Raw genomic sequence first — 54,778 nt, 5'->3', positions numbered from 1 at the left:
GCACTGAGAGATTTCGGCCTCCTGCCGACCTGCGAGATACCGATGCCATGTTTTTACATACATCGTGAGCCCTACACGGCCGAACAGGGACCGGATGGACGTGTTCTTGTGATACATCGACCCCTGGCTCGATGAAGCCCGCGCTTGGGTCAGCAAACAGACAGATGAATGAATCTGGACCATCTAAAACGCGCGACGATCAAGCTCGATAGCTCGCATTGGGAGGTGGTTGGCACTTCGGCTCACCGGATGAGAGAGCTTGCCGGTCCTTGCCGATGGTGGCGCAGACGCATCGCCGCTCCCGCGGCGGCGGGCTTTCGGAATAGGCGCTTGAGACTTGCGAAAGTCTGTTCGTCGCCGGGATGATCGTGCGGCCGCCGTCTAAGCTTACCAGCGACATCGAACTCGGCGCCCGGAAACGCGCTTGTCAGTTCGGAATGCATCCAGTTCACGAAAATGCAAAAATCACCCTCAAGCCGCCTCGAAAGCCGGGAGGCGGGACAGAAAACGCGTAAATCCGGCCATTGCCTTACCGAGACAACAACAACCTGACGCCCGCAAACAACAGGATGGTCGCAAGGACATACCGCGTGGCCCAATCGGTCATCCACCGCAGCCCGATGCAGGTTCCCAGCATGGCACCAAGAACTGCACCGAATATGTAGAAGGCAATCTCGGGGTTCACTGACTGACCGGACAGCAGCACGCCCGCCAGAGCGAGCACCGAATTGCAGAGGATGAATGGTGGGGAGAGCCCAGCAGCCTGCCTCGGAGACACCCAACCAAGCATCAGGATCAGTGGGACGAGAAATACACCACCGCCAATTCCCGTCAATCCGGAGAGAAGACCCGTGGCAGCGCCTACCAGCGCGGCAAGATCAAGCGGCACCTGACGATGCTTGATGTTGTCGACACGACGCTTGAGTAACATTAAGAACGAGGCCGCAATCAGCAGCGTACCGGTCATGATGGAGTAGAGCGATCCGCCGATCGATAGCAGCCCGCCGATGAAGGCCGTCAACATCGACGGGATCGCGATCTGCCAAAGCAGATTCCAGTCAATCTTTCTGTGCCGATGCAGCTTCCAGGTCGCATAGCTGGCGGCAACAACGTTTAAAACAAGTGCAGTCGGACGCATCTGCTCGGCCGAAAGTCCTGCAAAGGCCATCACCGCGAGAAAAGCTGTCCCCCCGACCTGACCGGCGGTCGAGTACAACAGTGAGACAAAGCCTATCAACAGGGTGACGAGTAATGTAGATTGCATGGTCCGTGAATGGTGCTGGAGACAAGAGAGAAGAAGGACCATGTTAGTCCGTTTGCTGGTTGGCTCATTTGAGCTTTCGCAAAGAGGAGCGCGTGATTGGCACGCCTTGCGCGTCATTGTGGTCTTTCCACGCGCTGCAAATCTGGCGCTCAGCGGCGAATAACAGCCCGCGTCAAATGAAGCCGCCTAATGTTCGAAGGCCGACAACCCTTGTCGGCAACCAGAGAACCAAAACGTCGTTTTTGTGCTGATGATCGCAGGGTTGCATCATCTTACCGAACCGTCGGACCAATCGCATCACGGTCCTGGGTCGGCACGCCATCAGTGGTGTGGAGGATTCTCGCTCGCGAGTAGCCGATGAACACTCAAGGAGAGATCCTGCCCGCTGTCGATGCGAGCATTCGCGCTTTCTCTGCTGACTGCCTGAAAACGTAACTCCAGCGGAGCCCATTCGGTTACCGCAGCAGTATACGCTGGCCGAACAACCGGTAGAACCAAGGCGGCCGGCCGAGGCGCTGGACGAACTCGTCGACGGTCTCGATACGGTCGCGGCGGTTGAGGGCAAGGCCTGAAGCGAGCACCCGCCATTGCGCTGGCGAAATAGTCGGCGGCGGTGCCGGTGTGAGGTTCGCCTTGAGTGCCTCGTCGGCTGCCCGCTGCGCATACGGATGCGCGCCGGTCAGGGCCAGATAGGTCACCACCGCGAGAGAATAGACATCGTCGCTTTCCGCTCGCGGCTCTCCCATCAGCATCTCTGGCGACGCATATGCCGGTGTCAGCAGGCCGATCTGGTTGAGCATGGCCGTGGCCCTGTCGTGTTGCGGCGGAACGTCGAGCATGAGCACTGTCCCGAAATCCAGAATTTTGATTTCGCCCGTCGAGGTTATGAAGATGTTGCCTGGTTTGAGGTCGCCATGGACGATACCTAGACAGTGCATGTGGGCGAGCGCCTGCCCGACACCGCGGACGATCTGAAAGGATAGCGATGGTGACAGCGGCTGTCCCTGACGATCGGCCAGGATCTGCGCTAGCGAGCGGCCCTTTAAGAGCTCCATGACCAGGTAGTGGTACTTGCCGTCGTAATCGGAATCGTAGATTTGCACTAAATTCCGGTGCACGAAGTTACGCAAAAGGCGCGCCTCGCGATGCAGCAGCTCGACAATTTTCTGGCGCATCTTCGAATGTGGATGGATGACCTTCACTGCCACTTCTGGATTTTGTTCACGCGCCCACAGGCCGATCCGATCGACCGCACGATAGACGGTACTGGCGCTACCCTCATTGATCACCTCTAGGAGGTCGAAACGACCGCCAAGCACGTATCCCAGGGGGGCAGCTGGATTCACTGTGCAGCCCCAACCAAGCGATCGACGATCGTATTGATATCATCGGTTGCCTCTTGCATGAGAGGGCAATGCAGGATCATTTGGAGGCCGATGCTACATATCGAGGACGTGTGGTATGGCCGCTTGCGATCACCAGGAGGCAGAGTCTCTGCGTCTTGGTGGAACCGAGCACGCGCGCCAACGTGCCGCCCGCAGCATTTGCCCCTTTTATCCCGAAGAAACCTAGGAAGAGCTTTCACGGCATTGCCGTCATAGGTTATTCGGACAGCGGAACGAACGAAGGACATTCAAGCTGAACGGATTGCTTACGCTTTCCGCGCGCAGCTCGTAGGCCACATTGGGTCGGTCGGGTCTGCCGATCGTGATGGTGAAGCGATCGGAGCTGCCACGCGAAGACAGCCGCGAGGCGCCTACAAGCCGGAACAATGCCCAGGGACCTGAGCTCTCAATCTTCTCCTCGGTCCCATCCACGGCGGTGAGCGTGATGGAGGCAGTGCTTGCTTCGGTTCGGGTCGGCCATTCGAGGTCGTAGGAGCGCGGCGCCTCGTGACGATAGACGATCTCCTTGCCATCCATGACGAAAGTCGCGCGCAGCAGATGGGAGGCGAGATAGACAGGCTTGATGCTGAATTTCACGGCCGGTGCCGAGCCGGAGCCGCTGAAAAACGCCTTCCGGATCTCCTGCGCGCGCTGGAATTGAACCAGGGCATTCGTATGGATCGGCACCGCCGCGCCATCGATGGTCGCAAGCACAAGGCCGTTTCGGCCCTGGACGACCAGGGGCGACAAGTATCTCTGAAAAAAGTCATCGAGAACGCCGCCGGGTCGGAAGAAATCACTGAAGTCCTTCAGTGTTATGTCCTCGGTCGCCGTCGCATACATTGGATAGCGCTGGAAGATGGCAGCCGCGCAGAGCGGGACGACTTCGCCCATCCAAACTGTATTGACATAGTCGTGCGCCTGTTTGAGCAAGATGCTCCATGTCGAGAGCGCGATGTCGTTCATGATGGTGCGGACGAGCTCCGGCCGCAGCGCCGAATCGGCGCGCAAAGCGCCGAAGGAATCGTTATTTGGATCTTTGGCGCGCCGCTGAACGAGCTGCAATGCCGTCCGGCCAGGATCCGGCGCTGACGCGATGTTGGCCATCGCCGCATAGAGGCTACCGAAACGATCGCGGATTTGATCCATGCCGGCCGGCTGTCCCGGGACTTCGGCTGTGGCCAGTTTGGCCAGAGGCCGGAACGCTTCGGTAATTCGGGTTCCTGGCCAAGGCGCATCGCCGAATGCTGCCGAGAACACGGCGGACGCGGCAGCACCGGTCTTGGCGGAGGTCAGCTCTCCGGTTGGTGGCAGGTTTGTGTGGTCGCGCACCAGGGAAATGATCTGCAGCAGCGAGCTTTGTGAGCCGGCGAGCCCGCGCAGAACCACTGCGCCGCGCTGCATGTCGTCGAACTTGACGACGCGAATGTTGCTGAGGGCACTTGTCCAAATGCGAATATAGTCGTCAACATACCGATCAATAACCTTCAGGGCGAGCTGCTGCGTATCGGCCGCATCCAACGGACTACCGGCAAGGATCCAGTCGTCGCTTTGCTCTTCTCGGATGATGGGCGGGAGGCGGTGCAGCAGAAAATCGAGAAACCCGTCGCGCGTGAAGATGCCAGGGATGATGGCACCATTGCTCGAATAGGAAGGGTCGTGCTGTATAATGGCGGGAACGACAATCTGCGGAGCACGCATCTCAAGCTCGCCCGAACCGAGCAGACTGACCAGGTCGATCGGCCGGAGCTGGGTGTTCTGCGCTGCTTCGCGCAACAAACGGATGTAGACCTGCTCGGCGAGGGGCCTTTCCAACAGCCGCGAGCCGACCGCGATCACGAATTTCTGGTCAGTCGTGATGGGCTTCGGCAACAACTCAATCAGGCGTGAAAAATGCTCCTTCAACTCGTCCGCAGATGTCGTATCGAGTGCGAACGCCAGTGCGACTTCGGTGAGCGCCGCCTGCTCGACCTTGCCGCGGTCGAAATGCCTCGGATTGCTCAGCATCAAATACGTGCGGAACGCTTCCTTGGCCTGGTCCAGCAAAGTATCGTTGCCCGCACGCAATAACGCCTCGATGCGGACAGCAAGCCTGCTGGCGAAAACGGGTAGCAGTCGGTCGACCAGAATGTGGTCATAGGCGTCCTGCGCAGCCGGCGCCAGCGCCGGGGTCGCCGAGATGCCGAGGCCCTCAAGCCACGCAGACCACGTGCCCTCGCCGGCAGCCTTGGGCAACCTGCGCGCGGCATTAAGGATCGGCAAAAGCTTCTTCAAGTCCAACGGTTCGTGGATTTCCAGGAGGTGCGCCTGCAACGTCTGTGCGGCCATTCTGGTTTCAGCGATGCGACCTTCGCTTCGGGTGAAGGCACCATACCACTGGGCCAATGCAGCCACCGCCAGCACGACCGCCGCGATATAGGCGCAGCCATGCACCAGCGCGAGCTTGCGTTCCAGCCTCAAATTGCGACCGACTAGGCCCTGCTCAGCGAAGATCACGTCGGTCAGCAACCGCTTGATGAAAAACGCCTTCCCCGGCCCGATTGGAGACAAGGGCGGCGCGAAGTGCAGACCGAAACTGCGGCTGATCGCGCTGCTGACCCGCTCGATCGGCGTGCCTTCCTGCGTGCCGCTCGTAAAGTAGACTCCGCGCAGCATCGGCCGCACCTCGAAGCGGCTCATCCGGAATACCTCGCTCACGAAGCCGGTGATTGCTGCCCGGATGCTCCAGAATTCCTTCGGAAACGCGTACATGATTGCACGGCGGCTGAGATTGCGTTCCTCCTGCATGCGAAAGGCCAGTTTGCTCTCGAGGTGCTCGGCAAGCTCCTGAATCTCACGGGTTACGACGTCACTGATGTGATCGCCCGGCGCATCGAGGGGAAAGGTCTTGCCCCAAACCTGAGCGCGGCCTTCCTGGTCGAGATTGTCGAAGTATTCAGCGAAGCCAGACACGAGATCGCATTTGGTCACCAGAACATAGACCGGAATGCGCATGCCACACTTCTTCAGCAGCTCCTGTATCCGCGAACGAATTGAGCCGACGAGCCGCCGCCGCCGATCGTCGTCGCACAGCAAGAGGTCGGACAGGCTGATTGCGACCAGGACGCCGTTGATCGGACGCTGGCGCCGATGCGCCGTGAGAAGATCGAGAAAGCCGTGCCAAGCCGCACGATCGACCTCGGCATCCGTATCATGGGTCGTATAGCGGCTTGCCGTGTCGATAAAGACTGCTTCGTCGGTGAACCACCAGTCGCAGTTTCGCGTACCGCCGACGCCAGCGACCGGGTCGACGCCGAGCCGTTCGGCCAGCGGAAACTCGAGGCCTGAATTGCGCAGGATCGTCGTCTTGCCGGCGCCCGGTGGACCAATGATGACGTACCAGGGCAGCTCGAACAGATAGCTTGGGCCCCGCTTGCCGGCGAATACCGTATCGCGCAGGACTTTCAGCGCATCCTCGAAGCGCCTACGGATCAGTTCGACCTCCTCCCGACTGCGATCGCTGGAGCTTGAGATGAGGCCTTCGCTCTCCATCAGCGACTTGATGACGCGCCGATTGGCGCGGCGCGCCAACCAGTGTCGGACAAGGATGACGAGCATGGTCGCCAGGAAGACGCCGGCCATTGTGGCGGCGCGAACGGTGACCGACTGGAGCGGATATCGACCGAAGAGGTCGAGATAAGGTCCGCCGAACCAGATGAGCACGCCGATCGCCGACAAACCGATCAGCGTCACGATGCCTCGGACCGAGAAGAGTGCCGCGAATTGCGCGCCGAACACCTGCACCTCCCCTTAGCGCGGCCCGGAGCGGCCGATCAAGTCAAGCAACTGCTCGACGGGTGCCAGCTCTCCAGAGAGGCGCCACCAAAACAGGCCAAAGCCGATGAGCACCGCAACGGCGGCAGCAGTGAAGACGATCCTCAATGGCACGTAAGTGCGCACGCCCATGCGTGCACTGGTGCCGCGCCATTGGCTTGATAACTCAGCGGGCGGAGTGGTCGCATGATCCCGCAAGCGACGCTCAACCTCGCAGCGCAAGTCCTCAAGCTGTTCGCGGCCGCCTTCCACCACGCGATATTTGCCTTCAAAGCCCATCAACAAGCAGACACTGATGAGCTTAAGCAAGGCGAGGTATTTGGCTGGCTCGGCCTGGATGTGTTCGAGTATCTGAAAGACCTTCTCGCCGCCCCAGGTCTCGTTATGGAACTGGTTGAGCAGACTATTGTCACTCCAGGCGCTTTCAGCCCCCCAGCGCGTGGTCATCACGGCCTCGTCGATCAGCGCGCATAGCACATAACGGGCGGCTGTCACGTCGCTCGCCTGATGTTTGACGGCACGCTCTTCGAAGCGACGGATTTGCTCGACAATTCCACGATGTAGCGCGCCGATATCGGCATCGTTGATGAAGCGAAGCCGCGCGACGACCAAAAGGAGCGGTGCTGCGGCCGAGACCAAGGTGTCCTCCACGGCCTTTGGCTCTAGGAGACCGTGGGCCACGATTTCGGCAGGGCTGACCGCCGGACTTTCGCCGGCGTCAAATGTGGGCACCGGCGCGTAAGGGACCGTCGGGGCGGCGTCCTTGGGTGGAACGCGACCGGAAGATTGCCCGCCTTGATTGTCACGGATTGGACCAACTGGCCTGCGTCCAACGACTGTCGGCTCATCCATGTGTTTCGGCCCCGTCACGCACGTTTCCCGCGGATGGCCCAGAATTCGAGATGCAGATCCGAGTAGTCACCGCTGACATGGAAAGCAAAGGCCGCCGCGCGCGGCAAGATGCGCCACAGCTCCATCGACTGGTCCAATTCGAAATAGACGGCATCCTGGATGTAAGGCAATTCGCGGGGCGCCACAGCCAGGGCGCGGGTGGGAATACCGGGGAGCTGAAGATTGACGAGATCACGAATCTGCTCGACCGGGCCTACCTTGATCTGGGCGGGGAGCTGGTTGCGCAATGTCTCGGTCGGAACGCTTGCCACGGCGACGAGAACGAAGCGGGCGTCCTGGAACAACGTACGATCGGCAATGACGCCGATCATGATGCCATACCCTCGATCCTGCAACGGGAGCGATATTGCGGCGCTCTGTATCACGACGGACAACATCTTGCGCAGGATGTCAGCGAGCGGCGTGAAGCTGTTCTCGAGATCCTCATGCTGATAAGCGCGGATATCTTGCGGTTTGCGGCGGTCGCCGACCAAGCTCGACAGCCGTCCTGCGAGGCCAAGCAGTGAGCGGAAGAGCGTTTCAGGATGATGCCCGCGTGTTGCTGCGTAGTGGTCGAAAACGGCTTCGGCACCGTTCACGATGGACAAGGTGACAAGATCAATCAGTCCCCCCGCATCTGCCGTCGCGCGCGACGGATCGGCGCGCGCGGCAAGCGCCTGAGCGCGCGTCCGCAACATCAATCTGATCTCGTTCAACAGCGCGATGAGCGGTTGGACGGCATGGATATCGATAGCCGGCGGAACGTAGGTCTCTGACAATGTGATCGCGCCCGCCGAATCGACGTTGTGGATGCGGCCAACAGGCAACGTGATCAAGTCACCCTGCTCCTCGCCGTCGAAAATAAGATGTGCTGTCAACGGAGCAACACTGATGTCGACCGGAGCTTTCTCCGGCGCGCTCGCATTGCGAACCCGCAAGACCTCCTGACCGTGGCGGCGCGCAGGCGCATCCTCCGAACAGGGGTCGCTGCCGCTATTCCGGCGTCTGCCAACGGCGATCTTGACCAGCAGGTTCTTCGCCGCCGGCGGAGGGATTCGTCCACCCGGAAGCTCGGCATATTCCGGCAAGCAAAGCGCCGTACCGTCGGGCAGAATGGCGTCAAGTTCAGTAACGGCGAGTTGCCCAAGCGCCAGAAGACCACGATCAAAGGCACATCTTCGAACGCCCCAGCCATAGCCGATCAGACCCGCGACGCGGTTCTCGACCAACTGTTCGATCCAGCGATCGTATTGCTGCAAGTGTTGCGGCCGCACCAACATGCCTTCCGACCAGATTGGTTTGCTTGTCACGGACATTGCTTAGGCCGCCTGTTCGTTGGTTCCCGTAAAAGATGCTTCCGCCCGGCGGACTGCCGCCACCGCAACAGGCGGGGTCAGAAGATCCTCCACCAGTTGCGGCTGGCCTCCTCCTCAATGTTGATCGCCTGCGCCGTAAGGTTCACCAGAATCCTGTTGTCGCGGTCGGGCTTGATTTCGGCAATCGAGCGCCATTGCGCATCATCGCCCATGCGAAAGCCGGCGATCACACCGATATTTCGAGTCTCGGCCGGCGTGTGGCGCTCGAAATCGACTGTGCCGCCGGGCGTCAGCTCGATCTCGCGCTTAGCCACCAGGTCGGGGCCGAGGCGTTTGGCGTCATTATCAAACAGTTCAAAGAACTGCGCCTGGGTGAAATTGGTCGCCGACTTCAGCTCATAGATGCGAACGACAATCGGCGACGGCTTGCCGCTCGCATTTGGATTGACGAGCTGATCGGCCTGGATCACGAACTTGATTGGCGTGGTCTTCAGGCTCTTGTCAGTCGAACAACTGACCGTGGCGACGACCACCAGGAGCGCACCGCTAACGGCGGACAAGGGATGACGTTTTTTTGCCGACATCAGTCGTCTTCCCTTCATCCTCGTCAATGGTCGAAACCTGCGAGTCGTAGCTTCGGGCGAACTCTTCCGCGATATAGGTCCGCGCGGTCCGATCAATGTCGCTGACCATCGCTGCGTGCAGTTCGACAAATCGGTCCCATAGCTTGGCCTTATTGATTCGGGCGCCGAAACGCCCGCTATTTGCGCCGTCGCTCTCGATCCGCTGAGGACTCATATGGGTAAGCAGGTTGCTGACCGTCCCCCGCATCGCCGCTATGGCTGCAGCCTCATGCGCCTTGATGTCGTCAAAGCCTTCGCGCACCGACCGGGACAGCAGAAGGAACCCATGATCCTTCGCGAGCGTGTCGCGCAGCGCATCATGATCGCTCTTAGTGAATCTGAATGCGTTGTCGTTGTCGGCGCGTATCCGCGTCGACTTGATGTGGCACTCATTCTTGACCTTGGCCCATGCCGTCAGGATCGAATGCAGGCCATTTGCCATTTCGGCGAGCGCGCGACCAAGTTCGGCTAGGAACTCCCGGCGTTGCGCCGGCGGCACAAGGTCCGAGTTGAACCCGAGGGCATTCCAGAACCCCTGCAGTTCGTCCGCCGCGGGCAGAAGCGGAGCCGCAACGGCTGCTACGCAGCCCAGCTCCGAAGTACCAACCGGTCGCCACGCAGCAGGCTCGCTCTGGCCTGCCAAACGCTCAAGCTCGTCCTCTCCAGGTCGCGGCACCAATGGGTTCGGAGCTCGCAATGTCGCGAGATCATTGCCCAGACCGGCATCGAGCCGCTCATGGGCAAGCTTGAGCGCCTCGTTCGTGGCCTCGAAGCAAAGATTCGCTCGCTGGGGCGGCACAGACGGCACTCCGCGCGAGGCTTCTGCCGGCAGCAGATCCACAAGGTCGAGATCATCAGGAATGAGTGGCGCAGGCAGGCGAGCCGACGGAGCACCATGACCACCTGAGACTGCCGACGGCAAACGATGCGATTGTCCGACAAGTGGGGGCTCTGGTTTGCCTAACGGCACATGCGAGGATGGCGTCTCGGTGATGCCACCGCCCGATCGTCGTGGAGGAAGATGCGTCGGCAGATTTGACTCGACGGCGCCTGCCTTATTGATGAACGTCACATCTCCAAACAAGCACGATGGAGGAGCGCTCGCCTGTGGTGAAGCGGCGGCCTTGGGTGCTACTTCTGCTGCCGAAGAGGAGCATGGCTGGCTGCTACCGATCGCCAGCAATGGATCGCGTGGAAGGTTCTTGTCACTCGTCAATTGTCCGGCATGCTGACGAGGTGCTTTGAGGCGCTCCTCGGCGAGCGACGGCGAGCGCAACGCCCGCGTTGCACCGCCGAGGCACACGGCATTCGAGCCCGTCAACCCCAGCCGTTGACGTTCCTCGGCGGGATCGTTCTCGATCACGACCGAGATGATGTAGCTCGCCATATAGAGCGTGTCGCCATCGGCCAATGGCGCTGCATTGGCGCGCCCCACCGGCGCGGCCACGGTGTTGATATAGACGCCATTGGTGCTCGTATCGGTGATCGTGAAGCCGACCCCATTGAACGCGATCAATGCGTGGCTTGCTGACAGCGTGTTGGTTGGATCCGGAAGCTGCCACGTGCAGCCGAGCCCGCGTCCCAGGGACCCGCCTTCCGGTCCAAACACCTGTCTTGCATTACGGCCCAAGGGTTCGGCGTTCTCTCCGACGACTCCGAGTATGAGATGCATCTCACACCTTCAGCCTTGCTCATCAGCATGGTCGTATCCGAGCGTCGCATGAACGTTACCTGCGGCGGGGCATCGTCCCCCGCTCCGCGCCATTGTTGAAAGTCGATCGACCGACTGGTGCGTCTGTTGCGAAGCGAACGGAGCTCTCTTCGTGCGCTCAAAGCCCATGCGAGGGCGCGCTGGCTTACTCTCACCGGAACGAGGCGCAGGGGCCAAGGGAAGGAGAGCGTCGCTCGTCTTAGGCATCTACGTGCACCAGCCACTCACTCAGTGTTGCCGCATCTCAACAGCAACGCTTGTGCCAATGGCTTAAGCTACTGATTAGGTTTGGAATATTGAGATTCGACAAAAGACGGCAGGTGTTCTCAACCTAACAAAGTCAGCGTGGTTGTCAGATGCCGGACAAGCATCGACGTGGTCGGGCCCTGACTTTCGTCCTCATCCCGCCACTGTCGTCCAATCTTGCCCGATCGCGCTAACCGTCACCTCGGCTATGGCCCATTTCGGAGGTGGAGCGATGTCCGACTTGAGTCCGTTGTGCGCACCAAGCGGACTCTCCCGACTTCTACATTTTGGGTTCGCCCTAATTTGGTTGGTACGACAGCCAGTCTGTGGCACCCGCGAAGAACGCTTTGAGCGACCATTGGGCGGCTTCGCCGTCAGTGAGCTGATGCGCGTATGGCTCGCGGCGTGTGGGATTGGCCCCGACGCCGGTCGACTTGTATTCGGCATAATAGGCCGTCGGCAGGGTGTTGGTCTTGCCGGGTGTCCATTCGCGCCACCCGTCGGGGATTACGGGCGCGTCTATCTCAGTTGACAAGAAAATCACCGCGGCATAGGGGCGCCAAGCGCGGCCGAGGGCAATATCGCGCGCGGCTGTATCGGCGGTCAGCCTGCAATGATCGAAGACATAGGCGCTATCCTCGTCCGGCGATGCTTTGCTTTGGGCGGTATAGACGACCGTATGGTTGGCGACGCCGTGCAACTCACATTGCCGGAAATAGGCCTTGGCGTTGCCAAAGATAAAATCGACATGTCCCTCGATGTAGCAGCCCAAGAAGTACTGGCGCGACATTCGGCCGTTCGGCCCCTTGTTGGCGAACAGGGTATCCTGTGCGCCGAGCAGGCGGACCCGAGTGATAATGTCCTTATCTCCGGTCAGGGACAGTGCCACCGCCTGCGAAGGCGGATTAGCGGGATTGAGGGAGTAGTCGTTCTGAACCGTCAGATTGTCGAGCCGAAAATCGTCACCCGAGGCGTCCAGCGTCGCGGAATGGGAGGTTCCCCCCACATTGATCGCACCATCGCCGTAGACAATAACCGTGTCGTGAGGCTGCTTGCCGGTACCTTTGATATGAACACCTGGTTTGGAGACTTTGACCTTCTCGCGATAGGTGCCCGGCGCAATCAGAATAGCGCCGCCTTGCGGCGGTAGTGCGTCTATGGCTGACTGCAGAGAGTGATGGGCCTTGTCGGCGGATTGCGAGACCAAAAGTGGCTGAGCAGATGCTTCCGAGAAGCGGAAAAAACATCCACCCAGCACGGCAGCACAAAGCGCGAAAGCTCTCATCATGGTCTCACCTTCGTCGAGCCAACTGCATGTTTGTATTTCGGGCGCGCTCGGATGATTGCGCCTTGTGTCATCAAGGAACCCGCAACGAAAGCCAGGACCTCGTCAATGTGCATGGCACGGCAGCCTCACTTTGACGGTGCCGGGTCAGCATTCGCGCCTATGCTTCTGAAAACTTGCGATTCGTGATAGCGTTCGGCGTCACGCCGTTCTGATTGCTACCTAACGATTGGGAAACGCTTTTGCACACTCCCATCCGCGAGATAGCAACCCCGCAGCTCGACTTGGGAGTGGTGGCGACACGCCGGAACGCCCCACGGTCACATTGGTATTTTCCATCTGCCAGGTCGCGGAATCGGCAAATCGCACATCATCCAGCGTGATCTCGAGGGCATGCGTCTTGTCAATCCCACGCATCACCAGCGCACCTCCATCGCCACGAACATGGCGCAGCACAATCTGGCGATAGAGGGGAATGCTGTCACCTAGGGCTCGAGGATCGTATCTTGTATCGAACATGATCGGCCAACGGTTGCCGCGCAGGCACACATTCTCATAGGTTACCCGCTCCACCAGGCCACCCCGGCTGACATCACTCTTGATGCGCAAGCCCGATGTCGTTCCGTCGAGGATCAGGCCGCGCACCAGGATGTCGCTCACACCGGAGTTCACCTCGCTGCCGATCGACATTCCGTGTCCCCAGCCGAAATAGTTATCGACGATGGAGACATGGCGGGTGGGACCATTATTGCCGGCCTTGATTGCCACATTGTCGTCTCCAGTGCGGATCACGCTATGGGTGATCGTCACATCCTGGCTGGCGCCAGGATCGATGCCGTCGGTGTTGCGGGCGTCTGCGGGTGCATCGATGGTGACGCCCCAAAAGGTAGCACCTTCGACGCGGTTCATCGCGACGTGAAAATTGGGTGCGTTGCGCAACGTGATGCCGTGGAAGCTAATGTCCTGTGCGTGGTCGATCTGGATCAAGCGCGGGACGTTCTGATTGCCACGCTCGGTTTGCGCGCGGCGGGCCAGCTCCCACCAAGTTTCGGCGCTGCCGGCCATTGGTGTGCCGCCCTGGCCATCGATGATGCCGTCACCATAGATGCCGCCACCGCGCGTTTTGGAAAAGCTGATGAACGGGCGGCAGCCGTCGCCTTTACCTGCGATGCGACCACAATGTCCCAAGCCCCTGTCATAGGCGGTCGGGTCGGGGATGGCAAAAAGGGTGGCGTCCCGCTCGATCCATAGCGTTACGTCCGATTTCATCTCGAGTGGACCTGACCGGAAGTCGCCACGCGCCAAATAGACCGCTGCACCGGCGGGGCAACGGGCAATGGCATCTTGCAACGCGACCGTATCGTTCGTTCCAGAGGCCACCGGGCGGGCGCAAACATCACGCGGCGCAACTGGTTCGGCAACAAAGCGGCGGTCTTTCGCCTGGGCAGCTGGACAGTACGCCGTTGAGGTCGCGATGGACAGTAGAGCCCAGTAGCGGAAAAGGTTTGTCATCTACATCCTCATGCGTTGCTGCGCGCACTTTGCCGCGTGATAGCTGTCCCCGAGCCGAACACGAGCTAGAGCGAGCGCCGCCCTTCTCAGGGGCGCGCGCAAGATGACCATAATAAGACAACACGGGATGGCGGTCCCGCCTATGAGACTGCGCATCAGTCGGATGCGGTTCGAGGCGCGGGCGATGTGGTGTCGCAGCGCCGGGCCAACCGGCGGTCTCGCCGCTATCGTCCAGAATGCACTTCTGAGACCAATTGTCTTGCACAGAGGCGCCTGTCTCGGCAAACGCCAATCGTCTTGGGTTTGGCGGCGCCATGGTCCGCAAAATGCCGGCTTCCGTACGCGATTCAACTACGCCTCGATTATTACCGGGCAAGTCAAAATCACGGACTGGCGTTGGCCAGGACTTGCTTCCTTCGCAAATTTGAGTGGTTGCGGGGCTCGCAACCACCGATACCGACATTCCCTGGGCCGCAGCCACGGCTATCATCGGAAAACGAACCCGTCACGGCTCCAGCGCGACCTGCAAGCCCTCGTTCCCCTCAATATGAACATAACGGGGCCCGATCGGCCGCCCCCTGCCGCTGGCGACGGTGACAATGTCTTCCAGGGGGGTGGCGCGCGCATCCGCCTCGGGGCGGGACAAGATCAGATCGGCGTGAAACAGCCCTTCCGATTCAAGACCGGTCGCATCGACGCCAAGCGTCGCCAAGGTAGCCAAACAACTTTCGAACTCTTCAGCATCGCGAAAGCGACGCTGAATAAATGTCGCGCCGGTAAGACGTTCCGTCACAAGGCCACGCTTCGCGAACGTCGCAGCCAATGAATCAAATGGGAACATTCTTAGCACGAAGGAGATGATCCACGGACGCTTCTCCGTCGCATCGAGAATCTTGCTGAACGTCTTCTCGGTAACGTAGCCGATGCAGCCCGTCGACATGATAACGTCAGTGGATTGGATAATACGCGCGCTGTCCTTCGATAGCGTCTCGTTCTCAAGATCAGCGACAATGCCCTGCTCGAGGAGACCAACACTCGTTGCATAGCTGATTGCCGGTGCCGATACATCGAGACCGATAAATCGCGCCAGGCCGATATCGGGCCAAGCTGCAAAAAAATTGCGATCGAGACGCACCAGTGTCTCAGAACTAATCGCCCTCATCTCGCGCCGGGCATAGCGATGACGCAAGCCCCCGAAGGTCAGTGGAAACCGATGCACCGCGGCGTTGATGCCGTATGAACAGCCAACATCAAGCACGACCGGCTTAAGGCCGGTTGCCGAAGTTTTCGCTGCCAGAATCTGGCGCACAACCGGCTCAGCCACGTCCGGGATCATATAATCCAAGTCTCCCAGGACAGAGAAATATGCTCTCGGATCATCCGAAGCATAAATATCATCGAAGATAGCTTTAGACTGATTGATACGCGAAAAGTCTGTTCGCAACTCAATGTCCCCCATTTCATTTTACAAGTCCGCTCGACGGCTGCGGCCTTCAAGCACTCGGTGCCTTATCGCAGAGATCGGCCGACGCATAAACCCCATCGCGCGCTTTTTTCAATCTCGCTTCGTGGAGCAGAGGATCTCGTACAGCTCGCATGAGAAGATGAAGCGGTTCCAAAAGCGGTCACGAGATTCTTCGGCATTTATGTTCTGACGTTGAGGCTTCTTGAGTGTGCCGAATGACAGCGATCGCAATGACCACACGTTGATGGCACGATTATGAGTGCAGCGAGCATAGAGCCATGCGCTGCATCGCTCGATCCTTCCGATCATCATCGGCTCGATCGTTGAACGCGAGCGTAGCGAACACCATCTCGGCCAGTGGACTTTGTCCGCGTAAACGGATCGGACATCTGATAGCAAGTGACTAGGTCAAACGTCTGCGACCCCGACAAGTGGGGACGTCCACACCTGCTATTTCTGTAGCGTCACGACAAATCAAGCCGCGATCCTAGCCTTGTTTCGCGTAGTCGACCGCCATGCCAGCAACCTGCCCCGATGAACGGTGTATTCCCGGATTATCCAGCGACCGTCGTACACAACGCTTGTGGTGGTCATAAGATGGTTGGCCGAGAGCGCGAGCGGTGCGCTGCAAGTTCAAGGCGGAATCCGGTACCTTCCCTCCCCGCGGCATGCCGCGCAACGATCATTGACGAAGGGGGACGATTGTGTCGAGCAAATCGTCCATGGTCCGAGCCGCAAGGAAAGTTGCCCCAGGCACAGTCAGGTGCCCGGAATCGAACGCGGTCAATTCGGAATCATTGGGACCGGTCCGGCTCAGACAGCCGCTCTCGTTGCAAAAGACATCGCGGACCGAAATGTACCGGACGCCAAGCTCGCGCGACAGTTCGTGCAGCAGTGCATCGCGTTGCTGCGTCCACGCATCGGTCGATCCGTGGAACGTCCGCACCGGCAGCACCTGCTGAGTTTCCCGGTAATAGTAGAGGATGTTCTGCGACAGGCCGCCGCCCTGCCAACTCGGTGGTGGCCCTATGATGACGATATTGGTGATGTTCATCGCCTTGAGCAAGGCCACCGTCCGCGGCAGGCCCTCACGCAACACGGTTTCAATCTGTCCCCAAGTGGCGTCGAGAATGACAACGTCGGGCCGCAGACGGTTTATCCGCAACAGAACATCGTCATTGATGCTCTTGCAGTACGGCCGCTCGGACGGGCTGTAACCGATCAGAGGCGGACAGGCCGACGCCGTATACTGCGCGACATCATACCTGCGCTCAGCCGAAAAATGGAGCAACCCGGGATAGAGGGCGGCGCCGTAGGAATCGCCCCAGATCAACAGCAGCGGGCGACCACCATGGCCCGCGCATTCGGGCGCGAACTCCGATGCGGGTTGACGCATCAAAAGGCACGCAGCGCGTCGCCAATGGCTCTCAGTTTCTGTGCCGGACAACATGAAGTTGCGGATCGGTTGCGGGAAGCGTGCCGGCAGGCCCCGTGTAATGACCGCAGCAATGCCGATGAGCCCCGTTGCGGCCATCGCGGCAGCCAAAGGTGCAACCCTCCATCTGATCGCAGCCACCCCAAACCTGATCGGCTGCTCGATGAACCGATAGGTGAACCACGCCAGCAGCGCGCTGAGCGCGAGAAGTTCGGACATCAGCAGCGCCGGTACGGCGCCGTTCATGTTCATCTTGGCAAAGGCGATCAACGGGAAATGCCAAAGATACAGGGGATAGCTCATACGCCCGATGAAGATCAATGGGCGCGCCGACAGAATGCGGCGATGGACGGTTGTATTGGCCGTCGCGATCAGGGCCGTGGCTGCCGAAACGGGAACGGCCGTCCGGAGGTCGGGCCAATGTGAGCCTGCATTGAATGCCCAAAATACGAAAGCGATGGCAGCCAATCCTGCCAGAGCAAGCGCTGTGGCGACTGAGCGAACCGCCTCGACGGAGCCGTTGCACAGGCAGAGGCCAACGAGCGATCCGGCGAGAAGCTCCCATGCCCTGGTCGTCGGCGAGTAGAACGCCCAGGCGGAATCGATCGGCGGCGTCAGGAGGCAGATAAAAAGAGAGCCGAGCGCAAGCGCTCCCACGATTGCCGCGCGGCGCACTCGCCAACGCGAAATCAGCAACAGTGCCGCCGGCCATACGATGTAGTACTGCTCCTCGATTCCGAGCGACCAGAGATGGAGAAGCGGAAGGCGTTCTGCGTGGGGATCGAAGTATCCGACGATCTGCTCGTGCAGCACAAAATTCTCTATGAAAGCGGCCGCGCCCCTGATGCTGGTTCCGAGCGCCTCCATCTCGGCGGCAGGGAATGTGAACCATGCGATGACGAAGGTGACCAAGATCACGACAACAAGGCAGGGAAATATCCTTAAGATTCGGCGAGCGTAGAAGTTCGCGATGCTGAAGCGTTTCTCAAGCATCTGCCGAATAATGATTCCAGTTATCAGATAACCGGAGATGACGAAGAAAATGTCGACGCCGGCGAAGCCGCCGGGCACGGCTCGCGGAAACGCATGATATGCCAGCACGGCCAGCACCGCGATGGCGCGCAGGCCGTCAATATCCGGCCGATACCGGATGGAATCGGGGCGATCAGCACCGTCAAGAGGCGCATCGTCGTTGACGCGCAACCGCGTGCCCAAGGCAAACGCACCAGATTTCCATATCGCGCTGACGCGTTCGCGCGTGAATTCCATACCGGCCTTGCAATCGAGGTGCTGCCACTGCGCAGGTTCGCGCGTTCGATGATTTCCCCTGACCTTTCAACGCTGGGCTCACCGAACCCCAAGTCGTCGAAGCGCCACGGAGCTGACCTCGCGAAACGATCAGATTTCGTGCGCAAGTCCTATTGATGTCAGGGGTTGGAGCAACTCATACGTTGGTTTAGATATGCTAGGTGCGTATCCGCCGTATCTCGCTGATGATTTGATCACGCACCGCGGCCTCTATCTCCAAAAATCCCAAGCTCTCACATGGCCGGACGGACAACGGACGGATCGCTTTAGCGATCAATCAGGCCGCGCAGGATGGCCTCCGCCCGCATCGAAACGGCCGTGTAAAGCTGCGCGGCCTTGATGGACTTGCGCCTTCCCGGGTCATTCTGAGCGATGTTGGGATCAGATAGGAGGCGCTGGAACCGAGCCCTGCGCCACGCTTGCACGCGGCGAAGGCGCGGCAGAATCGCCGACTGCTCCTCAATGCTGACCCGCTTCTCACTCGTCACACCGGTCGCTCCTCTTGAGGTTGTGAGCGTAGCGCAACTCTCGGCGCCTGTGGAAGAGGTTCCCGGTATCCTACGGGTAGGCGAACTCCAGGCCTTTTTTCGCCACTTAGCTAGTCTTGCTTGAGATTTCCGGGCTCTGAGCCCCCTGGAATTTTCCGCGTTCTAAAGGCTTGCTTACAACCACATAGTTTGTTGGCGCGCCGAACGAGGCAAAAAGTCTGATATCTGCGATTATAAACACGCCATACTCGGTGCTTTTGATTTGTAACCCGATCTCATGCAGCGCGTCCGAGGGGGTCTCTTCGACATCGAGCCCGCCGACCCGTGGCGATAATCATTGGGTAAGAAGCGAATAAAATCTCTCACCAGCGGATGCAATCCCTTCACACCGTATGCTGACACAGCCAACTCCAAGCCCAATTTTCGCTACATCGCCGCCCAGCAGTTTCTGCAATCGCTCAATTTCGATGTCGCGCCGATCGTGACCGTCGGCGCGCTCGGCGGAACCAAGAAGCAGATGGTGGAGATCGCCCGCGCGGTGCTGCACAAGGCCAAGGTGATCAAGCAGAGATAACTGGACGCTGCGAACACTGGAAGAAGCCGCGGCAGATCGCGTGATGGAATTTCGCCAAATCTGTACAGGATTAATTTCTGTTAGTACGAAGATGGATCGCCGCCACGCTGCGTGGTAGGCCTCTGGAACCAACGGTTTGTCCGACGATGAGACCCTAAAACTGCGCTCCGGACAGGATTCTCCCTTGTCGGAGGGGCGGCTCCAGCGTGGGGTGCACGCGCCGTGGGCCTCATCCGCCGGGGCCTCTGCCTAGCGCTTCTCGGCGTCTTCCAAAGAAGCCTTCATCTCCAACAAGGCTTCCTTGAGCGGCGGCAGTTCATCCTTGACCGCCTTCCAGACAATCTGGCCATCGACCCGCTGATATTCATGCCGCAGGATGTTGCCTATGCCAGCAATATCTTTCCAGCGGACGTCCTTATGTGGCGTTTTTAATTCACGGGTAAGGTGGCGGCTGGCTTCAGAAATAACCTCGATTCCACGCTCTACCGCCGAACGCAAACCCATGAACGCTGGTAGTCCCGAAAAGACTTCCCTTTGATTGCCTTCTCAATACCCTGAATGGCTTCCAGCATGTCGTGGATGCGGAGCAAAGGCGTACGCGTTGGCATCAGAAGACCCGTGTGGCCTCAGATTCGATCTTCTTTCGGATTAACGGGTGCAACCCGTTCCGGGTGGTCAAATCGACTTCAACGCCCATGCCTTGCTGGAGCAACCGCTTGACGGCTACCAAGTCAAAGGCATTGAACTTGCTACGAGGGTCGTAGTCGAGAAAGAGATCCAGATCACTTTTGCTCGTAGCCTGGTTACGAGCCGTCGAGCCGAACAGATACAACGACGCCGCTCCCCGCTCCTTGAGAGGGGTGGCGAAAGTACGAAGTTTCTTAATGGCTTCAGTTCGGTTCATGCGGCGAATCCTATTATAAACATATGGGGATCGCCAAAAGCGAATTCTAGTGGATCGAGCTTCTTGGATGGCGCCGTTGACCGCCTTGCTATTGGGCTTGTGCGGGGGCGTATTTGTTCTTTCTTGTCTCAACACCTCGCTCAACCTCGAAGCTCCGATCTGACGGATGGATGCCATATTGCGCGTCACAGCCCGGCTACCAACCACGATTAGGTACGGCGCAGGATCGTGCGAGAGCCGATCAACGTGTCCTCGTATCCGCCAGTCGTCCGAACGCGGATTGGTGAAGCTGCACGATCAGCGGGCGGCGAATATTCTGGCAGGCTTTGGTGGCGGCAAGAGCCGCTCCAGCCTGCTCCATCAGCCCGAGCTCTTATGGAGTTCGGCGTTACAAAGGCGCATGAGCGCTCAGTCGGTCCCGGAGGGCCTGCCGACCGGCGACGAGGTTGTCGAGATCCAGCAGTTCGTCATCGATCCGCTGTGTTTGCGCCATTCGTACAACCAGCGTCCGCGTGGCGTCCAGCACAAAGACGCCGCAATCATGGCGGTTGCGCTGCTGGGCCATCTGGGCAGGCTGCAAGCTGGCGCCCAGCCTTGCTGCGAGTTGCTCGGCCTTGGCGCTGTTATATCCCCGCAAGGAGTCGTAGTGATAGGCAACCACCGCTTCCGGATCGCGACGATCGACGAGCAGCAGCGACCAATGCGTACCTTGGCCGCTGGCACCCCCATCGTTCACTGGCAGGAACAAGAAGTTGGCGGCATCATTCTCGTTTTCATCCTTGATGATCCCCCACAAGGCGTCCTGTCGGATGTGATCGTCCTCGGTCAAGCGCAACAGATGTGCTTGTGCGGGCCGCAAGAACCGCGTCCGGGCGGCCAGATCCGGATTGTCGCTCTGCAACTCCTGCTCCAGGAGTGTGTAATCCGCCGTAATATGCTCGTCGCCCAGCCACTCCGTGTCGCCGAGCAGCCGCGGAGGCTGCAGTGGGATGCCCGATCCAGAGGCCTGTCCAACCGGTTGATCCAGACGGCCGGACGAGTTTTCGCGACGACTCCTTCGTAGGGATTTGTCAAAAGCTGACTTAAAACACCACCACAGTCCGCAGCCTTTGGCACTTTTCGGGATCGCGGACGTCGAAGCGCTGGTCGATGACGATGTCTCTCCCACATGTTTCGGCACGCCTTCGACGTCCGCCATCGCGGGCTCTAGAGACTGAAGTCCATGTCCCGGAACGAGCGTAGCGCTAAGTCCTCGCGGATTATCTAGGGTGGCCTCCTTTGTCCCTTGCCCGAGCTCAGCCGTATAAGGCCGACCATTGATGTAAAAATGTGGCCGCGGCTGGAGCGGTGTCGCCGGCAGGACGCCTTTTTTGTCCATTGAACCGACCAGAGGACCGGGTGCCGATTGGCAACCATGGTCCCATCCCAAGCCGACGATATGTGTGAAGTCTTCTGCATGTCTGAAGTCTTCCGCCGGCACGGTGGCCTGTATCTCGACCGCAATGTATGGCAGCTGGGATGGCAGATCCGAGCGGCTCGAAGTGGGGCTTAACGGCGCAAGTCGCTCAAGATCACCGACGGCCGGGGATGGCTCAGCACGTGCAGACCGCGATGGCGACATTGGCAACGTCCTCCCAAAGAACCCGTCGCAGGATCGGTTGGAATTGAAAGTAGCGTAGTCTTCGCGGTCATCAACCTCGAACGATCCGGCGTTGGAGCACGGGACCGACGGCCAGACCATGACCTCCACTATAACGCGCACTTGCCTCACACGTGAAGGCGTATAGTAATGAGATAGTTCGAGATGTCAGACTGAAGAAGATATTCTCAAGTGGCATCCGCCCTGAGAACATTTTTGACGCAAGCTCATCATGGCTCACTGGTCCCTCGAATTTCATTTCGACAAGGATCCCGACTTGGGGGCCAGTCTCGCAACATTTCCCATGTTCATTATGAGCGACCTGAATGGGTAGACACATCGCTGACACGATCACCAGAGAATTCTCCGACCACACGACGAGCCCATTCGGACGCACGACCGGCTGCTGAATTATCATCCAGCGGCGTCTCGTGAGAGTGATGGTTCCACATACCCCGTGAAACAAGCGCAAACTCCCGGCCGCGTCTGTTGACGCGCCCCACGCGCACCAACACAGTTTTCCCAAGAGAGGACGGCTCGATCCTGAGCACGCAGAAGCCATGGCAAATGCAGATGGCCGCTCGCTTCGAATTCGTGATATATACCAAGATACAACGAACGAACCGAAGTGAACCACAATTTGACGTAGATATCATGAAATCACGGCAGTACTGCCGTGGCTTTCTCTGCGCACAAGAATGAGGCAGGCCATGTTCGATGCTCAATGCGATCTCGCCGCCGTCGTCTATGAAGCAGATCAAAATCCTGACTCGGTTCTGCATGATTTCGCGACAGACCTGAGCGCGCAAGGCCATCGAGTTGTCGGTATGGTGCAGGTTGGTCAATGCGACGACTCCAGTCTGTCTGGTGTGCTGGTCCACAATGGTGAACAGTTATCTCTTGCCAAAAATCTCGCCCCGGCTGAGCACAGCTGCCGTCTAGATCTCGAACGGCTCCAGAACGCAGCCGCGCGGATTGCCGGCGCGCTTGAGGCCGGAGCCGACCTCATGATCATCAATCGCTTCGGCAGGCGAGAGCGCGCCGGCAAGGGCCTGGTCTACTTGATCGAGCGTGCACTCGATGCCGACATTCCCGTGGTGGTCGCAGTCGCCGACCATCGTTTCACTGATTGGATCGAATTTGCAAATGGCATGAGTGTAAGACTTGCGTGCGATCGTGACGCTCTGGGCCGCTGGTGGCGCGGACTCTCAAACGGGCATTCAACCCCGCACGAACGCCCGACGATCTGCGAAATACTAAAATAGTTGAACCGTGTGGTACGATCTTTCCCTGAGGTACGATCTCCGCTCACATCCGTCACGAGATGGCGGACGTCTGCTGGAAGGCGCTGACACAGCGTTTGCTAGGCGATCGGCCTGCCCTACCACGGCATCCGCTGTGCGACCTCGATTACAATAAGACATTGCTAGAACTCGGAGGTCGACACAGCGGCACGGATCCAGACATGTCCTGGGAACCGATCGGGCATTCCTGTGATCTTGACGTCCTTGCCGAACTGCAGCACGAGGCGGGCCGTGCGACACGGTGGAGAATATCCACGCAGTCCATGCCTGGCCGCGTTCGCGATGGGCGCCGGGGACAGTTTCGCTTGTTCGGTGAGGTCGCACCTCGGCAACCGGAAACGGCCGTCATAGAGCGGATGGCCGACCCATACCGTCACTTTGACATTCTCATGAAGCTTTTCCGATCAGGTGCGGGCCTCGCCGCTGCATCACGACCAGCACCGTTCGCAATTGCGCTCAGGTAGCGATCGTGTGGTGCAGCATCATGAAAGACATCATGGCCGGGACAAGCCCGGCCAAAATGAAGAGTGCGCCAAATCAGTTGGAACTCGGCGCGGGAACGGCAGCCGGTTGCGTGACCGCTTGCGGGGCGCGTCCAACGACGACGGTCAGAAGCCCTCGGCCCCATAATCGCTTCGCGACCTGTCTGGCATCGTCCAGCGTCACCGCATCGACGATAGCGTTCTGCTTCTCGATATAGTCGATCGGCAATTTATCGATCTGATATTGCAGCAATGCCTGAGCCAGTTTGGAGGATGTATCGAGCTCGAGCATCTGCGAGCCCTTGAGGTAGGACTTGGCTTCGTCGAGCTCCTTCTGGGTCGGTCCCTCCTCGGCAATGCGGCGTGTCTCCCTCTCGACCGCACTGATGGTCTGGCCGGCGCGATCGGCGCGCGTGCCGGTACTGCCGATGACCACGGCCGAATGTTCCATCCATAAGAGGGATCCAGACACCGAATAGGCCAGCCCCCGCTTCTCCCGCACCTCGTGAAAGAGCCGCGAGGACAATCCGGCGCCACCCAGGATGTGGTTGACGACATAGGCCACCATGAAGTCCGGATCGCCGCGTCTCACACCAGGCCCCCCGAAGGCGATCACGCTCTGCGGTACGTCGAGGGGAACAAAGACGAGCTGCGGCGGCGCCGCCGCTTCGATATCGGCAACCGGCTTGAGCTTCGCTTTGGCTGGGAGGGCACCAAACGTCTGGTCTAGCAGTTTGCCAAGCGTTGCCTGATCGACGTCACCAACCACCGCGATCTTCAGCGTATCCCTGGCAATCACATGGCTGTCATAGTCCTTCAGGTCTGCCACCGTGATGGTGGGGACAGTCTCGAGGGTGCCGTTGGCCTGACGCCGATACGGATGATCGCGAAAAGCGATTTCCAAGAATTTGCGGCTCGCAAGCGCGGTGGGATCCGTAGTGTCACGGCGCAGGCTCGAGATAACCTGCGAACGGACGCGTTCGACATCGGCCGTTTCGAAATGCGGCGAGGTCAATGCCATCCGCAACAGATCGAAGCCTTCGTCCTTGTTGTCGCGAAGCATCCGCAGGCTGCCGCGGAATAGGTCAGAGGTCGCGCTGAACGAGAGCCTGATAGCGCGCCGCTCAAGCCGCTCGTGGAAGGTCTTGGAGTCGAGATCGCCGGAGCCTTCGTCAAGCAGACCGCACACGAGCGTGGCGCCCCCCAGTTTGTCAGTAGGGTCTTGCGCTGCGCCGCCAGCAAACGCAAATTCCATCGCGATCAGCGGCACGGTCGCATCCTGCACGAACCAGGCCTCGATGCCGCCGGGCGAGATCAAATGCTGGACTTTTACCGCAGCCTGCGACGGAGACACCGCGGATACAGTGAGTGCGACGCCAGTCACAAGGCTCAGCGCGAGGCGCCTCGCGCGAAGGAAGGAATAGGTCACGGACGCTTCTCCTCGCGCTTTCCGGTGGTGGTGTCCTTGATCAGATAGCCGGTGACCGAGCGCTTCTTGTCGAGCCATTTTTGCGCAACAGTGCGGAGTTGCTCCGCAGTGACGGCGCGGATGTGGTCCGGCCGGCTTCGGATGTCCTCGATGGACAGGCCCGCGCTCAGCGCGCCGCCGTACTGGTACGCCAGCAGGGCCTGGTTGTCCTGGGCATAGATCGCTGCCGCAACCAGCTGCGTCTTCGCCCGCTCCAGATCTTCGGCCCGGATCGGGTTCTGCAAGATGTTAGCGATGACGCCGTCGATCACGTGCTCGACCTCCGCGAAGCTGACGCCCGGCTTGGGCCGGGCCGCGATCGCAAATTGCGTCGGATCAAGCGAGATGCTCGAATAGTAGGCGCTCGCCGAGACCGCCAGTGGCTGGTCGACGACAAGAGCGCGATAGAGATAGGAATTGTGGCCGCCGCCCATCACTTGTGCGAGCACCTCGAGCGCCGCGCTTTCGCCGGGAGCCGCGGTCGGGGCCGAGGGCACCAGATAAAAGCGCCCCACGCTTGGCTGCTCGACGCGGGGGTCCGACAGCGTGACGGTGCGCGGCGCGGCCGTTTCCGGCTCCTGGGGGCGAATGCGCCGCGCCGGGATCGCGGGCTGCGCCGGGATCGGACCGAAACTGCGCTCGACCAGCGGACGCACATCGGCGGCCTCGACGTCGCCGGCGATCACCAGGATCGCATTGTTGGGGGCATAGAAGCGGCGGTAGAACGCCAGCACATCCTCGCGATCGAGCTTCTCGATCTCCTGGTGCCAGCCGATCACCGGCCGGCCATAGGGGTGGTTGAGGTAGAGCGCGGCCATGATCTGCTCGTTCAGGCGTGCGATGGGATTGTTGGCGACCCGCATATTGTATTCCTCAAGCACGACGTCGCGCTCAGGCGGCACGTTCTCGTCCTTAAGAACCAGGCCGGTCATACGATCGGCCTCGAACTCCAGCATGGTCGGCAGGTGTTCGCGCCGAACATGCTGGAAGTATGTGGTGTAATCATCGGAGGTGAAGGCGTTTTGGTTGCCGCCGATACGAAACACGGTCTGGGAGAATTCGCCGAGTGGATGCTTGTCGGTGCCCTTGAACATGAGATGTTCAAGGAAGTGAGCGAGCCCGGACTTGCCCGGTGTCTCGTCGGAAGCGCCGACCTTGTACCAGATCATATCCGTCACGACAGGCGTGCGATGGTCGGGGATCACGACCACCTGAAGCCTGTTACTGAGCGTGAAGCTGGCAGGTGGCGGCGATGTGACTGCCTGGGCGAATGCGCCGCCGGCGGAGAGAGTGCAAGTCGTGAGCTGTGCGGCAAGAAGGCATGTCGCCGATCGGCATGAGAACATCGGGATCTTTGTCAACAGCCGTCCCCAAATGTCGGAGAGGAAAGCACGCCGCAGCGTTGTCATCGGCAGAGAGCTGCCGGATCGGGATGGCCCTTTAGAAGCTCCATTGCGGTGTTTGGGATCAAGGAAAGAGATCATGATCGGATCCAATGTCTGGTTGTGCTAGGCTCTTGCGATCGATCCAATCGAGAGCTTGTGCTTTTCCCGCGGGACCATCGTCGGTCCAACGCGTATGCGCACATCCCAAAGCATTGCCTGTGCCAAAGAAGAAACTCTCCTAAATACAATGGGTCACCGGAATGAGCCCTGTCGCAGGTCCAACACCGTCATACATCGGACAATGCTTTGTTGACCTGTTGGCCGCCTCTAACGGCGGTTTGGCGACATTCGCGCGCTGCACAAAAATACAATGGTCGGCCGACGACGGCTCAATCGTCACTGCCGATCGTACCTTGAGATGGCTGCCGCCCTGAACCGCGAGCCACGCTTGCACGCCAGTGGAAAGCCCCCAGACCAACACGGCCGACGCCATCGTAACGACCTTCAAACGCGACTATGTGTCCGGATAAATCTGCTTCCCAACATGTGAGCCGTCTTTCAATTCTGTGGCCGGCTCAACGTAAAAAAATTTACAAGACCGCTGCCCAGCAGTCGTCGCTAGCTCCGAAGGCCTGAATGCCTTCTAAGGCGTCTCGCGCGATGCCCTACAATTCGTCTGAACAACGACGAGCCCGCGCTTGGTGATCGTGGAGACGCACAACCGTCAATGGACCGGAGCGATCAAGGCGCAGCTCGATGTCATGAGCTATAGCGACGATAGCCCACCAGCTCGGAAACTCCATTCATCTCAGCGAAATAGGGATGGGCGCCTTAACTGCCTTCCCGCAACGTTCAAATGCGGGGACTGACGCTGTTAGCATTTGAGCCCAGTGCCCTAGTTCGATTTTTCAAGTATCCTGGTTCGGATTAAGCGAACGGAAACGGAGGCTTGCCGGTGTTCTCGGTGGGCTACTGAGACGGCATAGAAAATGTTCTAGGACGATTAGTTTTTATGGGTCGCGATCCGTTCTTATCGCTCGGCGAGCGGAATGAGCCGTCGTCTCCGTGGGTGAACGGAGTTCCTATCGACAGGCATAAATTGCACTAGCTTGCCGAATTCCCCGGGCGTAGGTTCCAGCGCCAACGCAGGAGTTGTGTCATGGGCAATGACATACTTAACAGCGTAGTCATTGTGTTATTCGGGCTGAGCCCGCTCGTCATGATCGGCATCGCAATGTATGTGCAGTAGGGGCGCCTCATTTGGCCGGCCCTTCCGCTCCTTTGCGTGACCTGGCCCTCGGGGCCGGTAGATGGTCCCAGCAACCGCCGCTACACAGGCCCCCAAGGTTGCTGGGGCCGCTTAACAGGAGGCCGCCTCGGTTTGCGCCCTCCTGGCGGAATTGATGACCCGATCTCATACGGCCATCCGCTCTGATAACTGATATCTGAATTTTTCCTTCCTGCCGAAGCTCAGCTATTGCGAGCGCCAGCAGCTCGCGCTGCGGATGACGCAGAAGCGCTTTGCCCGCCTCTTCGCCCCTTCGCTACGCTTTGCGTTCAGTTTCTTACGCGATGCTTACGCAAGAGTGATCACAGAACTCCTATGCGCCCTCCCGAAATGAGGCACGGTAAAGCTCCTCAATCGTTTCTATTTCTTCCGTGGTGAGCTGAACGAACTCGTTTTCTCTCGCCCGCTTCGACAGCTTTCCTTCGTTTTGCCGTAGAAAGCCAAAGAGGTTGTTGAGCGTTCGCTCGGGCATATCGATCATACTTTCGATGCCAGCGCGGAAAGCATCGAAACTGCGAAGAAAGTTGGTCTCGTTTGGCAGGTCTTGCTCGATAGTTTGACGCACGCATTCATATAAGAACTCTGCATGCGGCGTGGCATCGAAGAAGCGGTAGAAGTCAGCTGTGTCGTTGAGAACCTTCACATTTCCCTTCGGCGCAGCCTCCCATCGCACACAAGGGAGCAGCCTGCTGGAATAGCTTTCCAGCACACTCTTGTACTCGGCGATTCTATCGAGAATCGCTGAAGACACCGGGAAATGCAGTCCAGCAGGATTAAACCCGCGCCGCGACAGAACGTGGTGCATCAGGTATCTATGAATACGTCCATTGCCGTCTTCAAACGGGTGGATGTAAACAAATCCGAATGCGAGCACTGCTGCGGCTATAACGGGATCGAGATCGTTTTCTGCTGCATGGTCGAAGGCGATCAGCCCCGCCATAAGCGAAGAAATATCCTCGTGCCGCGCACTGATGTGGTCCGGGATTGGCCTTTGGGTGTCGCGATCATGCTCGCCGACAAAGCCGCCTTCTTGTCGGAATCCCAGTCTCACAAAGCGCTCGTCGGCGATCACGATGCCCTGGAGGCGCAGAAACTCCTGCTGATCGAGCGGTGCGCGACCAGCTTCGCCAATCGCACGACCCCAACGCTGAATGCGATCTTGGGGCGGTCTTTCGCCCTCGATCACGTAGCTTGACTTCGAGTCCTTCAGCAGGAGAAAGGCCGCCGTCCGCGCAAGCAGATCCTTGGGGACTTCGCTGACAACGGCACGCGCGCGCTCTTTCCAATCCTGCGCGATAAATTCGTTCAGTGCGGGCGTCTTGAAAACGAGCGGGCAAAATTCCGGGGTGCCGGGAAGGTTGTCGCGGACCCGATGCCGGACGGAGTTTGTGCCAATCCCTGCAAACTGGAGGTCGGTATCGATGGCATCCACATACGAGACCTTGTCTGTGATCGACAGCTTAAGCTGTCGGCCGAGCAACCACTCGTACAGAAACCAAATACGCCGTGTGTAGATGCCGGTAGGCTTCTGCCGCACGAACTCTGCGATTTCTCCCTCCTGTACGGCAAGGAAAAGCCGCTTCAAGACGGCAAGATCTACCCCCTCGTTTTTGAGGGCAAAAGTCAGGTGTCCCTCAAGAGAGGCCTCCGGGGCATGTCGAGGTGTGTAGATGCGCCAGCTGTCCTGTTCAATAATGCGGTGCTTGGTGCCGATGGCCGAAAGGGTCCGGGGAACCGGGACGGGAAGCCTATAAGCGTGGATCAGGGCAGCGTAGCCCGCTGGGACGGCGGTCTCTGGCAGCCGTCTATCGTGAAAAACGCTCACCGCCCCCGAAAAATGCTCGCTCATGATTGATCCATGTGAAAAACGCCCCCATCACTCGAATTTTCTTCACGGAGTAGCCTCGACGCCGAAATTTAATTCTATACTGTGAAAAATGATCGCTCAACATATTTTATGTGAAAACTGTTCTCCCGCCGGATTTGAAAGGTTCCCGTGCCATCGGGCTGTCCGAGAGCGCGATATCAGCCACCAGCGGGTAATCACGGTACAGTCGCGATATCACCGTCAGCACGGCGGCAGGCCTTCGCGCGCGCCACGTTGCGGCACGACCATCGCGGAAGCCATTTCCTGATGTACCGAGGCTGCGCCGAACGGCACGATCGAAATGGTGCGCATACTCCACGACAGAATGGACTTTTGGCGCCGCGTCCCATCTGCTCAACGCGAACACCGATAGAGCCGTAGCATCGCAGAGGACGCCGCGCGCCTCTAGACGCCAGGGCGCTCCAACAATCACAAAAGAACTGAGCTCCCGGCTCCCTCGCGCGGTTCGATCGTTGTCGTCCAGCCCAACTCTCCTTCGCCAAGAGTCCATTCGGGCATCTCCCGAGGCGCCAGTTCTAACTGGAGATCCCAGGCCAGCGGCTCGCGCAAAACGACATTGACTAGGCGACAAAGGATGCCGTGAGCCTCGCGCCCGGGCAGCAGAGAGCGAAACTGCTGCTGGTTGAGCGGCCCGAGGCAAATCCGGAATTTGCCCGCAACATCCGGCATGGTGTCGCCAGCAAGGGTATCAATGCCAAGCTGAAGGCTTGGCTTGCCTAGGCGCCAATGGGCTTCCGGTGGAATATCAATCTCGCGCCAGATCAATTCGTCGACCCGGGCCGGAACATTGAGATGGCTCGAAATCACGCCGGCCACAAGGCGTGCCGATCGGCTGGACAACGCAAGGACACCGGCATGAGGCAGCAGCCGCGCCCGCCATTCCCGTTCGTCGGTTGTGCTTTCTCCTGGCAAGAGCCCAAAGAGCGCACCGACCAGCACCGAAATCGCGTCGGTCCCCCCCTCCTCAAACCGCAAATGGTGGCGATAGTACCGCCAAATTCGCAGCAGCAGGCTGATCAGACGGTGATTGAAGAAATCGAAAAACTCGCCGAGCGATCCCGTGCCGTCGGCGTGCATGACACGTTCGGTGTAGAAGGGCGGCAGCGGCGACGATGGGCCGTGCAGTCCGAAGGGATTGACGTACACCTCCACCCGCTCTGTTGCGGCCTTGACCTGTCTGACTTGCGCGATCTCCTCGGCGGGAAAGCCGAGCATCGGCGTCGCGCGAAAGCGAACCGCCTCGCGCGCGGGATCGTCAGTGGATCCGATTGGGGGAGCGTTGCCAAAACGCCGTTCGAGGAGCGCGGCGAGCGAGAAGAATCCGTAAGCCGCAAGCTCACTGAGATCCTCGGGCGCGCTCAGAACGGGTTGATCGATCCGGTTCTCGCTGGCCATGTGTAATGTGCGTTGCTTTCCGTGCCGCGGACCGAAAACCGGTGCAGCATATTGATGCCGGCGAAGGTCGCGAAGAAGGCATCCAGCACCGAGCCTAACAGGAACAACTCGCCCTCACCGCCGATCTTGCTGTCGACCAGAGCCAACTCGACGTTGCGCATACGGATCGGGGCCCCGCGCACCACGTGATCGCTGTCGGACGTCACGAACTGATCAAGTCCCTCGAGCAGCAACTCCAGGCGCCGGCGCGCCTGAACGTCATAGACCGCACGGAAATCGTAGCTGGCAATGATGGTCCGCAGCGTATCGACGTTGACCATGGCGCCATAATTGCGCGCCAGATTGGCCGTCAGCCGCCGCAACAGGCCATCATTGAGCGGTGGCGGCACCTCTGCAACGACCGCGGTGATGTTGGAGAACGTGACCGAGCGAGGCGTGTCAGAGGTCGGCATATCGACGGCACCGACTGGCAACCGGTCGGCGATCGGTCCGTTGGAGCAGGTCAATTGCAGCGATGCGACATCGATCGGCGGGTGCTGGCCGACGTCGAGCCGGTCGACGAAACTCACATAATGGTCGACACCCCGGCCGATCACAGCGGGGCGGACCCGCTCGCGGAAGTAGGCGCGGTTGCGCTCAGCGCCGGGCAGATCGTGGCGTAACAGCTCGAATGGCTCGAACTCGATACGTTCGGGGCGCCCTTGCACATAGCCGGTCACACGATCCACGGAACGGATGCTGAAGTTAGGCCCTCCGGCGGCAAGCACGCGGTGTTCGGTCTTGGTCCGCTCCAGACGGATCGGCGAGGCCTCATGGCTGAAGACATTGATGGCCGGCGTGCAGTTCAAGCGAATCTGGTCCTTGCTTACTCGCATTTGCGCGGGAAACGGACGCTGAAATTCGAAGCTGAGCCTGCACTCCGTCTCGACGTGGGCCCCCACCGGCTCGAGACCAGACAGTTCGACGTAGAGAAATTTGGACGGATAAGCCAGGTACTCCTGAATGATCCGCAGTCCAGCGAAGCCATTATGTGGCCAGGGAAAAACCGCCTCCTCATCCCTCCATCCGATTGGCGCAATCTGCGCTGCCTCGATTACTGCGACCTGTCGATCCGCCACGGTGACGGTTACCTGCCTGACGTGGCGGCACAGCCAGGTCAATAGGTGGCGCCCGACTTGTGGCTCTCGCTCGGTTGAAAAGAAGAGGCGGAGCCGACCGTTCTGAAGACATGAGAGGTTTTGCTGGCCGGTTGCCTTGATACCCAAGGTCAGGCGCGCCGAACCCGTCCGGTTCTCGAACTGAGCGTCAGTGATCTGCAGCGGCAGCACATCAATTGAGTAGCAGGTGACGAACGCGCAGCTCGTGCCCTCAAGTGGACGCGAGCGGACGCTGGTGCCGGCCGGCACGTTCAGGCTCGCTGCGCTCGCCGATTGGTTCAAAGCAAAGCAGAGCGTCGTGATGGGGGGCAGGGGTTGAAGATAGTGTGGCCATACCATCCGCAACAGGCCATGGACGAATTCGGGAAACTCGTCGTCGAGCTTCTGGCGCAGGCGGGCGACAAGGAATGCAAAACCTTCCAACAACCGCTCCACGTCGGGATCGGTGGCCTCACGCCCAAGGAACGGCGCAAGCTTCGGATTGGCTAAAGCGAAGTCGCAGCCGAGCTCGCGCAAATAGGACAACTCATCCTCGTAATAAGGATTGAGCGCCACCGCTTCAGTCCTTCACCCAGACGCGTTCTTCGTAGATCGCATCGAATGAGATCGGCTCCATCCGGCCGTTATAATAGAGCGTCGCGTTGACGTGGAACGTCAGCTGCAACGGGTATTCGCGATCGGTTTGAACGCGGATCGAAACATTCCCCAAGCGCGGATCAAACATCTCGATCTGTTGCTTGAGCGAATGAGCGACTGTGCGCGCCGCGTCGGCCCCCTGCCCGATCGCGCCATTGAGATCGGGCATACCGAAGTCCGGCCGTGTTTCGCAGCAGCCCTGATGCGAGTTTAGAACCCGGCGCAGGTTGTCCAGGACACTCGCCCGGAAACGATCGAATGACCCCTGTTGCGGCGCGGGGTTCCTGCTCGCCCATGCCTGTTCCAAGCGCTCCATAAGACTGCGGTCTATCATCGTCTGCACACCATCATTGCTTGTCGAGTTTGCCCTTTAACGATAAGGCAAAATCCGCGCCCATATATTTCAGGTGTGGAACGAGGGAGAGGCCGACGCGATACCAGCCCGGCTCACCTTCGACGTCGTCCACGGTGATCTCCGCCTTGCGCAAGGGTCGCCGGGAGCGCACGTCGGCCGACGGATTCTCCTGATCGGCGACATACTGGCGGATCCAGTCGTTGAGCTCGCTCTGGAGCTCGTCCCTGCTCTTCCACGAGCCGATGTTCTCACGCTGCAGCACCTTGATGTAGTGCGCGAACCGATTGATCATGAACATGTAAGGCAGCTGGGTGCCGAGCTTGTAGTTGAGTTCGGCCGTCTTGCCATCCTGGGTGTTTCCGAAATATTTCGGCCTCTGAACAGAATTTGCCGAGAAGAAAGCGGCATTGTCCGAGCCCTTGCGCATGGTCAGCGCGATGAAGCCCTGTTCGGCAAGCTCGAACTCGCGCCGGTCCGAGATGAGAACCTCCGTCGGGACCTTGCTCTGCAACTGCCCCATCGCCTCATAGGTGTGTAGATTGAGGTTCTCGACCGCTCCGCCGGATTGGGGACCGATGATGTTCGGGCACCAGCGATATTTTGCGAAGCTTTCGGTTAGGCGTGTCGCGAAGGCAAAGGCCGCATTGCCCCACAGATAGTTGTTGGTGTCACCATTGGAGGCCTCCTGATAATTGAAAGCCTTGACCGGAACCGTTTCCGGCCCATAGGGCAAGCGCAGCAGGAAACGCGGTAACGTCAAGCCGAAATAGCGAGCGTCCTCGCTTTCGCGAAATGAGTTCCACTTGACGTATTTTGGCCCCTCGAAGATCGATTGCAGGTCCTTGAGACTTGCGATCTCCTCATGGCGTTCGACGCCGAACATGCCCGGCCCCGCGGAGGCGATGGTCGGCGCATGCGCCATGGCGGCCATTGCGCTCAAGTAGCGCATGAGCTTCACGTCCTGGCTGCCACTGCCGAACTCGTAGGCCGATATCATGGCCGCGACGGGCTGACCGCCGAACTGGCCGAACTCCGCGGTGTAGACATGTTTGTACAGGCCGGATTTGACGATCTCCGGGCTGTCCTCGAAATCGGTGAGCAGCTCGTCCTTGCTGACGCTGAGAATTTCGACCTTGATGTTCTGACGGAAATCTGTGCGGTCGACCATGAACTTCAGCCCGCGCCAGGCCGATTCGAGCTGCTGGAACTCGTCCGTGTGGAGCACGGCGTCGAGCTGAGCCGAGATCTTGCGGTCGATCTCCGCGATCATCCGATCGATCAGTGCGTTGTTGACCTGCTCACTGGCTCTATTTGGCTTGATCAGCTCGGCGACGAAAGCTGCGACGCCGCGGCGGGCGAGGTCATAACCCTCGTCGTGCGGGGTAATCTTGGTCTCGACGAGAATCTGATCCAATAGCGAAACGTCGGTGGTCGTGGCGACGACTTCGGCCGATGGCTGCGCGCTTGTATCGGTCATAGCGCCCGCGCTCCTTAACAGCTCGTTGAAGGCTCACTCGGGCTTGCCGGTGAGCTCGCTCAAGAGCCGCGGCCGCGCGCCGTGGTCTTCGAGCAAATTCTGGATGGCCTTGCGGAAACCCGGCACGTTGCCGAGCGGACTCTTCAGGGCGACCAGGGCGGCGCGCAGTTCGGTCAACATGCGCAGTTCCGGGATTTGTTGTGCGACGCGCTCGGGCTCAAAATCCTTCAGGCTCTCGAATTTCAGCGATACGGACAACTTGCCGGCCTCTGGCGACTCCTCGAGCTTGTTCTCGGCGCCAATATCCAGGCTCAGTTCCTGGCTTTTGACAACCTCGCCAAAATTGTCCTTGTCGATATTGACGAGCTGGCGTTGCTCGATCGGCCGGTCATCGGCTCGCCCTGTGAAGTCGGCCAAAACCAGCAATTTGAGCGGCAATTCTACGTCCTCCTTGAGGTTGCCGGTTGCAGGCTTGAAGCGGATATTGATGCGCTCCTTTGGAGCAACTGTGCTTTCCTGTGCCATATGCGTTTTCCCGACTTAATCCCTGACAAGATCAGCTGCGACCGAGCTGGCTGACGCGAGCGATATCGATGCTTGCTACCCGCCTTCGGATCTGTTGAAGCGCGGCGCGACGAGGAGGCTCGTCAATGAGCTGTGGTGCCTCGGGATGGGTCATCGCACGGTAGCGCAGTTCGGCAGCATCGAGCGCAAGCGCAGGCTCCCAACTTTCGAGCTTGTGCTCGGCAACAACCTGTTCCAGATGTTCCAGCAGCGGAATGGCAGTCGTGACGAAGCCGGTCTCGATGCAAAAACGTGCTTGCGCAAGCCGGCCGACGAATCGCCCGCGTTCGGAGGTCACCCCATCCAACACACACGACAGCTTCTTGAATGCGGCCTGCGGCTGTCCAGCGACGATGAGCCTGTCTGCCGCGGCAACCGTTGCCTCGACGGGATCACACCGGTCCACTCCCCCCATGGCGACCCAGGCACGCGTTTCCTCGTCAGCGAACGGCCGGCCGTCGTTGAACTGTAGCTCCAGAATCCGCGGATAACCTTTCACCAGCAATGTGATCGCCGCGCGCACCACTGCCGCCGCCGGCTCAAATAACGGCCCCATTTTCTCCAGAGCATTTGCAGCGTGCCGGTGAGCGTCGAGCCAGAACGGTTGCGTCCAGGCGATCTCTTCGGCCATATTCACGACTTCGGCATGCTGACCGGCCGCAACCTTTGCCTCCAATGCAGACATGTTATCGGCGGGCGGCAATATCGTCGTGCGGCCATCTGCATCCGCGGGCAGTTCGTCAAAGCGCATCCACGAGCCAATGCGATTGAGCAGATAGACTTTCGGGTCTGCGGGCGAGACGACGCGCCGGGCGGCCGCGGCTTGCCGCAGCATATTGAGCAAACGGTCGATCAGGCTGGCCCAGTCGCCGTCGGCGCCAACCGAGCCGATTGCGCTCGACGCTGCCGGTTGAGCAGCCTCGGCCGGAGGGCTGGATTCCACCGGCGCCGCCAAGGCTTGCTCGGCAGCTTGGGCCGCGTCAGCCGCACGCTCTGCTGCGGCGTCGATCGCGCGCTTGGCTTCTTCGTAGGGCGATTTCAGTGCCCTGAACAAATCCTCCAAAGTGACCTGCTCGTCGATGAGTTTCTGACTAAGTTGGCGAGCGAGATCATCAAGGGCATCATAGGCGGCGAGCACGGCCGGATAATCGGCTTCAGTCGGTGCATTCTCGGCCACCGCCCGCCCAATGCGGCCAACGAGCCAATCGACAGCGCCAACTCGCGCACGTTCCCGCTTGATCGGCGGAAACAGCCCCTCCCAATGCGCCTCCACCATGCCGCGCAGAACCCCCAACCCGACGGCGAGCCCCTGATAGCCCTCGGTGCGAAACAGGCCGTAGGTCGCCCAACAGGCGACCAGAATGTCTTTTGACTGCTTCGACAGGATGTCGAGCGACAGTGCATTGACTGTCCGCCAATCAACTGCGATTGGCCCGTCGACGTCCATGCGCCGCACCTCGGCTTCGAGCCGTTCGAATTCGGCCGCCTCACGAATATTGCTGCCGGCAAGTGCAGGGCCCTGCACCGGCGCAGCGCCGAGCTGCGCGCGCGCATCGATGTTGGCGCGAGCCGCGATCCAGTAGTCGATCACGGACACAAAACCATGCACGAATACGCATTGCGACGGATCGCGGCGTTGAGACAGTCAACTTCGCATCCGCCGCATAAAATAAACTGAAAGGCGACATTCTTGTAAGCCACCGCTGCCACTCCTTCAGGCGCTACTGGAGGTCACTCCTGCCTCGACTCCTTCAAGCCTTGTGCCAATTGCGATAACTTGGTTTGTCGAAGCTATTTGCTCGGTCGCTCGTGTCATGGTCCCGACAGCATGTTGCAAGTCCGACATCAGAGACGTTGGTGTCCTCGGCTCAATCACCGGCCCGCTGCAACCTTAGGCTCAGGTCAGCCGGTACACGCCCACAACTGCCAACCTAAAGCAGCCTGCGCTCCGTGACTCACCTGAAGAGCGCAATCTGCAACAGATTGTCCGCGATCTCAGAAGAATTCCTGCGTCCACAGCTCGATGAACTCGCTATCGCCGACGAGTGGCGGCCACTTACGAGCACGTGTCTTCAGCGCATGCAGGAAATCGCCCGAGCCATCCCGGACCCAAATTAGCGACCGCGTCGACGGAACATCCTTCGATTGAGACCAAGCAAAGCCGGTCCCCGATTCTGGACGGGGCCCGCGATGTCCCCCGCTGGGCCGGTGGTCTTGGCGCCCTCGGTCAATCGGCTGGTGGCGGTTCATCCGCACTCCGCTGGAAACGTTGAGGCGTCCGACCCCGACATCAATCATGAAGCGCTACGCGACCTCGGCAAAGACCGTGACTGCGGCGTCGGCACCAACAGGTCAACCGAAGGCTGATTCAATGCCTAAGCCGCGTTCTCGCCGTCTGCGCTACCGCCTGTTCCGACGGCGCGAACGAGACCGTCGGGCCCCCGGAGAGTTCGAAAGAGAAGCTTGACGAGGAACCGCAATCAGTTAGGTGGCCGCTCGACAAGCTGACCATCGCGATTATTCCGGAAAGAGAAGTGGGCGGCTCATCTGACGGCGTTCCGCTTGCATATATAAAGTAACAGCGATCTTGCTCCTGCCGGAAATGGTAGGGGGGCTGCGCCGCGCTTTTGTATATTCTTCTCCCATTGGGGCGAGACCCCTTTCCCAGAGCTCTCTCCAGAGAGCAAAGACTAAGGAGGCGGTCATGAAAACGCTCTTGGAAGCACGCGGAGACGAAGGCGCGTGCGGCATCCCGCTGGGCAATCTGGATGTAAGCGAATCCAAGCGCTTTCAAGATGACAGCATATGGCCTTGCTTCGAACGACTGCGGAGGGAAGATCCCGTTCACTACTGTCAGGACAGCCCATACGGTCCGTATTGGTCGATAACGAAATACCGCGATATCGTGGCCGTCGATACAAATCATAAAGTATTCACGTCAGAGCGGGGTGTGACGATCGTCGACGTGCCTGAGGAGCATTGGACTCCGAGTTTCATCAAGATGGGTCCTCCTAAACATGGCGAGCAGCGTAACACCGTAAGTCCGATAGTCGCACCAGACAATCTGGCAAAGCTCGAAGGATTAATCCGCCGTCGCGTCAGAACGATTCTTGATGGCTTGCCGCGCAATGATGCCTTCAACTGGGTCGACATGGTCGCGATTGAGTTGACGACGCAGATGCTGGCCACGCTATTTGATTTTCCGTTTGAGGATCGCCGGCTCCTCACATACTGGTCGGACGTAGCCGTTGCGGCACCGACAGTTGGCCGGGCGATCGACAGCTGGGACAAGCGGAGCGCAATCCTGTCCGAATGCCTAGACTATTTCACTCGGCTTTGGAGCGAGCGGATAAATGCCGAGCCTCGCGTTGATCTCATTTCGATGATGGCGCACTCACCCGCGACCAGGCATATGCAGCCACGTGAGTTCCTCGGAAATCTCATTCTACTGATCGTGGGCGGGAACGACACAACGCGCAATTCGATCACCGGAGGCTTGCTGTTCATGAAGGAGCATCCGTCCGAGCTACGAAAGCTACGAGATAACCCCAACTTGGTCTCGAGCGCTGTGTCCGAGATTATTCGATATCAGACGCCCATCGCACACATGCGCCGCAACGCCACCGCTGATACCATCATGGGAGGCAAACAGATCAGGCGAGGCGACAAGGTCGTCATGTGGTACATCTCTGGTAACCGGGACGATGAGGTCATCGAGGATGCCAGCAGATTCGTGATCGATCGCAAGAACGTGCGTCAACATCTCTCGTTCGGATTCGGGATCCATCGTTGCGTTGGACGACATCTTGCGGAGCTGCAGCTGAAAATCCTCTGGGAGGAGATGCTGAATGCACGCTTGGAGATCGAGATCGTTGGCGAGCCCGAACGAGTTGCATCTAGCTTCGTGCACGGCTATTCGGCGTTGCCGGTCCGAATCATAGCCTAGGCTGTGATGCACTGAAATGAGCGGTGGGCCTGCGCGGCAGAACCGTTCGGTGCCCTTTTGAGCAGTTTTCGCGACTGCATGCGGACCAGCGCGCCCCGCTGAAGGTAGAATTGCACTCCCCATCGAAGCTGCTTGCCATGGCATTTAGGCCGCACGCTGGTTGGTGCGTTCGCGCGTGATGTATGGGCCGTACAAGACGTCCTGCCGCCGCTTGTAGAGTTTAGCGGAAATCGCATCGAGACAAATCATGACAGCGGACAAGATCATCAATTCAAACATTTGGTCACCTCAACGACCTGCAATGGGCACAATATAACGAGCGGGCTCGCGACTGCGTCAAGACCCGCACGAAATTAACCTGAGCCAGAATGGCTAATCCGGATGTCGAAATCCTGATTTAACCTCGTCATACAGCATCAAGCTTAACCCGCGCGAGATGACCATGCCGCGCGGCTTCCCTGTTCAGCAGCGTGCGCTACACCTCGAAGGCGGCGCCGCGCGTAGCCGCCGCCCTGCCGAGTGGCAAGCGACGCGGATGGAGGTCGATCATTAAGTCAGGGCTCGGGCAAATGTTCGGACTTAGTCGGAACGGAAAGTCGACCGGAGCTCCGGAACAGCAACCAAGGCCTGTGGTGGATAGGGTGTTTCGGGTCGACTACGCGAAGCGCGATCACGCCGAATCCTTCGCTGAGGACGTGGCTCTTGTTTCTGACTCAAGGCGGCAGCCCGCCTCAGAGGCGTGCCCCACGGGACCCTCACCGGAGCCGGAGCTGCTCTGCACTCTTTGAGCACCTGGCTTCGCCAGAACAACAGGACCCCAGTAGTCGGCCGGCTCGATCCAAAGGCCGAATCCGCTGGTCCATGCGGCGAGCCGGGCCTGCCTTATTTCGTATTCCGACCCTGAAACGGAAAAAGGCCCTGCGACGCAGGTCGCAGGGCCGTCCGTGCCTTCGCGATATCCCTACGACTGGGATCAAAAGGGGCCGCTAGGCAGTCCCCACTCTACCAGAACGCCAGCGTGTTAATAAAGGTAGTCGCGGCTCTCCGCTTTCGCTGAGTTGCCGATCTTCAGCATCTTCGGCACGAGCAGCGCGTCTTCGTCGTCGTTCAGCGCGAGCTCAAGCAGTCGGAAAACTTCCGCGCTGACCTTGCGCACGCACCCCGAGGTCGGCGAGTACAATCAGACGATTTAGCGGACGCGTATGCGCCGGCGGTCGTTCGCCGATCGAAGCCGGACCAATCGTCGGTGATGCTCGGTCCAGCAAGGTCTCGCGGCGCAATCGCCATATATGCTTTCCCATCAGCGTCAGTCGTGACAAAGGCCGCAATGGCGCAGCCAATCCGACGAGGAAAAGCCGTGATGACCAAGAGCTTTAGCGGTATGAGCTACTGGCCTTTCCACGACGAGTCCCACCCTAGACTTCCCCGCCGAAACGCGAATACAGACTGAAGTACGGAGCGGAACGGTCCGCCCGAAGATTATGTCACGAACGGGCGTGCAAATTGCTGCCGCAGCCGCCTATCCAGGGCTTCCTGCCAGAGCTTTTTCCAAGCTCGCAAAAGGGCTGCCGATCGATAGGCAGAAGTGGCCTGAGAGGCCAAGGCGACGCGTTGCGAGGCCGCTCGAAGTAGAAAACCCCGGCATTGCTGCCGGGGTTTTCGCATGTCGTGGTTCCGCGTGATGCGGCAGGGTCAGAAGTCCATCCCGCCCATGCCGCCCATGCCGCCGCCCGGAGGCATCGCGGGCCCTGCAGCCGCCTTCTTCGGCAATTCGGCAACCATGGCCTCCGTGGTGATCAGGAGCGCTGCCACGGAGGAGGCGTTCTGGACTGCGGTTCGCACGACCTTGGTCGGGTCGATGATGCCCTTGGAGACCAGGTTGCTGTACTCGCCCGTCTGCGCATCGAAGCCGTAAGAGTACTGCGTCTTCTCCAGGACTTTGCCGACCACGACCGAGCCGTCTTCACCGGCGTTGATCGCGATCTGACGGGCCGGCCAGGACAACGCCTTGCGCACGATCTCGACGCCGGTCTTCTGATCGTCGTTCTTGGTGCGCAGGCCCTTGAGCGCTTCGGTGGCTCGCAGCAGGGCGCCACCGCCACCCGGCAGGATGCCTTCCTCGACAGCCGCGCGGGTCGCATGCATCGCGTCATCAACGCGATCCTTGCGCTCCTTCACCTCGACCTCGGTCGCGCCGCCGACGCGGATCACCGCGACGCCGCCTGCGAGCTTGGCGAGACGCTCCTGCAGCTTCTCACGGTCGTAGTCCGAGGTGGTCTCCTCGATCTGCGCCTTGATCTGGGCAACGCGAGCGTCGATGTCGGCCTTCTTGCCGGCGCCGTTGACGATCGTGGTGTTTTCCTTGTCGATCATCACCTTCTTGGCGCGACCGAGCATCTGCAGCGTGACGTTCTCGAGCTTGATGCCGAGGTCTTCCGAGATGGCCTGGCCGCCGGTCAGGATCGCGATGTCCTGCAGCATGGCCTTGCGGCGATCGCCGAAGCCCGGAGCCTTGACGGCCGCGACCTTCAGACCACCGCGGAGGCGGTTCACGACGAGCGTGGCGAGGGCCTCGCCTTCGACGTCTTCAGCGACGATGACCAGCGGCTTGCCGGTCTGCACCACGGCCTCGAGCAGCGGCAGCAGCTCGTTCAGCGAGGAGAGCTTCTTCTCGTTGATCAGGATATAGGCGTCGTCCATCTCAACGCGCATCTTGTCGGCGTTGGTGACGAAGTAGGGCGAGATGTAGCCGCGGTCGAACTGCATGCCCTCGACGACGTCGAGTTCGGTCTCGAGCGACTTGGCTTCCTCAACCGTGATCACGCCCTCGTTGCCGACCTTCTTCATGGCGTCGGAGAGGAACTTGCCGATTTCGGCATCGCCGTTGGCGGAGATGGTGCCGACCTGGGCGATCTCCTCGTTCGAGGTGACCTTCTTGGAGTTCTTCTGGAGATCCGCAACGACGGCTTCGACCGCGAGGTCGATACCGCGCTTCAGGTCCATCGGGTTCATGCCGGCGGCGACCGACTTGGCGCCTTCCTTCACGATTGCTGCGGCCAGCACGGTCGCAGTGGTGGTGCCGTCGCCGGCCGCGTCAGCGGACTTGGAGGCGACTTCGCGCACCATCTGGGCGCCCATGTTCTCGAACTTGTCCTCGAGCTCGATCTCCTTGGCGACGGTGACGCCGTCCTTGGTGATGCGGGGAGCGCCGAACGACTTCTCGAGCACCACGTTGCGGCCCTTCGGACCGAGCGTGACCTTCACCGCATTGGCGAGGATATCGACGCCGCGCAGCATCTTGTCGCGCGCGTCTACGCCGAATTTGACTTCTTTGGCTGACATGGTTGATTTCCCTGAGTTTGATGTCTTCTCGCCCTTGGCGGGGCGCTCGGCAAGCGCTCCTCAGGGCGAGTGGTGCGAGCGGTTGGACTAGGCGGCCTTCTTGCTGGAAGACACGTCGGTGAGAACGCCCATGATGTCGCTCTCCTTCATGATCAACAGCTCCTGGCCATCGATCTTGACCTCGGTGCCCGACCACTTGCCGAACAGGACGCGGTCGCCGACCTTGAGGTCGATGGGGATCAGCTTGCCAGCTTCGTCGCGGCCACCCGGGCCAACGGCGATGATTTCACCCTGTGAGGGCTTCTCTTTAGCTGTATCTGGTATAATAATACCTCCAGCAGTCTTCTCATCTGCGTCGATGCGCTTGACCACGACGCGGTCGTGAAGTGGACGGAAATTCATGCAGCCCTCCTAACTGTGTATACGGGTTGATCATTTCTGAATTGTTAGCAGTCGACGCTAACGAGTGCCAACGAAGGCGGAACTGAAATAGGAGAGGGTTTTTCGGGGGCAAGTGTTCGTAACAGAAAAAGATCGGATGCTGCGCCACCAGATCTGGCAGTTGTGTTGACGATCATTAGCCGATCTCGACGCCAGCCGCGGACCACGTGGTCCAAGCTGTGACCGAGGCATTGAATTTCAGCAGGTTCTTAAACTCGTTGGCTTGAGGCGAGTCGGTCGTGTGCGGCACATTTCGCTCATGAGCACGTCTCCACCGATCGCAGTCCACGCCGGCGAACTCGCGTAGGCATTGAGGCGGGATGACAGGATCCTTACGAGACAGATCAGAGGCGTGCGCGCAAGCGATCCTGCCCTTTATCGAGCCCCGATCAGTAGAAACCCGGAGGACGGGCGTCGGCCTCGGGCTCCGGATCCTGGTCGGGCTCGTTACTGACGTCGGTTTCCAGATTCCTCAGCACGCTGCGGCAATATCCGGCGATGTAGTCGGAGATCTGCTTGATAGACCGCGGATTTCTTCAATGCGTTCAACTCGTCCACGACCGACGGCAGCGCATCGAGGACGGCCTGGGACAACTGTCCGACGCGGCGCCTCACCTGCGCGGCGGAGAGCTGGTTCTCCTCCGCCATGCGATTCCAGTGGCGCGCGTAGATGTAGTGCCCACGATTCTTACCCGCGATCTTCATGGCTAAATTTCGCGTGACGTCCGGATAGATGTCGCCGTTCATCACGTCGTAGAGCGGAGCCATCGAGACGGCACCGCTTGCTTGGAGGAGAAGCGAATAGTTCTTTGAATGCGCGTCAACGTTTCCGCACAGAACGTTGAAGACGAGAAAGTCGACGAAGCGGACAGCGTTGAAGGCGCCCGACTGCATTGTCCGAAGGACATCAAAGCAGTCCTTCAGGGTCGGCCCCGCAGCCAGGTCGCCGGATTGGACTCGTATTTTGTCGATGGGATGCGCCCCGTAGCCTGGCAGAAGTCCTCCTGATGGATCCGGCCGATGCTACGCCCATAGGACTGTCGATCATAGCGCTTCACCAGCAAATAATCGAGGTCCTCCGATCGTGCACTCGGCAACGGGAAGCTTCACCCTGGCCGCCAGGCGAAGGCAGAAGGCTTCGTTCTCGACGGCATTGTTGAAATGCTTGCTGGCCGGCTCGAGGATGTGCGTCGTCGGCGCTCCGTCGAGCGCGAGGCCGATGTCGCCGTCCGGATACTGGACGACGGGGAGCTTGTCCTGCGCACCAGCCAGCGACATGCGGAGCTTCGACATGCCTCTCTACATTTGCACTTTTCGGTTCGTCATTGCTTCTATGAGCTCATCGATTCGGCTCTTTGTTACGCCGGGCATGACGATCAGGTGGCTGACGTCGCTGGTGGCAAGTTGCCACTCCCTCTTAGTCTCTTCTCGAACAGGCGGGAACACGATGGTCAGCGCATGGGGATTGCGCCACGCATCGATACCGCGTGCATTGAACTCGTCGGCAGCGTAACCAGCCAACCGCTCGCATTCAAGAAACGTCCGTTTGATTCCCTGGACACCCAGGCTGCGGGTCACATACCACAGAATAATCGGCGTGTAGGCATTACGCGATCCGGTTAACGTCGCGTCCAGGCTGCCGATGTAATCGATCGTACGCACCACACGCTGGACGTTGTGCTTACGAGAGAGAACGACGCCGCAAGGCATCGGAGCGCCGAGAAATTTGTGTCCGCTGAGCGTGATGAAGTCGGCTCCATCAGCGAAATCAAACGCCGGCTTCGGATCCAGGAACGGCGCGTACGGTCCGCACAATGCTGCGTCGCAATGGAGATAGACGTCGCTGATTCCAACGTCGTGAAGCACGGCGCGAATTTTGGCCGCATCATCTTTGGCCTCCTTCATCGTGGTGCCTATGTTCGCGACTACAATGGCCGGACGGTGTCGGCCAGGGGCCGCCTGCTGCGCTAGATCGTCATAGCTAATTTCTCCACTGGGCTGCGAACTCACCACACAATGCTCCAGGCGGAGCATACGAACTGCTTTATTCACACTGTAGTGCGCCTCTCGCGAGAAGTAGATGACAGCATCCGGATAGAGTTCACGGCCGAGATACAGCCCATAGATATTCCCTTCGGTTCCCCCGTTGGTGATATATCCCCACCAGTCGTCCGAAGGTGCGCGAAAAAGCTGGGCAAAAAATTCGACAACTTCGCATTCGAAGGCGTGGGAATTGACCCGATAGCTTCCCGAATCGAACGGGTCGCCGGCGTTGTTGCCGGTAAACTTCAGGAAGCGCCATAGCGGTTCATGGTCGAACCCCTTCGCAAACGGATAGCCGAGAAAACTGTCGTTTGCCTTCTCCATGGTCTGGAATAGCTCATCGAGCCGCTTGAGGTCCTTAAGTTGCAGCATGATGAGCGCCTCTTAATTGCCCTTCAGTCTCGGGCCCTGGCAATTCAAGTTCACGAAGGGGCAAAGCGTGCTGAGGCAACTCGCCGTTGCTGCACTTGGCGGGGTTGGCGAAGCATCGGAAAACACGGTGGCGAACTACCGACCTGAACCTCGCCCACGATTTTCCACCCCAAACGCTCGTACAGTCGTGCCGAGTCCGAGCTGGTGGCTTCCGTGAATGCCAGTCCTTTCGCCTTGTCCAAGAGCGCAAGGCCGTGTCGATAGAGTAACCCTCCCAATCCAGACCGCTGGAGCAAGGGATCGACGCCGAGCATGGTGAAATACCAATGCGGCTCCTGAGGGTGAAATTTGCCGAATTCTTCGAATAGCCTTTCCGCTTCCGCTCGTCTGTGCTCTGGAACGCTACCCAGCACGAATTCCATGAAGCGCGCGTCGTTTCGGTGTACTTTGTCGGTCAACCACAACAGCGCGCCCTTGTCGCCGTTGTCCAAGTACGCGCCACTTCCATCCGTATATGGATCGCCGGCATAATGGTCGATGAATCCGCCGAAATGACGCAAGTACCTCACTGGCTCGGGATAGAGCCACCTCGACAAGGGGCACATCGTGAAGGCGGTCGTCAGAATGGCGCTAACCCTCAAGCGATCCTCGGGCGTGACGATCTTGATCGGCTCGTTCTCTCTAGATATGGATTGCATGGTGCATCTCTCTCGGACAGCATAGAGTGTGGGTAAGGAGACCCCAGTCGCTCCACGACGTCGTGCGTTCCTTCCCTTGCAAGTCTGATGAACACGTATCCTGCATGATCCGGGCCATCCGATGCAGCGGCACGCTCGCTCTTCAGCGTCGTGCACCTGCCAGCTTGTCAGGTTTGCGGACATGAAACGTGTAAACTTTCGAACAGAAGCATGAGCGCTAAATGGAGCGAGTTGCGCGTGGTAGGCGCTGTAGGGTACGCTGCCATGCAGCCATGTTTGCACCGACATGATCATCTTGGCGCGTCAGAGGACGGCATATGGCGGCACGCGGGATGCCTATCGGCATCCGCAATCAAGAATCGCGTCGATTGCAAGTTCGCAATCGGCTCGAGTGTATCAACTGGAACCGCTATGCTGAAGAACCGTTCGACGGCGGCCGCATTGTACACCGTCCTCGACGCCGCAAGATTGAGCCGTGGGCTGAGGTGGACGGATGTGGCAGCCGAGATTGATATTAATGCATCGACGCTGACGTGCCCTAAGCAGGGCACCCAGCCTGACCTGAATGGGCTGGCATCCATGCAGTTGGCAAATCGCCATCGTGCACAACGATGCCCGTCATCCTAGTCGACAACGAAGCAATATCTGTCGTGAGTTTGCCCATTGCTTTTCGGGTGGAACCAAACCGTTGCCGACAATGTGCAACGCGGCTTCGTTAGTAAACAGGCTGGAACGTGGCGTCTTGTGGGTATTTCCTGACGCGACCATTATTGGGGCCATCTAACCGGCTGGAGTTGAAACCGCGCTGCTGGCGTCGGACGTTTTGATGCTCGCCTCACCACTCATCGGTCTTTGGCCTCCCATGCCTCGCATCGTCGCGCGGGCTGAAGAGGCCAAGTTGCTCGCCGATCCTGAGATACGGCTCGGCTTGACCGGACGCAGCGGCCGCTCGTTGCCAACGGGTTCGGCGCCGATCAGCGCGTCGCACGACAGTTCGCAGATGCCGTCATTCCGATCGAAGAGCCCGCGGAACGGATGTTCGTGCTGAACTTTATCCGCCACAGATTCGAGGTGCTCGGCAAGGGCCGCATCGCCTTGCACGAGATCGGAGCGGCTGGAGCTAAAGCCGTTCGGCACGCCATTTGCCCAGTTCGCCGGCAAGTTTGGAGAAGCTCTAAGGTGCTAAACGTACTACTGGACGTTCCACTGGTTGGCCAACACCGAGGCTATGACGGCCAATTGAACATGCGACGAAATTATGCCGGACATATGCGGCAGCATGGGAATGACAATTGTTGGTATGCTTGCGCTTGTATGGTGTCGTACTACTTTCGCCCGGGACCTCGGCTGGGCCTGCCTTCCGTGTGGGGACCAGACGTAGGCATCAACCGCTTCCAGTTTGACTGGTTGGCGCGCACCGAAGGATTAGAGAGGCTCGAACAGCCAGATGACGGATTTACGCGAGATTTTGTCGCAGATACGCTGACCACACGAGGGCCAATCTGGGCTGCACTGCGTCTGCCGTCATGGTCCTGGAATGAAATACTGTGGGACAGGCATGTAATAGTGTTGACTGGTCTGATAGACAACATGTTGTGCTACAATGACCCTTCGGGCCCGGCGCGTCGGGTGGTCTACTTCGATCACCTTCGGTTCGACGTTCTTTTCGTCAAGGATTTCGATCAGCTGTGAGCTCCCCGCCGTGCGTAAGGAGCTACGAAGGCCCGAGCGACGACACCTCAAGCTCGGCGTCACCAAGCGCTGCTTTCCCTTTGCGATTTTCATATGATCGGGTTCTATCGTAGCCAATTGACGTCGTGTCCGGAAGCTTCCACTGAGGGCGTGCGTAGTTGCTAGGCATGGCGTGAAAGCCGCGCCGCTTTTGTCTCCTCTTAGCTCAGCCAAGGATGCCAACGTTGCGAACTCCTTGATGAACGCCTCGTCCTCCTCGCGGACCCCTTGCGTTCGAGCCCGGCCGCTTGGCTGGGTCCACGCAAAACGTCGTCGAAGCGGACTCTTGATGCGCCGCGGTGCCGGACGGCTTTCCGCTGCTGTCTCCCCCAAACGCTTTTCTAACTCCTGACTTGATGCGCGACCACAGTCTACGTTCTTTGCCGTTGCTAGCTCGATCACCGGCTTCACCTCTGATAAGGCGTAGCGCGCGCTGCTGAAAAGACCGTCCTGCAAATCGGACGGCGACGGCAGGTGGATGGAACTCCGCGGCGTATCTACGCTGTGGCGCAAGCTGCTGAACGAATTGTCTCTGCAACCGAAACGAACCGCCGAGTTCGGCGCGCCGGATCTGTCCAGTCCACGCCGCAGAAGTCTCATCAGGCGAATTCGAGCGTGCGGAACTCTCATCGGATGAATTGAGTTGCAACTCCTCGATCTGCTGCTCAAAGGTGGCTTGCGGGCTGTCCGGCTGTTGTCCCGCCCCGCCGCCGTTACTGAGGAGGCACATTTCGAAAAAGCCGACGAGTGCGAGGATTTCCAGGTCGCAATGGTGATTGGACCAGTTTCATCGAAAATGTGGGCGAAGGCGCGTGCGCACTGGCGGTAACCGCCTGTGTGTGCGGATTCCGACGAGATCGAGGCGGTGACCCATTCATCGAGATCACTCCGCAGCGGGCAATGCTATGTTTTTTTACCTTGAGAGCGAACATGCGATTCACTCGTCCAGGAGATCCAGGAACTCCTCGACCCGATCAAACGGATCCTCATGCGTCCTGCAAACGCAGACGACGCGGTCGCCATCGCGTTGCAGCGCCCGTGCCTTCGATTTCCGCAGTCGCTCGGGGAGGAAACTCGCCGCGATGGCCTCCGGCCCGACATCGAGCCTGATGATGCCCCTTCGCTTGCATTCCATCCTCAGCCTTGCTGCGGCAAAGAACGCTAGGGCCGGCGGCGGCAGCCTGCCGAAACGACGGGCGGTCTCGTCCTCCAGATCGTCGAGGTCATCTTCGCTCCGGCACCTAGCGAGCCGGCCATAGACTTCGAGGCGCATCGCCTCCGATTGCACATAGCTCCTGGGCAACGTCTCCTCGAGCGGCAGGTTCAGATCGGGCACCCAAAGATCGGCGGCGCCGTTATCAGCTTTCTCCGAGGCGATCTTCAGAAGGTGACTATAGAGCACCGGTCCGAGCACCTGGACGTGGCCCGACTGGCGCTCCGAAAACAGGTCGCCGGCGCCCCTGAGGTCGAGATCGCGCTCACTGATAGCAAAGCCGGCGCCTGGTCTGGTGAACTCCTCCAAGACTGCCAAACGCTTCCGGGATTGTTCCGCGCCGGCCTCGGTCAACAAATAGGCGAACGCGCGCGTTCCACCTCGCCCCACGCGTCCCCGGAGCTGGTGAAGCTGTGCAAGGCCGAACCGTTCGGGCCAGCAGACCACTATGGTATTCGCGCGTGGAATATCGAGACCGCTCTCCACGATATTGGTTGCCAGGAGAACGTCCGCCTCGCCCTCGACGAAGCTCATCATCCGGTCATCGATCTCGTCGGCCGGCAGCTTGCCATGGAGGCAGACGATGCGCAGATCCGGAGCCACCGCCTGCACACGTGCCAGGATCGGGTCGAGATCCTGAATGCGCGGACAGATCAGGAAGCTTTGGCCATGACGGCCGCGCTCGCGCAATAACGCGGCAACGATAGCCGCATCCGAAAGCGGAGCTATCCTGGTCGCAACCGGCAGCCGGTGCACGGGCGGCGTGGCAATGACACTGAGATCCCTGAAGCCCGCCAGACCCGCCGCAAGCGTCCTCGGGATCGGCGTGGCGCTCATCAGAAGCGTATGTGCACCTTTCGACAGCTCTGAAAGCCTGGCCTTCTCTGCCGCCCCGAAATGCTGCTCCTCGTCGATGATCACCAGACCGAGACGGGCGAACCTCACATCCTTCGCAGCGAGCGCTTGCGTGCCGATCACAACCTTCAGCTTTCCGGCTCTCAGCCGCTCCTTCGTATCTCGCGCCTCCGATGCCGACGTGGCGCGCGACAATCCTCCGACGTCGATATCAAATGGACCGAAGCGTTTGCGGAAGGTCGCGATATGCTGCCGGGCCAGGACGGTGGTCGGCACCACAATCGCCACCTGCTTGTCCGACAGCGCCGCGGCCGCCGCCGCCCTCAGTGCCACCTCGGTCTTGCCAAATCCGACGTCGCCGCAGACGACCCGGTCCATGGGATGACCGGACGCAAGGTCATCCAGGACGTCCCGAATGGCCTTTGCCTGGTCAATTGTCGTGAAATACGGAAAGCGCGCGACAAACCGCTCGTAGGCCGGACGCGGAGACACGAGTTTGGGGGCGCGCCGGCGGCGCCGATGCCTGATGTTTTTGGCGAGTTCCCTGGCGGCGAGCTGAATCTCGTTCTCCGCCTCGGTACGTCGAGCCCACCATGTGCTGCCATCCGCCCTGTCGAGCATCAGTTTGCCGCGTTCGGCCGCGTAAGGCCAGATCAGAGCCAGGTCTGCCGGCGGAACGAGGACCGCATCGTCTCCCGCAAAGGCGAGCTTGACCATTTCCCGCGATGAACCGCCTCCCGTTCGCACGGTCTGCAAGCCGTCGAGCAAGGCAAGTCCTCGTTGTAGATGAACGACCACCGTGCCCTGCTCCGGCACATCCGGGTGATCGAAAGCCGTACTCGAGGCTCGGGCCATGGGCTGCGGATGATGAGCCCGACTGCCGAGGACGTCGGTCGCCGTCACCACGACAAGAGGCTTTCGGCCCGCTCCGACAAAACCTATGTCGAAATCAGCCAGAAGCGCCCCTTCACCTTTCCGTCCCGCCGCGGCCTCGCTCCAATCCGCAAAGCGCTCCGCCTTCACCCCGCCGATCCGCTCCATAGCGCGCAGGTCATCCTCCAGCGCCGCGACGAAAATCAGCCGCGATCCGGCGCTTCGCGTATCGGCGACAAATGCCCGCAGAGCCTTCCTCGACGACGGCAGCTTCGAAAAATCCGGCGTGGGCTTGAACGGAGTCCTCTCAGGCAGCACGCTCATGCCTTTCACCAGCCTCTTCCAGTCGCCTCGCCCGAGATATTCGCGGGCGGCTTCCTTACGGCCAGCGGACTCCTCGATCGTACTCAGCCAGCCATTGGCGTGCACCGATACGCCTGCATCCGCGATCCATTTGGCTCGACCACAATAGTCCAGCATCGTCGCCCGTCGTGCGCGCTTGCCGATGAACGCAAGCCGCTCCGACATGGGATCGATAAGAAGCTCCCTGGTCTCATATAAGATCTCGTGTTCGACCGGGTCGACCGCTGCGATCTTGCGGATTGCGCCGTTGGAATGCTCTATCCGGAAAGGACCTAGCGCGCCTGCCGGAAACACCTCGAACGTCTTTCCGTGGAACAGAACGCCACCTGGATACTCCGCCTCTTCATCGACAGCGTATCCGAGAGCTGCGAGGCGTTCTTCGAGCTCTCGCTCGCAATAAGTTGCTCCGACCTTCAAGCTTAAGCTGAGGCGCGACCAAACCGATCGCGTCGGCAGTCGCTCCATCACGGCCTCCGCCGTCGACACCAGCAGGACAGGCCCTCTCGCCTTGGCAAGACGTCGCAAGACCGAGCTGCGCCTGCCTGCGATCTCTTGGGACGGCTCCAATTGATCAAACGGTAACGTATTCAGTCTCGGGAACACCAGTACGTCGCAGGAAGGATCGAGCGAATGAACGATGCTCCCCAGCCGCTCTGCCCTGTTCTCGCTTTCGGCGAGAAAGACGACACCGTCGCGCCCTGACTTTCTCAATTGCGCAAGAAGATGGAGAGCCAACATGCCGAGCGGCGACGACGAGGAGACTTCGATACGGGATGCCCGCTTGCCCTTCTTTGCCGCGCGGCTAGTGGCGCGCGCCTTCTTGGAATGTCCCACGTTAAATCCGTCGTTGCTTCGCGATCACGGCTGACTGATCGCGAGTTCGTTAGTCCGAAGTTGTCTTGATTTGGCAAATCAAGGATGCGTTCATACGCGATCTTGTGCACCGACGCACGCTTCGATCTTGGCCCGGGCTGGACCTTAATTCTTGCGCCCGGCGCCGCCGACGATTGTCGAGGGCGATAGAGCGTTGATCGCTGGTGAGGGCACCCGCCAGGAGCTCCTCTTCACCGTTGGGCCGACCGAACTGAACGCGAGCCAGTAACCTGTCGGGTGCCAGAGCCGGCGGCCGAACAGCCAGTTATTCTTGCGTCATCGGCGTCTGTGTCGACGAGCTGTTCTGCAGACTGCTCTCCAAAGCCCAAGCGCTCACCGTCATGCGCGGAACGAGCATGCGTTGGAGGCTCCCGCAGGAATACGGGACTGAGGCTGCCACATCCAAATCAGTGGTGACGATTAACTCGCGATAGTTGTAGTATGGCAATATTCCGCCAAATGTAGAGGGCGAAAGTGTCGGGAGGCATCCTTGGCGCGATCGACTTTAGGTAGTCGGCAGCAAGCACCTCACCAGCGCGCAAATGCGTCTGGACTACCATCCCGTGATCTTCTTGGATTGCCGTGGTTCTTACGACCAACTGACGATCCAGGCGGATTTAGCGCGGGACATCATGGACGGAGCCCCTGACCTAGAAGACCAGGGATTCTCGATTTGAAAGACGGGTCACCAGAATGAACAGATCAGCAGCAGCAAGGAAGTTGAAGCCGCGTAGCGCCGGCAAACCGGACATTGAGTTGGGCAAGCGAATTCGCCTGCGGCGTGTGGAGCAGAACATTTCGCAGTCCGAATTGGCAGACAAGCTGGGCGTCAGCTTCCAGCAGGTCCAGAAGTACGAGAAGGGCGTCAACCGCGTCGGCGCTGCTCGTCTTCAGCAGGTCGCCACCGCGCTCGACGTGCCGGTCACCTTCTTCTACGACGGTGACAACAAGGCCCGCGAGGTCGAGAGCCTCCTGTTCCTCGACAGCGCCTTCAGCCTGCGGCTCCTGCGCGCCTACAGCAAGATCAAGGATCAGACCGTCCAGCGTCAGCTGGTGTCGCTGATGGAATCGATCGCCACCAACGAGGACTGAGCGGCACCCAACGTCAGATCGCAGTGCGGTCAATTATGTCGAGCGCACTGCGGATGCTCGAGCACCCCGAGGATTAATCTTCCAATCCGGCGGAACGGCGCGTCCAGCATGAGAACGAATTGCTGAGAACTGTCGATCGTGAGCATTCATCGGCGCGTGCCGTGCCAGCCGTCGTACCGCGCTTGACGCCTGACAGAGCCCCGCCGTCCGCGTTGGCGCGACGTTGCTGTGCGGGCTCCGAACACGGCTTCAGAAACAATTTCGCGTACGCGCCACTCTTCGGCGTCGTACCTTTCCAGCGGCAACTGCAATCTTTTGGCCTGTTAACCGGGCCGCCCGTGGCTAGTCGAGAGCGCCTAATAGAGCGGGCGTTGAAGTATATGTGTGCCGCCCAGTTCAGATTTTGCGGATGGCTGCCCTGTCCGTTTGCCAAAATATGCCATTACCGCTTATGACGTAGCGGGCTCCGCTGCATCGCGGCACAACCCAAATCGCGTTAAGGGTCGAGAATGCGTTATATGCTCCGCTTAATGGCGCGTTTCGCTCCGACAAATATGAGGAAGTCACCAAGGCTCAGCAAGCTGCATGAAATCAAACGAAGTGTGTTTCAACTATCTTTGAAATCGTCGACTAGAATTCTGCTGTCTAGCGTCGCTTTCCTGATCGACACAACCTTTGAGCAGCATATAGGAGCCACCGCCGGTACTGCTCGCGACACGGCTACACCACTCCCTGGTCTGCTGTGGTAAAGTTGACCAACTCTTCTTCAAGCTGTCGTAGGCAGCTTGCTCCTGATCGATGCAACCGCCATACAACATTTCTGATTTAGCGCCGCTAATCGATGAGACGCGACTGCACCATGTCTCTACGGGATAGTCGGGAAGATCTCCGGCGAGCGCAGGAGTGATCGCCAGGTTCAACACTGCGGCAACAGAAATGGATATCATCTTGTGTGACATTCAAAACCTTCTAGCGTACGAAGCGGCGCCTGCGCGCGCTCGGTCCAAGGTTGCGCGACTCGCGAATGGGGCGCCGATCCGCTCGACTGAATAGGATCAATCGAGTTCAACAGTCCAATCGCGGCCTGTCTTTTCCAATCGGAAGCGCCGAAGCGCGATGCCGAGGCTCGAAATGGCTCGATCTAAATCATTGGGAATGTTCTCGGCGGCTGGAAGCACGAGCACCTTGGTTACGTTGTGCCGTCCATTCGCCGCATGCGTTACAAGCTGTCCGATAGCAGTGTAAAGCGTTTGGCGCCCGACAGCCGTCTTCACTTCGTAGACCTCGGAGAGAACGCCATCCCTCTTCACGAATAGATCGATTAGGGTGGAATTGAAAACTCTTTCGCCAGAAGCAAGTCGCGACGTTCTTTCATCGTAAAGCTTCTGCACAATGTCGCCGTGGTAAGTAAGATATTCGAAACGACCGCCGCGCGAACCTCGCTTCTTTCCTGAGAACTCTTTGCTGTATCGATCGAACTCCTCCACCTGTTGCTTAAACGCGGGTGAGTCTAGCGCGCCCGTAGCTGCTTGCTCCTTGAAGCTGTGGACGCTTTTGACGAAAGTCCAGATGCGGCCTGCTAATTTCGGGTCGTCGATCTTGCCCACGACAATTCCGCTTCGAGACCCGCCGCCTTCTGTGGAGACCTCGACGAGCTTTAGTTTCGACCATACAAGAA

At 59.4% G+C, this 54,778-nt stretch carries 41 protein-coding genes and 2 pseudogenes; 8 read left to right on the top strand and 35 right to left on the bottom strand.

The genetic code is table 11. From position 1 onward, the window contains the following. Positions 1–529: 529 nt before the first annotated feature. The 10 genes from QMZ05_RS22030 to QMZ05_RS21985 all read right to left on the bottom strand — a co-directional run bounded on the left by QMZ05_RS22030 (position 530) and on the right by QMZ05_RS21985 (position 15,505). Positions 530–1,381, bottom strand: coding sequence for a sulfite exporter TauE/SafE family protein (locus tag QMZ05_RS22030; RefSeq protein ID WP_353702640.1), 852 nt, complete (start codon positions 1,379–1,381; stop codon positions 530–532). Positions 1,382–1,719: 338 nt separating this feature from the next. Then, entirely contained in the window at positions 1,720–2,610 is an 891-nt protein-coding gene (locus QMZ05_RS22025; protein ID WP_353702639.1) for a serine/threonine-protein kinase, read from the bottom strand. Between the two features lie 249 nt (positions 2,611–2,859). Next, entirely contained in the window at positions 2,860–6,426 is a 3,567-nt protein-coding gene (tssM, locus tag QMZ05_RS22020) for a type VI secretion system membrane subunit TssM (protein WP_353702638.1), read from the bottom strand. Positions 6,427–6,438: 12 nt separating this feature from the next. Further along, on the bottom strand, positions 6,439–7,314 hold the full coding sequence (icmH, locus tag QMZ05_RS22015; protein WP_353702637.1) for a type IVB secretion system protein IcmH/DotU: 876 nt from the start codon (positions 7,312–7,314) through the stop codon (positions 6,439–6,441). A gap of 14 nt (positions 7,315–7,328) precedes the next feature. Next, the gene (gene tssK, locus QMZ05_RS22010) at positions 7,329–8,669 is read right to left on the bottom strand and encodes a type VI secretion system baseplate subunit TssK (protein ID WP_353702636.1); all 1,341 of its coding nucleotides are present in this window, start codon (positions 8,667–8,669) and stop codon (positions 7,329–7,331) included. A gap of 77 nt (positions 8,670–8,746) precedes the next feature. Next, a complete protein-coding gene (gene tssJ / locus QMZ05_RS22005; RefSeq protein WP_167529233.1) occupies positions 8,747–9,253 on the bottom strand; it encodes a type VI secretion system lipoprotein TssJ in 507 nt (168 codons plus the stop codon). Beyond that, positions 9,216–10,964, bottom strand: a complete 1,749-nt coding sequence (gene tagH, locus QMZ05_RS22000) for a type VI secretion system-associated FHA domain protein TagH (RefSeq protein WP_353702635.1) — start codon at positions 10,962–10,964, stop codon at positions 9,216–9,218. The genes tssJ and tagH overlap by 38 nt, the downstream gene beginning before the upstream one ends. A 583-nt stretch (positions 10,965–11,547) precedes the next feature. Beyond that, positions 11,548–12,537, bottom strand: a complete 990-nt coding sequence (locus tag QMZ05_RS21995; RefSeq protein WP_353702634.1) for a pectinesterase family protein — start codon at positions 12,535–12,537, stop codon at positions 11,548–11,550. 219 nt (positions 12,538–12,756) lie between these two features. After that, complete coding sequence (locus QMZ05_RS21990) at positions 12,757–14,046, bottom strand: glycosyl hydrolase family 28 protein (RefSeq protein ID WP_353702633.1); 1,290 nt, start codon at positions 14,044–14,046, stop codon at positions 12,757–12,759. A gap of 505 nt (positions 14,047–14,551) precedes the next feature. Then, a complete protein-coding gene (locus tag QMZ05_RS21985; protein WP_353702632.1) occupies positions 14,552–15,505 on the bottom strand; it encodes a class I SAM-dependent methyltransferase in 954 nt (317 codons plus the stop codon). Between the two features lie 490 nt (positions 15,506–15,995). Here QMZ05_RS21985 and QMZ05_RS21980 point away from each other — a divergent pair. Further along, positions 15,996–16,090, top strand: a pseudogene (locus QMZ05_RS21980) (SOS response-associated peptidase); the annotation flags it as partial. Between the two features lie 103 nt (positions 16,091–16,193). Here QMZ05_RS21980 and QMZ05_RS21975 read toward each other — a convergent pair. Next, positions 16,194–18,215 (bottom strand): acyltransferase family protein, encoded by a 2,022-nt coding sequence (locus QMZ05_RS21975; protein WP_353702631.1) that lies wholly within the window; start codon positions 18,213–18,215, stop codon positions 16,194–16,196. Positions 18,216–18,520: 305 nt separating this feature from the next. Next, a complete protein-coding gene (locus QMZ05_RS21970) occupies positions 18,521–18,742 on the bottom strand; it encodes a hypothetical protein (RefSeq protein WP_353702630.1) in 222 nt (73 codons plus the stop codon). A 337-nt stretch (positions 18,743–19,079) separates the two neighbouring features. Here QMZ05_RS21970 and QMZ05_RS21965 point away from each other — a divergent pair, with 337 nt between their 5' ends. Then, entirely contained in the window at positions 19,080–19,316 is a 237-nt protein-coding gene (locus tag QMZ05_RS21965; RefSeq protein ID WP_353702645.1) for a hypothetical protein, read from the top strand. Between the two features lie 249 nt (positions 19,317–19,565). On the opposite strand, the gene QMZ05_RS21960 is transcribed toward QMZ05_RS21965, so the two are convergent. From QMZ05_RS21960 to QMZ05_RS21950, 3 genes are all read right to left on the bottom strand, one after another. Continuing rightward, entirely contained in the window at positions 19,566–19,820 is a 255-nt protein-coding gene (locus QMZ05_RS21960; protein ID WP_353702629.1) for a HepT-like ribonuclease domain-containing protein, read from the bottom strand. Between the two features lie 103 nt (positions 19,821–19,923). Continuing rightward, the gene (locus QMZ05_RS21955) at positions 19,924–20,220 is read right to left on the bottom strand and encodes a nucleotidyltransferase family protein (RefSeq protein WP_353702628.1); all 297 of its coding nucleotides are present in this window, start codon (positions 20,218–20,220) and stop codon (positions 19,924–19,926) included. Between the two features lie 388 nt (positions 20,221–20,608). Further along, the gene (locus QMZ05_RS21950; protein ID WP_353702627.1) at positions 20,609–21,418 is read right to left on the bottom strand and encodes a Ulp1 family isopeptidase; all 810 of its coding nucleotides are present in this window, start codon (positions 21,416–21,418) and stop codon (positions 20,609–20,611) included. A gap of 1,151 nt (positions 21,419–22,569) precedes the next feature. On the opposite strand from QMZ05_RS21950, the gene QMZ05_RS21945 reads away from it, so the two are divergent. Further along, complete coding sequence (locus QMZ05_RS21945) at positions 22,570–23,124, top strand: DUF2478 domain-containing protein (RefSeq protein WP_353702626.1); 555 nt, start codon at positions 22,570–22,572, stop codon at positions 23,122–23,124. Between the two features lie 576 nt (positions 23,125–23,700). On the opposite strand, the gene QMZ05_RS21940 is transcribed toward QMZ05_RS21945, so the two are convergent. The 9 genes from QMZ05_RS21940 to tssA form a co-directional block, all read right to left on the bottom strand. After that, the gene (locus tag QMZ05_RS21940; RefSeq protein WP_353702625.1) at positions 23,701–25,074 is read right to left on the bottom strand and encodes a pitrilysin family protein; all 1,374 of its coding nucleotides are present in this window, start codon (positions 25,072–25,074) and stop codon (positions 23,701–23,703) included. Further along, positions 25,071–26,459, bottom strand: coding sequence for a pitrilysin family protein (locus QMZ05_RS21935; protein ID WP_353702644.1), 1,389 nt, complete (start codon positions 26,457–26,459; stop codon positions 25,071–25,073). Before QMZ05_RS21935 ends, QMZ05_RS21940 begins: the two co-directional genes overlap by 4 nt. Positions 26,460–28,099: 1,640 nt before the next feature. After that, entirely contained in the window at positions 28,100–29,635 is a 1,536-nt protein-coding gene (locus QMZ05_RS21930; RefSeq protein ID WP_353702624.1) for a Fic family protein, read from the bottom strand. A 447-nt stretch (positions 29,636–30,082) separates the two neighbouring features. Continuing rightward, positions 30,083–31,069 carry a type VI secretion system baseplate subunit TssG gene (gene tssG, locus QMZ05_RS21925; RefSeq protein WP_353702623.1) on the bottom strand — a complete coding sequence of 329 codons (987 nt, stop codon included), beginning with the start codon at positions 31,067–31,069 and terminating at the stop codon, positions 30,083–30,085. Next, entirely contained in the window at positions 31,033–32,781 is a 1,749-nt protein-coding gene (gene tssF / locus QMZ05_RS21920) for a type VI secretion system baseplate subunit TssF (RefSeq protein ID WP_353702622.1), read from the bottom strand. The genes tssG and tssF overlap by 37 nt, the downstream gene beginning before the upstream one ends. Before the next feature lie 4 nt (positions 32,782–32,785). Beyond that, positions 32,786–33,178 (bottom strand): type VI secretion system baseplate subunit TssE, encoded by a 393-nt coding sequence (gene tssE / locus QMZ05_RS21915; protein ID WP_353702643.1) that lies wholly within the window; start codon positions 33,176–33,178, stop codon positions 32,786–32,788. A 31-nt stretch (positions 33,179–33,209) separates the two neighbouring features. Next, positions 33,210–34,694 carry a type VI secretion system contractile sheath large subunit gene (tssC, locus tag QMZ05_RS21910; RefSeq protein WP_353702621.1) on the bottom strand — a complete coding sequence of 495 codons (1,485 nt, stop codon included), beginning with the start codon at positions 34,692–34,694 and terminating at the stop codon, positions 33,210–33,212. A 33-nt stretch (positions 34,695–34,727) separates the two neighbouring features. Next, positions 34,728–35,219 (bottom strand): type VI secretion system contractile sheath small subunit, encoded by a 492-nt coding sequence (gene tssB / locus QMZ05_RS21905; RefSeq protein ID WP_353702620.1) that lies wholly within the window; start codon positions 35,217–35,219, stop codon positions 34,728–34,730. Between the two features lie 31 nt (positions 35,220–35,250). Continuing rightward, positions 35,251–36,849: a type VI secretion system protein TssA gene (gene tssA, locus QMZ05_RS21900; RefSeq protein ID WP_353702619.1), complete on the bottom strand. Its 1,599-nt coding sequence runs from the start codon at positions 36,847–36,849 to the stop codon at positions 35,251–35,253. Positions 36,850–37,962: 1,113 nt separating this feature from the next. Between tssA and QMZ05_RS21895 the strand changes: the two genes are divergently transcribed. After that, a complete protein-coding gene (locus QMZ05_RS21895; RefSeq protein ID WP_353702618.1) occupies positions 37,963–39,204 on the top strand; it encodes a cytochrome P450 in 1,242 nt (413 codons plus the stop codon). 1,021 nt (positions 39,205–40,225) lie between these two features. Here QMZ05_RS21895 and QMZ05_RS21890 read toward each other — a convergent pair. The 8 genes from QMZ05_RS21890 to QMZ05_RS21855 form a co-directional block, all read right to left on the bottom strand. Beyond that, on the bottom strand, positions 40,226–40,360 hold the full coding sequence (locus QMZ05_RS21890; RefSeq protein ID WP_353702617.1) for a hypothetical protein: 135 nt from the start codon (positions 40,358–40,360) through the stop codon (positions 40,226–40,228). A gap of 536 nt (positions 40,361–40,896) precedes the next feature. Continuing rightward, positions 40,897–42,546, bottom strand: coding sequence for a chaperonin GroEL (gene groL / locus QMZ05_RS21885; protein ID WP_353702616.1), 1,650 nt, complete (start codon positions 42,544–42,546; stop codon positions 40,897–40,899). A gap of 87 nt (positions 42,547–42,633) precedes the next feature. After that, complete coding sequence (locus QMZ05_RS21880) at positions 42,634–42,948, bottom strand: co-chaperone GroES (RefSeq protein ID WP_353702615.1); 315 nt, start codon at positions 42,946–42,948, stop codon at positions 42,634–42,636. Positions 42,949–43,434: 486 nt separating this feature from the next. Continuing rightward, positions 43,435–43,881, bottom strand: coding sequence for a HipA domain-containing protein (locus tag QMZ05_RS21875; protein ID WP_353702614.1), 447 nt, complete (start codon positions 43,879–43,881; stop codon positions 43,435–43,437). 26 nt (positions 43,882–43,907) lie between these two features. Then, the gene (locus QMZ05_RS21870; protein ID WP_353702642.1) at positions 43,908–44,045 is read right to left on the bottom strand and encodes a hypothetical protein; all 138 of its coding nucleotides are present in this window, start codon (positions 44,043–44,045) and stop codon (positions 43,908–43,910) included. Then, entirely contained in the window at positions 44,032–44,280 is a 249-nt protein-coding gene (locus QMZ05_RS21865; RefSeq protein WP_353702613.1) for a HipA domain-containing protein, read from the bottom strand. Before QMZ05_RS21865 ends, QMZ05_RS21870 begins: the two co-directional genes overlap by 14 nt. Before the next feature lie 6 nt (positions 44,281–44,286). Continuing rightward, the gene (locus QMZ05_RS21860) at positions 44,287–45,402 is read right to left on the bottom strand and encodes a histidine decarboxylase (protein ID WP_353702612.1); all 1,116 of its coding nucleotides are present in this window, start codon (positions 45,400–45,402) and stop codon (positions 44,287–44,289) included. A 50-nt stretch (positions 45,403–45,452) separates the two neighbouring features. After that, positions 45,453–46,100, bottom strand: coding sequence for a GNAT family N-acetyltransferase (locus QMZ05_RS21855; protein ID WP_353702611.1), 648 nt, complete (start codon positions 46,098–46,100; stop codon positions 45,453–45,455). A 771-nt stretch (positions 46,101–46,871) separates the two neighbouring features. On the opposite strand from QMZ05_RS21855, the pseudogene QMZ05_RS21850 reads away from it, so the two are divergent. From QMZ05_RS21850 to QMZ05_RS21840, 3 genes and pseudogenes are all read left to right on the top strand, one after another. Next, a pseudogene (locus QMZ05_RS21850) lies at positions 46,872–47,046 on the top strand (MFS transporter); the annotation flags it as partial. Positions 47,047–47,135: 89 nt separating this feature from the next. Then, complete coding sequence (locus tag QMZ05_RS21845; RefSeq protein ID WP_353702610.1) at positions 47,136–47,792, top strand: papain-like cysteine protease family protein; 657 nt, start codon at positions 47,136–47,138, stop codon at positions 47,790–47,792. A gap of 682 nt (positions 47,793–48,474) precedes the next feature. Next, on the top strand, positions 48,475–48,660 hold the full coding sequence (locus QMZ05_RS21840) for a hypothetical protein (RefSeq protein WP_353702609.1): 186 nt from the start codon (positions 48,475–48,477) through the stop codon (positions 48,658–48,660). Between the two features lie 108 nt (positions 48,661–48,768). On the opposite strand, the gene QMZ05_RS21835 is transcribed toward QMZ05_RS21840, so the two are convergent. Further along, positions 48,769–51,873 (bottom strand): DEAD/DEAH box helicase, encoded by a 3,105-nt coding sequence (locus QMZ05_RS21835; RefSeq protein ID WP_353702641.1) that lies wholly within the window; start codon positions 51,871–51,873, stop codon positions 48,769–48,771. Positions 51,874–52,701: 828 nt separating this feature from the next. Between QMZ05_RS21835 and QMZ05_RS21830 the strand changes: the two genes are divergently transcribed. Beyond that, positions 52,702–53,100, top strand: coding sequence for a helix-turn-helix transcriptional regulator (locus tag QMZ05_RS21830; protein WP_353702608.1), 399 nt, complete (start codon positions 52,702–52,704; stop codon positions 53,098–53,100). 611 nt (positions 53,101–53,711) lie between these two features. On the opposite strand, the gene QMZ05_RS21825 is transcribed toward QMZ05_RS21830, so the two are convergent. Next, positions 53,712–54,059: a hypothetical protein gene (locus tag QMZ05_RS21825; protein WP_353702607.1), complete on the bottom strand. Its 348-nt coding sequence runs from the start codon at positions 54,057–54,059 to the stop codon at positions 53,712–53,714. Positions 54,060–54,155: 96 nt separating this feature from the next. Further along, the coding region (locus tag QMZ05_RS21820; protein WP_353702606.1) for a hypothetical protein at positions 54,156–54,778 on the bottom strand (623 nt) is incomplete at its 5' end.

Origin of the sequence: Bradyrhizobium sp. INPA03-11B (assembly GCF_040446015.1) — a bacterium.
GTDB lineage: Bacteria > Pseudomonadota > Alphaproteobacteria > Rhizobiales > Xanthobacteraceae > Bradyrhizobium > Bradyrhizobium macuxiense_A.
Note: the sequence above shows the minus strand (reverse complement) of the source record. Positions and strands in the feature narration are given on the sequence as shown.

Excerpts from the sequence above, each read along its gene's own strand:
- QMZ05_RS22030 (WP_353702640.1), bottom strand. The coding sequence starts at position 1,381 with ATGACGCGCAAGGCGTGCCAATCACGCGCTCCTCTTTGCGAAAGCTCA.
- icmH (WP_353702637.1), bottom strand. The coding sequence starts at position 7,314 with ATGGATGAGCCGACAGTCGTTGGACGCAGGCCAGTTGGTCCAATCCGT.
- tssK (WP_353702636.1), bottom strand. The coding sequence starts at position 8,669 with ATGTCCGTGACAAGCAAACCAATCTGGTCGGAAGGCATGTTGGTGCGG.
- tssJ (WP_167529233.1), bottom strand. The coding sequence starts at position 9,253 with ATGTCGGCAAAAAAACGTCATCCCTTGTCCGCCGTTAGCGGTGCGCTC.
- tagH (WP_353702635.1), bottom strand. The coding sequence starts at position 10,964 with ATGCATCTCATACTCGGAGTCGTCGGAGAGAACGCCGAACCCTTGGGC.
- QMZ05_RS21995 (WP_353702634.1), bottom strand. The coding sequence starts at position 12,537 with ATGATGAGAGCTTTCGCGCTTTGTGCTGCCGTGCTGGGTGGATGTTTT.
- QMZ05_RS21990 (WP_353702633.1), bottom strand. The coding sequence starts at position 14,046 with ATGACAAACCTTTTCCGCTACTGGGCTCTACTGTCCATCGCGACCTCA.
- QMZ05_RS21985 (WP_353702632.1), bottom strand. The coding sequence starts at position 15,505 with ATGGGGGACATTGAGTTGCGAACAGACTTTTCGCGTATCAATCAGTCT.
- QMZ05_RS21975 (WP_353702631.1), bottom strand. The coding sequence starts at position 18,215 with ATGGAATTCACGCGCGAACGCGTCAGCGCGATATGGAAATCTGGTGCG.
- QMZ05_RS21960 (WP_353702629.1), bottom strand. The coding sequence starts at position 19,820 with ATGGGTTTGCGTTCGGCGGTAGAGCGTGGAATCGAGGTTATTTCTGAA.
- QMZ05_RS21955 (WP_353702628.1), bottom strand. The coding sequence starts at position 20,220 with ATGAACCGAACTGAAGCCATTAAGAAACTTCGTACTTTCGCCACCCCT.
- QMZ05_RS21950 (WP_353702627.1), bottom strand. The coding sequence starts at position 21,418 with ATGGCGGACGTCGAAGGCGTGCCGAAACATGTGGGAGAGACATCGTCA.
- QMZ05_RS21945 (WP_353702626.1), top strand. The coding sequence starts at position 22,570 with ATGTTCGATGCTCAATGCGATCTCGCCGCCGTCGTCTATGAAGCAGAT.
- QMZ05_RS21935 (WP_353702644.1), bottom strand. The coding sequence starts at position 26,459 with ATGTTCTCATGCCGATCGGCGACATGCCTTCTTGCCGCACAGCTCACG.
- QMZ05_RS21930 (WP_353702624.1), bottom strand. The coding sequence starts at position 29,635 with ATGAGCGAGCATTTTTCGGGGGCGGTGAGCGTTTTTCACGATAGACGG.
- tssG (WP_353702623.1), bottom strand. The coding sequence starts at position 31,069 with ATGGCCAGCGAGAACCGGATCGATCAACCCGTTCTGAGCGCGCCCGAG.
- tssE (WP_353702643.1), bottom strand. The coding sequence starts at position 33,178 with ATGGAGCGCTTGGAACAGGCATGGGCGAGCAGGAACCCCGCGCCGCAA.
- tssC (WP_353702621.1), bottom strand. The coding sequence starts at position 34,694 with ATGACCGATACAAGCGCGCAGCCATCGGCCGAAGTCGTCGCCACGACC.
- tssB (WP_353702620.1), bottom strand. The coding sequence starts at position 35,219 with ATGGCACAGGAAAGCACAGTTGCTCCAAAGGAGCGCATCAATATCCGC.
- QMZ05_RS21895 (WP_353702618.1), top strand. The coding sequence starts at position 37,963 with ATGAAAACGCTCTTGGAAGCACGCGGAGACGAAGGCGCGTGCGGCATC.
- groL (WP_353702616.1), bottom strand. The coding sequence starts at position 42,546 with ATGTCAGCCAAAGAAGTCAAATTCGGCGTAGACGCGCGCGACAAGATG.
- QMZ05_RS21880 (WP_353702615.1), bottom strand. The coding sequence starts at position 42,948 with ATGAATTTCCGTCCACTTCACGACCGCGTCGTGGTCAAGCGCATCGAC.
- QMZ05_RS21875 (WP_353702614.1), bottom strand. The coding sequence starts at position 43,881 with ATGCAGTCGGGCGCCTTCAACGCTGTCCGCTTCGTCGACTTTCTCGTC.
- QMZ05_RS21865 (WP_353702613.1), bottom strand. The coding sequence starts at position 44,280 with ATGTCGAAGCTCCGCATGTCGCTGGCTGGTGCGCAGGACAAGCTCCCC.
- QMZ05_RS21860 (WP_353702612.1), bottom strand. The coding sequence starts at position 45,402 with ATGCTGCAACTTAAGGACCTCAAGCGGCTCGATGAGCTATTCCAGACC.
- QMZ05_RS21855 (WP_353702611.1), bottom strand. The coding sequence starts at position 46,100 with ATGCAATCCATATCTAGAGAGAACGAGCCGATCAAGATCGTCACGCCC.
- QMZ05_RS21845 (WP_353702610.1), top strand. The coding sequence starts at position 47,136 with ATGTTCGTGCTGAACTTTATCCGCCACAGATTCGAGGTGCTCGGCAAG.
- QMZ05_RS21835 (WP_353702641.1), bottom strand. The coding sequence starts at position 51,873 with ATGTTGGCTCTCCATCTTCTTGCGCAATTGAGAAAGTCAGGGCGCGAC.
- QMZ05_RS21830 (WP_353702608.1), top strand. The coding sequence starts at position 52,702 with ATGAACAGATCAGCAGCAGCAAGGAAGTTGAAGCCGCGTAGCGCCGGC.
- QMZ05_RS21825 (WP_353702607.1), bottom strand. The coding sequence starts at position 54,059 with ATGTCACACAAGATGATATCCATTTCTGTTGCCGCAGTGTTGAACCTG.